Raw genomic sequence first — 54,254 nt, forward strand, 5'->3', positions numbered from 1 at the left:
GGCGCGATTGTAGGCCCCGGGTAGCAGCGCAGTGCCGCTGCGCGAGGGCGACGAGTCGAGCTTCAGGCCGAGGCCTGCGTATACATCCACGCCCACCCCGACAGCCGTATCGGTATAACCCGACTCGCCCTTGAGAATGAAGCCCTGGGCCCACTCCTCCAGCTTCGACTGGGCAGGTTTGGTCGAATCGCGCAGGTCGTGGTTGTAGTAGAAGTTGCGAAAGGTCAGGTTGGCCTTGCTGTCTTCGAGGAATGCTCCCTGAGCATACAGCGGGCCGAGCCCGAGCAGCAGGGACAAGGGTTTTGCAACGCGAGCAAAGCCCGCTCCAGTCGAGGAGTGTTTCATTGTTGTTGTGCTCTTCTTATAGGTATGTGAGGTGTTGCGTTAGCGGTGTTGCCAGGTGAATTCGAGGGTGGCCTCCAGGCGCTGGCCCGGGGCGAGTTCATGGGTGCCGGTTTCGGCCCAGCTGTCGCGGGGCTGGTTGAACGCGTCAGCCAGATGCGATACCGGCTCCAGGCACAGGTACGCGCTGCCGACCGGGGCGAATGCGACGAAGTGGTTCAGCACCGGCGAGGCCTGAAGGTGCACATGGCCATTGGCGTAATCGATCTGCATCTGGCCATTCCAGCGTGATTGGTAATGCGCGAGCGGTTCGCCGGCATCCGCATTGATCGACCAGTCCCTGGCGCCCTCCTGGTACGCGCCGGTCGCCATGTACTCCCCATCGATCTGCCACTCGCGCCCGGTGCGGTACTGCACGCGCATGCCGGGGTGGCGCTGGAAGTACGGGTGCAGCCCGAGGCCGCCAGGCATGGGCGTTTGCCCCAGGTTTATCAGCACCAAGGTGATGCGCAGGCGTGCGCCGTCGAGTGCGAAGTGCTGTTCGGCGCGAAACGCCCAGGGCCAGTGCTCGCCTAAGTAGTCGCAGGTGATGCTCAAGCGATCGCTGCCGCTGTCCACTACCTGCCAAGGCTGGGTGTGGCTCACGCCATGCAAGGTATGGGGCAGTGCCGCCGGATGTGCGGGCAACGCGTACTCGGTGCCGGTGAACTGCAACCGCGCGTTGCGGATGCGGTTGGAGTACGGCATCAGCGGGTAGGCGCCAGCCCGTGGCCAGTCCAGCGGGTTGAACCGGTTGGCGTTGATCGGCAGCAGGATGTCCAGCCCCTCGGCATTGAGGTGGGCGATGCGCCCGCCCCAGGCCGGCAGCACGCCCAGCGACCAGGTGGCATTGCTCAGAACCACGGTGTGCATAGAACCTCCAATGCCATTTTCAGGCATGCACAGCCTCTGCCGCCGTGCCGAGGCCCGGCGGTGAGGCGTTAACGGGGCGGGTTAGCGGCGGAAGCGCTCGGCCACTTGCAGGTCGATGTCCAGGCCTAAACCTGGGCCCTGAGGGATCTGCAGCTGGTTACCCTGGCGCAGTTGCTCCACCGGGTACAACCAGCCAGCCGGCTCGACGAACAGGTACTCCACCTGCGGCACCCGACGCTGTACGGCGGCCAGGTGCAGGGTGGCGATCAGGCCCGGGCCGAAGTATGGGCAGTGCGGCAGAATCACCGCCTCATGCTGCTCGGCCAGGCGGTCGATGCGCAGGCATTCGGAAATGCCACCGACTTTGGTCACACTGGGCTGTATGGAATCCACCGCAGCGGTCACCAGGGCCTGTTCGAACTGCACGGCGGTGCACCAGTTTTCCCCGGCAGAAATATCCACGCCCTGCCCGCGCAGGCTGCCCAGGGCAGTGAAGTCCTCGGGCGGGAAGATCGGCTCTTCCAGCCAGGCCAGCTTCAGCTCTGCCAGCGCCGGCAGCCAGTCGCGGGTGCCCTGCACGGTCCAGGAACAATTGACGTCGGTGGACAGCGGCACATCATCGCCGACAGCACGCCGGCAAGCGCCGATGTCATGCAGGGTGGCCTCGTGCAGCTTGATGTCGCTGAACCCCTGTTCCAGCGCCCTTTCGCAGGTGGCCGGGGCCACCTGGTCATCGCCGTAACGCACCAGGCTGGCATAAGCCGGTACCTGTTCGCGATAGGCCTGGCCGAGTAGGCGGTGCAACGGCAAGCGCTGCCGGCGGGCGGCCAGGTCCCACAGGGCGATGTCGAGGCCGGAAATGGCGAACATCGTCACGCCGTAGCGGCCGAATAGGTGCAGGCGTTGCTGCAGCTCCATGTTCAACGCCGCAATGTCGGTGACCTCGCGGCCCAGCACCTGGGGCGCCACCAGGCGGTCGATCAGGGCCTTGGTGGCGTCGGCGACGAAGTAGCCGAACGCCTCGCCCCAGCCAACGTTACCCAGTTCGTCTTCGACGCGCACCAGCACGTTCTCCAGTGTGCGCCAGGCCGAAGGCGTGCCGCCCACCCCGCGACCGCCGTCGTGGAAGGGGATTTCGACGATCTGGGTATCGATGCGGACGATCTTCATGCTTGCTCCAGAACACTGGCCAGGGCCACCCCGGCATAGGCGCCACCTACATGGTCACGGCCGGAACCGACCGGAGCCATGGCGTCATAGGCGAGGAAGTTGTCGGCCAGGTGCTCGGCCGCATGGTCCTGTGGCCGGTAGCCCAGGGCGCGGGCACGGTTGTTGTGGAACAGCGCCTGGGGGCATTCCGACACGCCGTAGACGATCTCGTGGCGCACCTCGGGGTGCTCCAGGCCGATCAGCACCAACTGGGCCAGGTCGCGGGCACTGGTCCACAGGCGCAGACGACGGGCATCGGCGACCTTGGCGTCGGCGTTGCCGATGCGCACGATGAACGTGGCCAGCTCGCTGCGCTGGGAGAAGGTCGCGCAGGCCGCTTCACCGAACACCTTGCTCAACGCGTAGTAGCTGTCCGGCGCCACCGGGTGGTCGTCGAACTGTTCGCCAGCCTGGGTGCGGTACTGCCCCAGCACATGGTGGCTGCTGGCGAACACGAAACGCCGCACCCCGGCGCGCTGGGCGGCTTCGAGCAGGTACAGGGTGGCGTGGTAGTTGGGCTCTACCGTGGCCTGGAACTGGATATCGGTGCCGTGGGCACAGGCCAGGTGCAGCACCGCGTCGACACCCTCGCAGGCCTGGCGGACGAAGGCCGGGTCGGTCAGGTCGCCGACCAGGGCGGTTTCATTGGCGGCCAGCTCGCTGACCGGCCGGCGGTCCAGCAGGCGCAGGCTGAAGCGCTCGCGCAGGTACGGCCGCAGGGCGGTTCCGACGATTCCGGCGGCGCCGGTGACTAGAAGCGTAGGCATGGTGTAGTCCCGTAAAACGTGGGTTGCATTCAGTTCAAGCGGCTGCGATGACATTGGCTTGCCGGGCCGGTTTCTGGCCGACGAACAAGGCCACGATCAGCGCGCCGACAATGCCCAGCACGGCAGCCAGGCCAAAGCCGCTGCTGTAGGTGCCAGTGGACTGGATGATGAAGCCGGTCACGGTCGGCGCAACGATACCGGACAGGTTGGCCAGGCCATGCATGAAGCCGCCGGCAGTACCTACCTGATGGTCCGGCACGGCGTCCTGGATCAGCGACCAGTAGGCGGGCGCGGTCAGCATCAGGAAGCCGATGGCCACGGTCATCACCACCACGGTGCTGGTCACGCTCTGTACCTGGCCGGTCAGGCCGATGCATACCGCAGCCACCAGCAGGCAGCTGACCAGCACCACCTTGCGCGAAAACAGTTGCTTGCCGGTGCGCTTGTACACCCAGTCGATCAGCAGCCCGCCACAGATGAAGCCGACGGTACCCACCAGCCACGGCAGTGCGGTGACGATGCTCATGGCCTTGAGGTCGATGCCCTTGGCCTCGATCAGGTAGCTGGGGAACCAGGTCATGAAGAAGTACAGGATGTAGTTGTAGCAGAACAGCGAAACGCCAGTGACCAGTACCGAGCGCTGCAGGATGATCTGCAGCACCGGGGTGCGCGGGGCGTCTGCGACGGCAGTGACCGGGGCTTCACGGCCCTCGTTGATCAGCGCCAGCTCTTCGGCCGACACCTGCGGGTGCTCCTTGGGCGTCGAGGCCGCCAGGCGGTACCAGGCGATGGCCCACAGCACGCCGATCACCGCGATCACCACGAAGGCCACGCGCCAGCCCAGCCACAGGGCAAGAAAACCCACGATCGGGCCGGCCAGGGCGCCGCCCAGCGGGCCGCCAGCCTGGTTGATGCCGATGGCGCGGGCGCGCTCCTTGATCGGGAACCAGCTGTTGACGGTCTTGTTGGCGGTGGTCGACACCGGGCCTTCGCCGACGCCGAACAGCGCGCGCACGATCAGCAGCGACCAGAAGTTGAAGGCCAGCGCGGTGGAGCCGCACAGCAGCGACCAGAAGCTCATCGACCAGGTCAGCACACGCTTGGGCCCGAAGCGGTCGGCCAGGTAACCACCGACGAAACAGAACAGCGCATAGCCAAAGAAGAAGCTGCTGAAGATCATGCCCTTCTCGGCGGGCGTGAGGTGGTACTCCTGGGTAATGAACGGCATGGCGATCGACAGGGCAGCGCGATCGACATAATTGATGATCATGGCCAGGAACAACATGGTCAGGATCGTCCAGCGGTAGTTGTTTTTCTTGTTCATGTACGACTCCGCCCGGCACCTGTGATGCCGGATCTTTTTTGTTATAACGCCTGGCCCCGCAGAGGGCCAGGTGCCTCTGGGGTCAATCAGACGCTGTAGTCCACTGCCACCCACTCGAAGTACTGCTTGAGGTCGGCGACCAGGGCCTGGTGCGCCGGGTGTGGCAGGTAACGCTGTACCGCGTCGGCGTCGTCGAAGCTGGACTCGAGGATGTAGTCCCAGCAGATCGGCCGATCCAGTTCGTTGGCCGCGACGCGCCAGTCGCGGATGAAGTCGATTTCTGCAGTCAGGTCGCGCATCCGCGCCACCAGCACCGCTTCCCGTTCAGGCTGCGCTTCGACGCCCGGCAGGCGGCGGAACAGCACGATATGTCGCATCATCGCCCTGCCCTCCTCAGCCCAGTGCCCAGTCCGGTGCGTCCTGCAATGCCACCGGGCGCAGGAAGCGCTCGATGGCGGCAAAACCGACCGAAGTGGACTGTGGCGCGGTGGACGACGGCCATGGCCCGCCATGCTGCTGGGCGTGGCACACGGCAACGCCGGTCGGCACACCGCTGAACAGCACGCGCCCGGACACTCGCTGGGCGGCGCGCAGCAACTGGCGGTTGTCGGCGCTGTCGGCGTCCAGGCCCCACAGGGTAGTGGTCAGGGTGCCGCCGATGGCGTCCAGCACCTCGGCCGCCTGGGCCACGGAATGCGCAGTAACGATCAGCGCCGCCGGGCCGAACATTTCTTCACGCAGGTGAGCGTTGGCAATGAACGATGCGGCATCGGTGGCGAACAGCCGTGGCGCCGGGCCAGCGCCATCGGCCTGCGGGGCGAACACTGCTGCGGCGTTAGCAGCTACCGTGGCAGCTGCCGCCTCGAAGCCTTGCTGCATGCCCGGGGTGAGCATACGGTGCGTGGCAATCGGCGCAATGACCTCGGCCAGCTGGGCGACGAAACGCTGACTGTGGGGTGAGTCGAGCAGCACGATCACGCCGGGGCTGGTGCAGAACTGGCCGCAGCCGAGGGTGATCGAGCCAGCCAAGGTCTTGGCCAAGGCTTCGCTGTCTTTTTCCAGCACAGCCGGCAAAGCCACCAGCGGGTTGATCGAACCCAGCTCGCCGAAGAACGGCACTGGGCGTTCGCGGTCATTAGCGGCCTGCCACAAGGCTTTGCCACCTTGATAGGAGCCAGTGAAGGCCACGGCAGCGATTGACGGGTGCTGGACCAGGTAGGTGCCGGCGGCACGATTGGGCGCTTCGGCCAGGGTCAGCAGGCCTGTCGGCAGACCCTGGGCGCGGACCACGCCAGCGGCCAAGGCAAACACAGCGCGGGACAGCTCCGGGTGACCGGAGTGCGGCTTGATCACCACCGGGCAACCGGCGGCCAAGGCCGAGGCGGTATCGCCGCCCAGTACCGAGAAAGCGAATGGGAAGTTGCTGGCCGAGAACATCGCCACCGGGCCCAGCGGGCGCTGCACGCGGGTCAGGCGTGGACGGCCGGCAGGTGGAGCACCGGCAATGGCGTGATCATCGACCTGACGGTACGGCACACCGGCTTCCACTTCGCTGGCGAAGCCACGCAGCTGGAAGGCGGTGCGGGCCACTTCGCCGTTCAGGCGGGCTTCGCCGAGGCCGCTTTCGCGGTCGGCGATGACGACCAGTTCGGCTTGCTGCTGTTCCAGGGCATCGGCCAGGCCACGCAGCAGGGTGGCGCGCTGGGTGGCACTGGAATCGACCCAGAAGTCGGCGGCGGCGGCCGCTTGGGCGACGACTGCGTCGATGGCAGCGAAATTCGGGTTTTGCGGGGTGGTCATGGGGCACTCCTTCAAAAATTGCGGTGCGGCCATTCGCGGGGCAAGCCCGCTCCTACAGGTACAGCGCGGCCCTTGTGGGAGCGGGCTTGCCCCGCGAAGAGGCCAGTGGCCTTAACGCGCCTTCGGCTCCAGGTGATACCCCCGGCCGACATAGTCGAAGTCGACCAGCTCGTTGATCACCACGTCCTTCTCGGCCGGCGAGGCGTAATAGGCGCGGATCTCCTTGATCAATCCGCTCTGCTCGTCGAACACGTACCACTCGTCACCGCGCAAGGCCGTGCCCAGCTTGCTCTTCCAGTGGGTCCACTCGATCACCGCTTCGTTGCTGTCGTGGCTGACCAGGATCTTCTCGATGGTCCACTGCGACCCCAAGTTCTCCACGCACCAGACCCACTTGCGGGCGATGGTGTCGGCAGTGCGCCACGGGATTTCCGGCAATCCCGAGGGGAAGTAGTGCACCGCGTCCGGGGTGAAGCAGGACACCAGCTTGTCGTAGTCGCCTTCGTTGCAGGCGTCGAAGTAGCGACGGATCAGTTGTGCATGCTTGTGCTCGGCCATGACTCAGCCCTCCTCGCGGTCGATGATCGAAGGGATGGCCGGGCGGCCGGCGGCGACCCAGGCGTGGTAGTCGGACACCGACGCCGGGCTTGGCGGGTACACGCCCCACAGCGCTTCGCCGGCGGCAATGCGCATGGCCAGGTAGCCTTCGATGTCGTCCTGCACGCTGCACACTTCGGCCAGTTCCTCGGCCAGGTGCGCCGGGACCACGGTCAGGCCATCGGCATCGCCGACGATGATGTCGCCCGGGTACACGGCAACGCCGGCGCAACCGATCGGCACCTGCAGGTCAGCCACATGGTGGTAGGAAATACGCGTGGTCGCGGTGATCTCACGGGCATAGGCCGGCAGGCGCATGGCGGCGATCTCGCTGCCGTCGCGCAGTGCGCCGTCGGTGACGATGGCCTTGGCGCCACGGGCCAGCAGGCGGGTCACCAGGATGTTGCCTGCCGACGCGGCAGCCGGGTCGTTGCGGCTGTCGATCACCAGCACGTCGCCCGGCTGGATCTGCTCCACACCCACCCATTGCAGGTTGTCATCGTTGGGCTTGGTGGTCATGGTCGAATAGGTGTCGATGTCTTCACGGGCGGGAATGAAGCGCATGGTGAAGGCACGCCCGGCGAATGGCTTGGCATCGGGGCACATGGCGCGCAGGCCGACCAGGGCTGGCTGACGGAAGCCGCGCTTGAACAGCTGGGTGGTCAGCGAGCCGCTGCTGCAGGTGGCGAGCTTGGCCAGTACTTCGTCGCTGACGACGACCTGTTTACCGGAAACGCTCTCATGGGCATCGGCGTAGTTGTGGATGACGGACATTGTTGTAGGTTCTCCTCGCGGGTTCATCCGATGGGCGGCCAGGGCAAATTCCCAACATATGAAACATGCGTTCACTGCAAGCCCTGTTGAGGCCGATTCTATGGCGGAAAACTGGGAGGAAAAGGGGCAGAATCGGTACTCAGGCAGTCGAGTTCCAACAGGTGGGAAACAAACAATGAAAACAGGTGAAGGCACCGCCGCACTGGAAAAGGCCCTGGACGTGCTCCAGGCCATTGGCGCAACCGCCACCGGCATCAGCCAGGCCGAGCTGGCCGAGCAGGTGCCGCTGCCGCGCACCACCCTGTACCGCATCATCGCCACGCTGGTGGAGCGCGGCATGATCCGCCGCGACCCGACGCGCAAGGTCTATCGCCTGGGCTTCAACTACCTGGAGATGGTCCGTAACGCCTACCTGGAACCGGACCTGGTGGCTGCCGCCAGCGCCGAGCTGCGTGCCCTGCGCGACCTCACCGGCGAAACCTCCTACCTGGCAGTGCTCGATGGCAATCAAGTGCTGTCGCTGGAGCGTTGCGAAGGCGCCCACACACAGCGCTCGGCCGCCAGCCTTGGCCAAGGCAAGCCGGTGTACTGCACCGGCCAGGGCAAGGCGATCCTCTCCGCCCTCTCCCCTTCGGCCCGCGACGAAATCCTCAAGGGCCTGGTGCTGACGCCACTGACACCGCTGACCATCACCGACCGCCGCCGTCTGCTGGCCGAATTGCAGATTACCCAAGTGCGTGGCTACGCCCTCGACGACGAGGAAATTCGCCTGGGCATCCGCTGCGTCGCCGCGCCGATCGTCGACAAGCAGGGCCTGGTGCGCGGGGCACTGAGCGTGGCCGGACCCGCCTACCGCCTGACACTGGAGCGGCTGACCCTGCTCGGCCCGGAACTGGCTGACGCGGCGCGCCGGGTCGGTGAGCAGCTGCGCCCGGACGCCACCCCACGCGCTGCCGGCGAGCTCAGCGTGCTGCCCGGCCCTTGGGCGTTTCACGGCGCGTTCCCGCGCTGGCACGCGGGCCAGCGCGTGCTGTACTGGGCCGACACCCTGGCGCCGGCCATCCATTGCTGGGACGGCCAGTCCAGTCGCTTGTTGACTCGCCTCGACCTGCCGATACGCGGCATGGAGCTGCACCCCGACGGCCTACTGGTGGCCCAGGCCGGGGGCTGGTCATTGATCGACTGGCAAGGCAACGAGCATCCCCGCCAGGACCTGCTCGGCAGCCGCCTGCTGGCATTGGCCACACACCCGTCCGGCAATTTGTGGGCGTGCGCCAAAAGTGGCAATGGTTGCTTGATCGGCGAACTCAGCGCCGAGGGCGAGCTGCGCCATGGCTGGTCACTGCCGGAGCCGGTCAGTGCCTTTCGCTGGGATGCCAAGGGCAGCGCGGTTTATGCCTTGGCACCTGAGGCCGGGGACATCCTGTTGCTGCAACCGGGCAGCAGCAGCGTGCGCCGGCTGGCTTCACTGCCCCGTGGTGGCGGCAGCCTGGGCGGGCTCGCGCTGGATGGCAAAGGGGGGGTGTGGACCACACAACTGGAAGGCTGGAGCCTGGCGCGCTTCGATGCCGAGGGCAACCTGGACCGTATGATCGGGTTGCCGGTGCCGAGCCCGACCGACCTGTGCTTTGGCGGGGAGGAAGGCACCACCCTGTTCATTACCAGTGCCCGCCACGCACTTCAGCTGGAAACCTTGGCCAGTGCGCCGAACTCGGGATGCCTGATGCAAATGCAGACTTGAATGGGTATGCCCGGTAACTCCACCCGTTCGTGATGTCACCAGAGCAATAGCCGAGTAAAACGTATCAGAACTTGACCTGATAACTGACGATCAACCGATTCTCGTCGGCATCATCGGTAAATGTGGCGCGGCTCACGGCATTGCGCCAGCGCAGCGACAGGTGACGTAACGGCCCGCTCTGTACGGTGTAGATCAGGTCAGTATCGCGCTCCCATTCATGGCCGTCATCGCCAGCGGCCCTCAAACTCGCCACCTTGGGCTCGCTGATGATCTGTGGGGCAACCTCATGACCAAGGTTGTAGTGCACGCTGAAACTCAGGCAAGGCATACCCAATGTCGCGAAGTCGTAGTCATAACGGGTGTGCCAGACCTTTTCGCTGGCTGGGCGAAATTGCTTGCCACCAACTGACCGAAAATGTAGGTGTCGCTGGCGTTAAGGTAGATGAAAGGAGTATCGCCGACCGACTGCTGGTAACCCGGCGATCTGATACCAGTTTTGCCAAGCAACTTGTTGTCCATTTCAAGTAAGCTGTCGGCTTTCGAGCTGCCACGGACAACTCCTGCTTTGAAGGTTGTGATGGCTTTGCATAAGCGGTTAGAAAAAATTGCCAGTTCAAGAAGGACTGACGTAACCCGCAGAGCATCGACCTAGGCCAAAGATGCCCACCAAAAAAAATAGGCAACAATGAAAGATAAATAAGAGAAAAACCCAAGCAGAGCTTGGGCTAAAAGGTCACCCAAGATAAGTGACAGGGCGACCAAATAATTACAATAGACACCACTTCACGCAATCACTAATGATTGACCGCAAAGGTCTTACCTTCATGCTCCATTAGCAAACCCTGCATTTCCGAAAACTTATTCTCCGAGCTTGGCTCTCGCTTGAGAAGTGAAACCAATATCATTACCACGAATGCAAGAGGCACACAAACAATGGCCGGGCTATTCAAAGGATAGAACCACCAGACACCATCAAGCACTGAACGATCAAGTTTCATCAGGGCAACTTGAACAGCCGGTGATACAAATATCAACAGCATTGATGAAACACAACCTACAACCATCCCAGAAACAGCTCCAGCCGTAGTAAGGCGGCTCCAGAACAACGTGAGCATCAGGAGTGGAAAGTTTGTCGCAGCAATAATCGCTTGGGATAAACCAATCAGGAAAGCTACGTTGATGCTTTCAAACATCAATGCAAGCAGTGTTGCGATAGAGGCAACAATCACCGCGCCGATCCGCGCCACAGACAACGAAGCCTCCCCTCCTTGCTTGCCAGCATGCACTACGCGTGACCACAAGTCGTGTGCAAAGGTGGTCGCAGACGTGAGAGTCAAACCTGCCACCACTGCAATAACAGTGGCGAACGCCACGCCACAAACGATGCCGAAGAAGGTGTCACCGCCGACATACTTTGCTAGCATTGGCACTGCCATGTTACCGCTGGCCCCTGCTCCCAAGATGGCCTCGCGCCCAAGCAAAGCCAAAGCGCCGAACCCTACGACCAACACCATGAGGTGGAACGAACCAACGATCATCGTGGCGTAGACAGCAGACTTCTTGGCCGACATCGGATCAGGGACTGTGAAGAAGCGCGTCAGAATCTGGGGCATCCCGATAGCGCCGCAGACAAGCGCGATAGCCAGCGAAATCATTTCCCAGCGGCCCACCGGGTCCATATCGCGAGGCACGAGCATGTGTGCCTGTTCGGTTTCCCCAAGCCTCCGAAAGAGTTCGAAGGGACTGTAGTCGAAATGGCTCAGCACGAGCATGGTCAGCACGCACACCGTCAGATGCTGAAGTATCGCCTTGATAATTTGCACCCAGGTCGTTGCCAGCATGCCCCCGAACAGGACGTAGCTCATGGTCAGCAAACCAACAAAGATTACAGAGGCGCTGTAGGGAATTCCGAACAGAACCTTGATCAAGATTCCACCCGCTACCAGCTGCGCGACGAGGTAGAGCAGGGTCATGGGTATGCTGACGAGCACAGCGGCTAGCCTGATCGGTTTTTGCTTCAAACGCCACGCGATGACATCTGTGAGCGTGAACTGGCCTAAGCGTCGTATTGGATCTGCAAGCAACAGCAGGATGAGCGGCCAGGTTACGACAGCCGCCACGGGATACACATAGCTGCTGAATCCCATCGTCGCCAAAAGCCCGGTCATCCCTAGCATAGCACTCGCACTCATGTACTCGCCGGACATGGCCAGGCCATTCTGCCAAGCCTTGATACCACCAGATGCCACAAGGTACTGCCCAGCAGACCGGTTGCGTCGGGAGGCCCAGGCGGTAATGCCTACCGTCACACAGAGAAAGAGCAGGAAGAATGCAATGGAAACCGCTTGGTTAGATTGCATGATGTACCACCTTGCCGACCATAGTGTGATCGGACTTTGTCTTGAGGCTCAAAACAGCCACCGAGATCGCAACGAGGATCACGGAGGGGCCCATTACCAGGCTCAATGGAATATCCGGAAAAACTTCGTACGTCAGTGTTCTTGGAAATGCAACGCAGAGAATTACAAACACCGAATAAAAGGCACTTACGATCAGCGCCATAATCAAATGCATACCACCCTTTTTTTTAGGGCCTACCTGGGTATTCAAGCCATACGGATAGTACAAAGAATCAGACATGACTCCTCCTCTTCCTCGGCCACGCAACGTGGCCAGGAAAATATCATTATGAATAGATGAGAGGAAGCTATTTCGCTGAGTTACAGCGATTCCATCTCACTCGACTCGACGAACGATTGAATAGACTTCAGGCGGGAATCAAACTGCTCTTGCCCTGCTGACGGAGTCGACTGGCCTTCAACAAAGTGGATCGGCTCAAGTGCTACCCGATTCACTTCCAAACGGAAGATATCGAAGCGGTTGTAGTACCCCGCCACGTCGTGCAGTCGCCGCAGCTCAGCGACAGGCGAGTAATTGATCTCAGCGATGCAGAGACCTTCCGTATCACACAAGGTGTCGCCGATGACGTTGCCATCCGGCCCCAGGATCATCGATACGGATTTCGGGGACTTGTCCAAGAGCTCGAGCACCTCATCCCCCATACCCTCAAGCTCTTTGCGCATGGTCGTGTCGTAGTAGCCTGACGCTACGATGTTGAAAACTTTGCCTTCGAATGAGTGAGCAGCTGCCCGGATGCGAATCGCCTGCTCCAGGTCATAACCACCGGCCTCAGACAAAGGCCGCATGACGGCGAGCGGAGGATAGGTAGAGATATGCAGTTGCTCGTTCTGAGCGATCATGGAGTAGCGTGCCAGAGGATTACTGTTCTCTCCGCAGATCAGCATGCCGATTCGACCCACATCCGTATCGGCAACTCGTAGCCCCGCTCCATCGCCATTGGCCCACACGAGTTTTTCGAAGAACGTAGGTACCAGCTTCCGCCGATGTCCGATGATCTCCCCGTCATTGTTGATCAGGACATTGGCGTTCCACATGCAGGTGCTGCTGGCCGAGGCCAGTTCATTGAAGCCCATGGAAACGATGATGCCGTGCTTGCGAGCGGCACGACGCAGCTGCTGGATCTCCGGGCCATCCAGCCTGATCGCCCCTTGGGTAAGTGCTTCAAAGTAGCGATGCGTGTGGATTGGCGCCCCGACGTTAGCCCACACAGGAAAACCAGGGATAAACGTTTCAGGGAAAGCGATCAACTGCACGCCTTTTCGCGCAGCCTCCTCAATGATGGAGCAGGCTTTATCTACGGTCTTTTGAGTATCGTGGTAGATAGGAGCGACATGAGCAGCGGCCACTTTATAGTTTTCATTCGCTTTCATTTTGAGTCGAGCCTCGAACAGCCAGGTTGCTTAGATTGGATTTATTTTCACCTTGCGGTCTCCAATCTAAGCCCAGGTCTATAGGGGCGCTACTAGCATTTAATGATGAAGCGATCACTTTTTACGATGGAATCAGCTAAACGCTCAATGCTGCCTTGAAGGGGGCTTTTCCTTCCTTAATTCACTTAGCGCCATGGCGCCCCAAGCCAGGGCGCAGAAGGCTCAAATGCACTTTAAGCATGCAAAAAAAATTACTCAACCCCAAAGCTTTTCGATGATCATTCATCAGAATTTCGTATGGCTATTGGGCCATTTGGATCACACCGACCACCCACCCGTTTCCTTGAAGCCGGCGAAAAGCGACACAATGGTTTGCCGCACTTTGTCGACCGCGTTGCTCTGAACGCCTGCTTCATGCCAGCAAAGGGACAGCTCACGCACGAAGAGCCGATGGTCAATTTCCCTTAGCGTGATCCGACCAGGTTCCAGGTTATCCTGCGCTGCCGCCCATGGCAGAACAGTAACCCCCAGTTCATTTTTCACCGCCAGCAGCAGCATGTCTGTTGAGTTGACCTCAAACTCCACCTGGCATGCTTGACCAGCCTCCTGAAGAGCGAATTCGACTCTGCTCCGTATGCCATTGGGCGCGCACGGGAGCACCAGAGGTAGCCTGGACAGCGCTTCAATGGAGATGGGTGTGTCAGGAAGTTGAAGCTCTGGCCACGACATCAAGTACAAACGCTCAGTGAGCAGATGTTGTGTGGCGATGCCCCGGGTTTCCACGGCATCGACCATGACTGCCATGGCCACCCTCCCCGTGGTGATGAGACCTTCGATGTCAGCACTGGGAGCGTCGAAGAGCTCAAGCTTGATCCCGGGAAACTTGCTTCGAATCATGCGCGCCAGTGGCATAGCGAGCATGCGTGCGGTGCTGGAGGGCATACCAACACTAACCCTACCTTGCGGGTACTCCGCATCCTGCAAGAGTAACTCTCGAGTGGCGTCAGCCTGCCGTAGCAACTCGATAGCATGCCTGTAGAGCGTCCGTCCTGCTGCAGTCGGCTCGACACCATGAACACTCCTTTCCAGGAGCTTCATGCTCATCTCTTCCTCGAGGTTTCTGATCTGTTGGCTGATCGCGGGCTGAGCAATATGCAGACCTTCGCTAGCTCGGGTGATGTTTCCACACTCGACTACACGGACAAAATAGCGAAGCTGCCGAAGATCCATACTCACCCCCTGCCATACATTTTTATGATCTTTCTAGAGGAATATCATATTTGAAGCCTATGGCAAACGGCTCATAGACTGAGATCACGACCTCCGCACAGGTCTGCCACAAGCAGCGCCCCAAGTTGCCTCATGAGGGTCACCACCCTACTAGGCCGCTACCCAGGCCACCCGCTCGAAGCTGCTTAGCCCTTACTCGTTCCGCTCACATTTGAAGCCTGTGCAGGGTCAACCACCTAATCCCACAAGAATAATGAGGGTAATAACATGCAAGCTTTAAAAGGGATCAAGGTTGTAGATCTCACCCGTGCCTTGTCTGGGCCCTTCAGTGCCATGGCTCTCGCCGATCTCGGGGCTGATGTGGTCAAAGTTGAGCAAGGCCCGAAGGGTGACATGAGCCGTGATTGGGGCCCATTCGATCGCGGTGTCAGCACCTATTACCTCTCCTGCAACCGTAACAAGCGCGGGATCTGCCTGGACTTCCGCACCCCAGAAGGCATGGCCGCCATTCACAAGCTCGTCGACTGCGCCGATGTCCTCCTGGAAAACTTCAAACCCGGCACCGCCGAAGCCATGGGCCTCGATTACGCCACGCTGAGTGCCCGCAATCCACGCCTTGTCATGGGCAGCATCAATGCATTCGGCACTGACGGCCCGATGAGCCATTGGCCTGGTTTTGATCAGATTGCTCAAGGTTACTCAGGCTTGATGAGCCTCACCGGCTATCCGGATGGTGACCCGACTCGGACTGGGACAGCGATCGGCGATCTCTCGTCCGGTATGTGGCTCACCATGGCAGTCTTGGCGGCATTGGTAGAGCGCGAACATACCGGTCGTGGGCAACATGTCAGCACCTCACTCTTGTCGAGCCTGGTTGGCCTACTCAGCGTCCACGGCCAGCGGTACCTGAGCGTTGGTGACATACCACGCCGCACCGGCAATGCCCACTCTGTCATCGCCCCGTATGGCGTCTTCCAAACTCAGGATGGCCCGTTGAACCTGGCTCCTATCACGACTGCGATGTGGGAGCGCCTGTGCGACCTGCTGGACTTGCAAGAACTGCCAAAAGATTCTCGGTTCTTGTCCAACGATGACCGGGTCGCCAATCGCGACGAACTCAAACAGATCCTGGAGTCGCGCCTGAAAACCCGGGGTAAGCGAGAATGGACTGAAGTCTTTATCAATGCCGGTCTGCCGGCAGGCCCAATCAACACGCTGGACGAAGTGTTCGAAGACCCACAGGTGCAGCACTGCAAGCTGACCCGCACGCTCGAACACCCCTCTCTCGGGCCGGTACGCCAGGTGATCACGCCCGTATTTGGCAACAAAGAACCCGAGGTGCACCGTGCTCCACCACTGCTGGGTGAGCACACGATCGAAGTGCTGCGTGAGGCCGGTATTGACCCATCAACCATCGACTCCCTATTGACCTCGAAAGCGGCCTTCCAAGGCTGACCCGCCCTACAACAAATCCAGAGAGTAGTCAGATCATGGCAACGACCGACACCCCAACTGAATTCGTGAAAGTAGAAATGGTGGATGAGCGCATTGCTCGACTCACCTTTAGCAACGCCGCCAGACGTAACGCGCTCAGCGCAAAACTGCTCAGCCTCTTCGAGGAGAGCCTGGCAGCGCTCGCGGCAGAGCGTGTCCCCGTGGTGATCATCGGCAGCGAACCAGGACAAAGTGTTTGGAGTGCTGGCCATGACATCCAGGAGCTCAGCCACGACCGCGACCCGATCGCATACGACAAGCCCCTCGAAAGAGTGCTCCGGAACATCCGCACCTACCCGGGCGTGGTCATTGCGATGGTCGGTGGTTCCGCATGGGGAGGTGCGGTGGATCTCGCGATGACTTGTGACATGGTTATCGCCGATCAGAACGCCAGTTTCTCCATGACACCGGCGAACATCGGCCTCCCCTACAGCACCAGCGGTTTGCTGCGCTTCTTCAACAATCTGCCGATCCACCTGCTCAAAGAAATGTTCTTCACCGCCTCAAAGCTGGACGCCATTCGGGCGGCCCAATTTGGGGTGGTGAACAAGTTGGTCGACGTAGAACACCTGGAGTCGACTGCCGTTGAGTTTGCCCAAGTTGTGGCGACCAAAGCACCTCTGGCGGTGCAATCAGTGAAAGAGCAACTGCGCATGCTTGAGGACATGCAGCCGGTACCGGTTCATGTGATGGAGCGCATTGCCGAGCTGCGCAAGCAAGCCTGCGAAGGCAGAGACTTCACTGAAGGGCTCACCGCGTTCGCAGAGCGCCGGCCTCCTCAGTTCATCGGCCAGTGATTCGATCGAGGGCCTTGCTTGTGAAATACATGAGCGTTTCACCGCAAGGCCCCACCCGCCTCGTATCGCTTCACAAGTGCCACTTTATCCGCCTGCTGCTAAGGGGGAGATTGTTGTGAATGGTACCGCCTTCACGCTCGATGGCGATGGCCAACCGCGACTCGGTAACTATATCCATAGCATCAACGGAGAAACAGGTTCAATCGAATCTTATCAGTGATCTGCTTCACCAAAGACACCGACTCGTGGTCACCGCCTAGGACAAAAACGATAAAAAACGAACCGACCTAAAAGGGGGCAGTACCTGCCCCCCTGTGCCAGTCCTCAGCGATCAACGCCACCGAGGCACCTGTACTTGAACTCAAGATACTCTTCGATGGCGTAGCGAGGTCCTCCGCGGCCAAGGCCCGTTTGCTTGACATCGCCGAACGGCGCCATCTCGTTGGCGATTGCCGACTCCGAGCATGCCGTAATTCAAGTACTGTCTGACGCGCAGTACGTGGCCGATGTCGCGGATAATGCAATATGCAACACGTTTTTTCAGCAGACACGGTGCACACCTGATAGCGCCTTTGAAGACTTAACAACTGTCCTCGCTCAACACTGGCGCACTCATGCTTTGGCAGGCGGAACGTTCGCGTCCAGAACGTCAAAACCTGTCGCAATGAAAAAATGCGTGCAGAACAAATTGAAAGTGGCGATGTCACTTTCATTGGATCCGAAACCGACTTCGGAATCTGGCTCGCTCGACAGAGGCGCAGCACAGCAGCCCCGGCCAGCGATTCTAGGACGAACGCAGCAGGAGGCTGTGTGCCATGATCTCGATAAGAAGCTCGTACCATCCGATCGACGCCGCGATTCTGTGGTGTGGCCTTTCAGAGTATGAAGAAGAGATCCTGCAGGTAGAGTTTTCCCACCCTAGCAGCCTACGAAAGCATTTTTTACAGTGGCCAGGTCTGCTCGAACACCTCGAGTGCATCTACGACGCCATTCTCAGCGGCGAATTGCCCGCAACCTACCTGGGGCAGCCGATTACGTCGGATAGTCACATTCACCGGGTGTACTACTCCGTTCGGCGCGCCGATCTCCTGCTCTGGTTCCTACGCAGCCTGCCAGATCAGAAACCCCCCTTTCTGTTTTCCCAAGATGTTGATCACTCAGGATGCGTAAGCCTGACTGCGCATCTGGCGAAACAAGCCGAGCTCGACTTTGCCCTGAGTACGCTTCAGCAGTTGCAGCAAACCTATGCTGTCACCGCTGATGAAGTGGCGGCGCTCACCACGCTCAACGACAAGCTAAAAGTGCGACTCGAATCACTTGGCATCCCGTCCGAGACGTCTGAAGCCATGCAGAACAGGCTGATCGGCGCGATGCTCATGACCACGCTCGGGAAAAACCAAAACGGCAAGGTTCAGTCAATCTACCCCAGCCAGGCAGAGTTGGTCCAAGCCATTCTGCTGCGATTCCCAGGAGTGGATGGCCTTAGCAAAAGTACCATTGATCGGCGATTTGCCGACGCGCGCCGTCTTATAGCCCAGGTAAAACGGGGCTGACGCCGCATTGTCAGGCGATGCCGGGCATTGCCTGACAATGTTTTTTACCCTCTTCCGACCTTCACTGACTGTCACTTCCCACCACGCGCCACCCGGCGCTACGGAGTGACATCATGCAACCGACCAACCTTGCCCCTCTGCCAGCCGACCGCCACATCATGCGCCGCGATGAAGTGGAGCAGAAAACCGGCTTCAAACGCTCGCACATCTACAACCTGATGAAGGCCGGCCAGTTCCCGCAATGCCGGCGCATCGGTATGCGCGCCGTCGGTTGGGACTCAATGGAGATCGAACAATGGGTCCAGGACCGACTGTCCACGGGAGACTGACCATGGACGTCCTCTCGCTGATCTCGACCAAGGGCGGCGCGGGTAAAACTACCGTCGCCGCCAACCTGGGCGGTGTGCTCGCCGATGCTGGCCTTCGCATTCTGTTGCTGGATCTGGACAGCCAACCGACGCTGTCCAGCTATTACGCTTTGTGCGATGCCAAGGACGCCGGAAGCTACGAGCTGATCGCTCAGCAACTCACAGCGCCGGAGCAGATAGTCTCGACGACCGTTATTCAGCACCTAGACCTGATCGTCTCCAACGACCGCGCCGGACACATCAGCACCTTGCTGCTGCACGCGGCCGATGGCCGTCTGCGCCTGCGCAACCTCCTGCCCGCCTTCGAGGATCATTACGATGTGCTGATCATCGACACCCAAGGCGCACGCAGCGTAGTGGTGGAGATGGTCATCCTCGCCTCCGCTTGCGCTCTGTGCCCGGTCCTTCCAGAAATGCTTGCCGCGCGCGAACTGCGTCGCGGAACGCTGGGCCTATTCGAAGAGCTGGAGCCCTACCGCTACTTGGGCGTTGCCTTGCCGTCGGTGAAGCTGTTGCTCAACCAGGTCAACGCCAATCGCCGTGATACGCGCTTGATCATGCAAAGCCTGCAAGCCTCTTTTCAGGACGATACCCATGTCAGCGTCTGCCGTTCGCTGCTCCCCGACCGCGTGGCTTATCCCAATGCCGCCTCGCTCGGCCTGCCTGTGCACCGCGTAGAGCCAGTTCCACCGCCCGGCAGCCGCAGCCCTTGTGCCGCCGAGATCATGCGCGGCTTGGCCATTGAGTTGTTCCCGCAATGGGCCGAGCAGCTCGGTGCTCTTGCCGCGCCTGCATCTGGTCGCCCGGCCACTGCCGAGCACCAGTTGATCCGTCGCGGCTGACCGGAGAATAAGTGATGAAGCCGCCGACCTCCGAAGACATCACACGCCAACTGCAGCAGGCGCACTTTCCGCACAAGCACGGACGCGACCTAGCGGCGGCCCCAGTTGGCGATACACCGATGGTGGTCAGTCTCGAGCAACTGCGGCCCTACGAGCTGAACCCGCGTGTGGTGCGCAACCCACTGTATGACGATATCAAGGCTTCAATTCGCGAGCGCGGCCTGGATCAGCCGCCCGCCATCACCCGCCGCCCCGATGAGTCGCATTTCGTCATCCGCAACGGCGGCAACACTCGTCTGAGCATTCTCGGTGAACTTTGGCAGGAAACGCGCCAAGAGCGCTTCTTCCGTATCCATTGCCTGTTCCGCCCTTGGCATTCGGAAGCGCATACGTTGCTTGGGCACCTGGCCGAGAGTGACCTGCACGGCCAGTTGACGTTTATCGAGCGGGCTCTCGCGGTAGCGAAGCTCCAGGACATGTTTCAGCTCGGCGATACCCACCTCACCCAGCGTGAGCTCGCGACGCGCTTGAGTGAGGGTGGCTATCCCATCTCGCAGTCACACATCAGTCGCATGTTCGACGCGCTCGAGCACCTGCTCCCCGTCATCCCGCAGAAACTGTATGCGGGCCTGGGCAAACCTGCCATCGGGCGCCTCATCAGCTTGCGACGGCGGACAGAGTCGATCTGGAACCAGTACTTCGGCAGCCCCGAGCAGTTCCCGCTGCTGTGGTTTGAAGCGCTGTCAGCATTCGACGGTGAAAAGCCCGAGCTCGATTTGAGTGAGCTGCAGGACGAATTGATTGCCAGGATGGCAGTGAGCCTGGAGCAGACACCTCGTCTGCTGGCACTAGAACTACATCAGGGGCAACGTCCCTCACTGCCTCCAGCGGACAGCACTCAGGTCCCTCCAAAAAATCAAGCTGGCGAGCCTCCGGTCCCCTCGTTGACACCAGAACGTCCATCGGATACGTCGACCGCGGTGTCCAATCCCGAGCCCAAACAAGCTGGTGGAACGCTCCTGCCACGGCAAGCTCCACGCTTACCCGAAATACGCCAGGCGCTGGGTGACGAACCGTTGCAAGACAAGCCCTTGGAAGAGCTCGAGGATACTCCGAGCCCGGTTGACACGGCACCCTCACGCCCCGAGCCACTGGACGATATCAGCGACTTGCGCGCGAGATGCGCCGCCCTCGCTGCCGACCTTGCCGCTTACGCAGACGCCGGCGACATGGTCAGCCCCCTCTTGGACGGCCTGGGCTTCACCCTTTCACCGGGTCATGGCGAGCGACTCAGCTCGCGGCACACCGGTATCCAGCTGCTGCTCTCGGCCCTGCTGCGCCTGCAGGACGACGTGGCCTGGAAGGAACGTCAGCAGTTGCCGGCAGCACTGTTTGGTCAGCTGCTGATCGGCGTCTACGACCTGCCCTTCACCGACCGCCCAGCCCTGACGGTGGGCCTTGAACGACTTCCTGATGCTCAGCTGGAGCAGCTGTTCACGCTGATCCGCCACGCCCGACAGTTGATCGAACTGACGCTGTCGTCCACTCGATAACGTGAGGAGCCACCTCATGAGCAAGACTTTCAATCTATTGAACCATGCCATGTTGAACCAGGTGCTGCATGAGCTGCGCCATGGCCGCCTACAGCGCTGCAAGGCCCTAGGTCTGGCCGATGAAGACATTGAGGTGCTGCAGTCGCTGCCGCCAACTACCTTGTCCCACCTGGCGCACTCGTCAATCGCCTGGGTCGAAGTGAAGGTCGACATCACCGTGTTGCGACGCCTGATCGTCCAGGCCGAACGCGACGAACAGAACGAGCGGTTGATCAACCGGGCGCTCAAGTTGGGCGCGAGCTCAAACATCATGTACCGCTGCTTCGGACTGGACCATTCGGAGACCGCGTTGCGCCGCCGTGTGCTGAAGATCGAGACGCACCGCGGTCGGCCAGTCCAGCTCAGTGAAGTGCAGGAGCATGCCGTGTGGAATCGCTGGAGCCAGTTGCGCACGGAGGATCCGGACAACGATCCGCTGGACACCATGATGATGCTGGCCGAGGAACAACACATCAGCCTGACCCTGGTCTGGCAACAGATCGAACTGTACGGAGGCACACCATGCTGAGCTTTTACGAGGTCGACTGGCAGGACGTGGTGCGTCAATGCTACGACGCCCTTCGGCGCCGAAATGAGTGGTACGCGGCGAACGGCAAACTGGCTGTCCCCACCGAGGAGCCCGCGGTGCGGACGATCTACTACGGCGACAACAACCCGCTGCCGCAGACCTTGCTGCTGGACCGCCGGCTGACGCCACTGGAACGTAATACCTGGCAGGTCCTGCGCTGGCTGATCACCGAACGCAAGGTCAAGACGCCACGCTACCAGGACCTGCAGCCCTACCTGGCGACCAGTCCCTGCGGTACTCAGGCCTCTCGGGAAACCATCGCCCGCGCACTCAACGTTTTGCGCACCACTCGCTGGCTCAGCCTGGTGGAGCGCTCACGCGATGCGAGCGGCTGCCTGCGTGGTTGCGTCTATGTGCTGCACGGCGATCCGTTGACCGCAGCCGAACAGTTGGATCTGGACAGCGGCTACGCGGCGTTGCTGCGACAGAACCTCTCCCATGCCACCAAAGGGGTCCGGGACGTGGCGAAGCATGTGATCGCCGAGATCCAAGCGGACCCGCAGGTAGCTCAGCTAGACAAAGACAGCCTCGGCTCGCTGCCGCCGGTTCAACAGCAAACGCTGCCGCTGATGAGCGATGAACCAGATACAGAGGATTCCGAACCTGGCGCACTCGACCTGGTTCGGAATTCTCCGGCTGGCGCAACAGATCCCGAACCCTGCGGCAATGCAGCGGATTTGGCTGTGGTTCGGAATGCCGACGCTGGCCGTACAGTACAGAAAGACCAAAGCAAAAAAAGTACGGTACTGGGGCAGGTGGAGTTTGGTCGTGCGCGATGGCCCGAAGATTTACCGCTGAACCCGAACGAGCGGCGCATGGCCTCCCAGGCGATGCGTCAGCTTGAGCCGGAACAGCAACAAGCGGTGATCAATGAAGCGGCGGTGCGCTGCGCCCGCGGCGAGATCCGAAAACCCGTCGCCTATCTGATGGGCTTGATCAAGCGCGCCTGCCAGGGCGAGTTCACCCTGTGGGCCGCGCGTACGGAGGATGAGAAATCCTCAACCCCTTCTTCACGCACAGCCAAGCCTGCGTCGGAAGATCCCCCCCGCGAGCGATCCAAGCGCGGCGGACAGCGCACCGCGTCGCCACTTGCCCTCTCCTGCCTGGAGGAACTGAAACAACGCTGCCGAGGGATCACTGCGGCTACATAGGGCTGGAACTCGGTGGATCTAATGTCGATGCCATCGGTTCCAGGGGGATCCACTCTCGGGAAAATGCGAGCAATCCACCTTCAGGTAGATCCGCATCGCCAGCCAAGGATCGGTCCATCGTCGGCGTCATTCCGACGGCGAGGTACTGGCGATGGTCGATCACTACCAACTCAACCTGGGTTCCCTGCGCAGCAGCATCACCCTCACCCTGCACACCCACCATGCGGCACGCCTGTGGCAGGGGCGCAGCGGCCGCGACGGGGTACACCCGATTCTGGGCATGCCCGGTTACATCAGCGTCACCAACCTGCTCAAGCACGCCAGCAGCCAGGGCGATCCATACGCCGACTGGTTCATGCTGCAGCTGGAGGAAAAGCTGCTGCAGGCCAGGTTGGACATGGCCACGCTGACGCAGCAAATGAGCCGCGTGGAACGGGCCCTGCCCACGCAAGTCGACGTCGGTGACAACCTCAACATCCACCCAGTCACCCTGCCGCTGTTCATCGGCAGCCAGCTGGGCTTTCTCGCGATCTACCTGCTCACCGACTACGACACCCTGGTCCGGCGGGTACTGCTCGCCCACCACACAGCGCTGATCGGCCGGGGCGACATGGAGTCCTGGATCGATGGCGGCGCACATCTGCTGCGCAGCCTGTTCGGCCTGGCGCAGCGCTACCGCCTGGCCGGGGTGAGCCGCGACGACATGGCCGCCAACAACGCCCGCGCCCGCGAAGCCATCGACAAGTTCGGCACCCTGCCGCAGGACATTCTTGAAGGGACACGCCGCTCACAATTCGCCCCACCGATCGCCCGTAACAACGCGCATTCCGAAATCGAAGGCCCGAATCCGCCGGAAGCCGAGGAGCAGCCTACAGCGGACACCGCGAACGACGGGGGTGAGGCATGACCCTGGCCGAAGCCATTGCCCGGCGTTTGTCAGCCGATGCCTATCGCGAGTTTGCACAAGGTGCCTCCCTAAAAGGCCTTTTAAAGCCTTTTAAGGGTAAGGGGGAGCTGCAGCAGTTCGCCGAGACGATCCTGCGCCTGCGCACCCAAGTCGCCGAGTTGATGGCGGTAATGTTGGCGATCATGGCCCAACCACCCTTCTCGTTTCTGGATCTGCGTTTGGTCGTCCAGCACAGCGCGACGGGCACTGAATTCTTGCGCTGGCGCAGCCCGGATTTTCTGCGCATGGGCGTGCAGGTGTGGCAGGAGACGCTGGTTCAGCCGCGGCTACACCCTGAACTGCGGCAGGCGCTGTATCAGCTGGAGACCAACCGCGTGGTGCTGAACCTGCAGATGAGCAGCCTGCAGTCGCTGTATCGCCAGGCCATCACTGGCGCCAGCAAGCTCGAGGCCGCCGAGCTCGCCCTAACCCGTTCCCCCACCGAGGAGTAACCCGCATGAGTACTTTGTTTGTTGGTGAAGGCAACATCGGCAGCGTGCCGGAGTATCAGGAGTTCAACACCAATCCGGATGAGCCGCGGCGCCTGCTGCGGCTGAATGTCTACTTCGACAACCCGGTACCGCGCGAAGGCGGCTACGAGGATCGCGGCGGCTACTGGGCGCCCGTCGAGCTCTGGAACCGCGACGCCGAGCACTGGGCCACGCTGTACCAGAAAGGCATGCGCGTTTTGGTTGAAGGGCGCACGGTCAAGGAGGAATGGGAGGACAGCGAGGACAACGCCCGCGTGACGTTCAAGGTGGAGGCCCGGCGCATCGGTATTCTGCCGCACCGCCTGGCCTCGGTCACCATGCGCGAGAAAGCCAACGATAACGCCAGCACTTCACGCAAGGGGGGTGGCAAGAAAGCGCCACGCAAGTCCGGATAAGTGCGTGGCACTCAGTGGAATTGGCGCCCGCAGCGCGACATCGCTGGAGCCATACAGTCAGCTCAGCGGGCAACACCGGCTGCTGCCGATGTTTCATTCTCGCCTGGCACTCCTATGCCGCTCATGTTCCAGCATTTGCTTCACTTCTGCCAAATACTGGTCCAGGGCAAGGAACGCCCGCCAGTGCAGCGGACTCTCCTGAAGCCAAGCAATCAGCCGGGCGCGAGCCTGCTCCTTGTCCGGTTCCAGATGGGTGGCCATAAACAGCTCATAGGCCTTGATCGCTAGCGCATCTGCCTCACTCTGGTGGGATCCGTGCAAGTTTGTTGCCTCCGTGGTGACGGTCGGGTCATCCAGCTTTTTTCGGTGATACGCCCCACAGGGTTGTTAGTCAACCTTTTGAGCCGTTCATATCTTTGGGGTGCTGTTCGACCATATGGGTCGAATTGGAGAGCGCCCCCATTGCCCGTGAAAGAGCCTAGCCCACATCACATTGGTCGCCAGTTGGCGAAGTATCGTCGTGCCCGGCACTTGACCCAGACACAGGTCGGCGAGCACCTGCAGATCTCCGGCGAAGCGGTGTCGCGCCTGGAGCGCGGCTTCGTTGAGCTCTCGGTATCCAAGCTGCTGCAATTGGCCGACTTGTACGGCTGCCCGGCCGATGAACTGTTGCTCGCGATCAGCCCTCGGTCGCAAGACCTGGGCGTGCAGATCAACTCGATCATCAAGGAGCTCGATGAGGCGGATAAGCAGTTCGCCTTGGAGTCGCTGAAAACGCTGGCCAGCCACCTCGCGCAACGCAAGTAGCACCCGCCCGCCGATATGAGCTAGACACCTTCGGATTTACCCTGGCGCTCAGCGACGATATCCCCACCCTGTCGGTATCCACCGAGAGGGCCCATGTATGCGCCTGTTCATCTGCGAAAAACCTTCCCAAGCCCGCGACATCGCCCGGGTGCTGCAGGCCAGCCGCCGCGGTGAAGGTTGCCTGCTGGGCCAGAACATCACCGTCACCTGGTGCGTCGGCCATTTGCTGGAAACCGCGCCGCCTGAAGCCTATGGCGATTACAAACGCTGGTCCCTGGACGATCTACCGATCATTCCCGGCCGTTGGCAACTGGTAGCCAAGCCCAAGGTCGCTGGCCAGCTCAAGGTGATTAGCCAGCTGCTGCGCACCTGCAGCGAAGTAGTCATCGCCACCGACGCAGACCGCGAAGGCGAGATGATCGCCCGGGAAATCCTCGAGCGCTGCCAGTACCAGGGGCCGATTTTGCGCCTATGGCTCTCCGCGCTGGATGAGGCGTCGATCCGCCGGGCCTTGGCCAACTTGCGTCCGGGAGAGCAGACCTTGCCGCTGTACCACTGTGCCCTCGCCCGCTCCCGTGCGGACTGGCTGGTCGGCATCAACCTGAGTCGGCTGTTCACCCTACTCGGCCGCCGCGCCGGTTTCGATGGTCTGCTGCCGGTGGGACGCGTGCAGACGCCCACCCTGCGCCTGGTGGTCGAGCGCGACCGGGCGATCGCGAGCTTTGTGCCGCAACCGTTCTGGACCGTCGATGCACACCTGGAGCAGGACGGCATCCGTTTTCAAGCGCGCTGGCAGCCCACCGCCGCCGTCAGCGATGCGGTTGGACGCTGCATCGACGAAAACGCTGCGCAGCAGGCGCTCAGGCGCCTCACTCAAGCCGACAGCGCGCAGATCGACAGTGTCGAAGTCGAGCGCGTGCGCGAAGGCCCGCCGCTGCCGTTTGACCTGGGCACACTGCAGGAAATCTGCTCGGCCAAGCTCGGACTCGGTGCACAGGAGACCTTGGCCACTGCCCAGGCCCTGTATGAAACACACAAGGCGACGACCTATCCGCGTAGCGACTGCGGCTACTTGCCGGAGAGCATGCTCGATGAGGTGCCGCGCGTGCTCCACGCCTTGGCCGCCGCCGCGCCTTCGCTGGGGGCAGTCCTCAAGGAGGTCGACCCTTGTCGCCGCTCCCGCGCCTGGAACAGCAGCAAGGTCACCGCGCACCATGGCATCATTCCCACCGCCGTCACCCTCAACCTAACGCAGCTCTCCGAGCGCGAGCTGGCGGTGTACACGCTAATTCGCGCCCGCTATCTCGCGCAGTTCATGCCCGAGCACGAGTACCTGAAAACCCAGGCGCAGTTACACAGCCAGGCAGACCAACTGGTGGCGCGCGGCAAGCAGATCCTGGCTCGCGGCTGGAAGGCGATGATCAACGAGGCCGACGGCAACGAGCCGGCCGAACCGGTGCAGCGGTTGCCCACGTTGCGTGAATCCACGACGGTGGCGCTGGTCGACGCCACGCTCAACGCACAGCGCACGCTGCCACCCAAGGCCTACACCGAAGGCACCCTGATCAAAGCCATGAAAACTATCGCCAGCCAGGTGGCCGAGCCGCGCCTCAAGCAGAAGCTCAAGGACAGCTGCGGGCTCGGTACCGAGGCCACCCGCGCGGCCATCATCCAGGGCCTGATCGATCACGGTTACCTGACCAAGAAGAAACGCAGCCTGGCTGCCTCCGCCGCGGCGCATACCTTGATCGAAGCGGTGCCGCCAGAAGTAGCCGACCCGGTCATGACCGCGCTGTGGGAGCAGGCGCTGGACCGCATCGAATCGGGCCAGCTGAGCGTCGAGACCTTTCTCGCCAAGCAGGCAGAATGGCTGACTCGACTGGTGCGCAGTAACGCCACGCTCACCCTGCGCCCGCCCCCCAGCAAGGGGCCGTTCTGCCCGGTTTGCCGCAGCGCCATGCGCCAGCGCAAAGGTCGCACCGGCAGCTTCTGGTCGTGCATCCGCTACCCCGAGTGCAAGGGCACTAAAGCTTTGGCCAAGACCAAGCGGGCGAAAAACACATGACTTGACGGCACACCACAGCGCTGGTGTAGTGATCTGGCCCCTCGCCGCTTGGCGACCTAGACCGATTCGCTCCGGGCAGCTCGGTCAGACTCCTAGAGTTCGGAGCCACACTTCAGCACATCTGCGGATGACTTCTCAGCGTTCCAAGTCCCCCAGGTGGATGACCCGTGCGGCTTGTACCAAGCCTTAGGGGTCATCCGCTTCGGCGACGATGCTCAGCTCCGGTGCCCGCCGGCGAAACACTGGGCACCTTTTGTGCGCGGATGCGTGCCAGTTGATTCCGACCCAGGCCACGACAAGGGTCGGTTGATCCAGGTGGATCGGCAGTGGAGTTCTGCGACGGACTTCGGTGCCACATCGCCGGGTCAAGGGTGGTCCAACTCCTCCTAGCCTGATGACCGTCGGGCTATTTTTTCGTCGCCGAGAATCCACCGAAAGCCACCCGACTCCGCCCGCCCAGACCGCCTGAAAACCACGGTTGACGGGCCTTTTGCAGCGTCTTATAGATGACCTGTACCTCGCTGTCGTTGACAGCACCCAGGTAGCCAGGACCTTCAAGGCTACGCCCGCTTCGGGTGGTTCTCCCCAAAAGTGCGACTCGCGCTCGGCAGCTCGCACGGTCACCGCCCCATCGGTGATGAGCGCCTTCTCAACCGACCATGTGTTTGCACCTCCCCTTGCGGAACTCACCAGCCGCCAGGGCCGGTGGATGTCCGCGTTTCTGCTGAACAGGAGCTTCATCATGACTACTGCAAGCAATAACGCCCCCACCACCTACTTCAACCTGCACACCCAAGGCATCGGTTACCTGAACCGTGTCCGCGAAGTCCCGGTTCGCCGCGGCCAAGCGTTCATGGCCTGTGACATCGCTGCCCTGCACGGTGCCTCGGACGACGTCGAGTACACACGCTTCGACTGCAAGGTCGCCAGCGGTGAAGCCGACCGGCTGATCCGTGAACACCTGGAAGACGTCCAAGCCGAACGCAAGGTCCTTATCGCGTTTCGCATCGGTGACCTCTGGGTCGATCCGTTCATGTACGAGAAAGGCGAACGCAAGGGGCAACCCGGCGCCAGCCTCAAAGGCCGACTGATCTTCATCGAGTGGATCAAGGTCGACGGTCAGTTCAGCTACCGTGCGCCGGCTCGGACCGACGCTGCCGCCGCCCCTGAGGCTGCTGAAGCAGCAGAATCGGAAACAGCGAGCAGCGAGGGTGACGCTGACCAAGGCCAGCCAACCCCACCCGTTGCACGTAAATCCACTGCCGCACGTCAGTCTGCCTAAGGCAGGTTGGCCGCCCGCAGCAGGCGCTCTTATGAGCGCCTGTTGTACCTTCATGTCGGAGGTCGCCATGGAAAGCTTCTGGCTCTGTGAAGACTGCCTGCAGGCGGTCGCCTACGACGACTTCAGTGCGCTGTCGCTGTACTACAGCGAGGCTGAAGTCGAACACCGCATCGCTCACTTGCGCTTACAACTGCAGGCCCTGCTGCCCCTGAGCGCCGATTTCGATCCGCATACCGGCGCCGGTATCGAGGCCTTTTCCACGCAACCGTGCGAAGTCTGCCAAAGCCCCCTGCACGGCACTCGGAATCGCTTCACGCGCCTTTGATCACACACCTAAACCAGCCTGGGGCAAGCCCCAAGGGGGCGCTCCATCAGCCACGAGGAATTGCCCATGAACACCACCTTGAACCTCGTCGAGCCGCTCGATCCCGTACTGGCTCAACGCGCCCGTGAGGATGCGCTGATCACCGAGGCCCTGCAGCTGCTGGACCAACGTCACTTCCAGCGCGGCGAGGTGCTGATAACTCCCGCCGATGCCGCAGCCTACTTGAAACTGCAACTCGCCCCTTACCACCACGAAGTGTTTGCCCTGCTCTGCCTCGACTCGCGCCACCGTGTGCTGAGCTTCGACATCCTCTTCACCGGCAGCATAGACGGTGCCTCCGTGTATCCCCGCCAGGTGGTGATCAAGGCACTCGAACACAATGCCGCCGCCGTGATCTTCAGCCACAACCACCCCTCCGGCTGCTCGGAACCGAGCGGCGCCGATCGGGTGCTCACCACCCGCCTGACTGAGGCTTTGGCCCTGGTCGAGGTATGCGTCCTGGACCACATCATCGTCGGCGAAGGCATCCCGCTTTCGTTGGCCGAGTACGGCTGGATCTGACAGCCCACATTGCCCAGGAGGTCACCGCCCGTTTGGGGTGACCTCGGCGCTTTCGGAGAACCACCATGCACCCTTCCCTGCCCAATCCGTTTCTTCGCGGCTTCCAAGACCTGCAATACGAGCGTATCCTGCAGATCAGCTATGCCGACGATTGCCCACCGTGCTACCGCGCGCTACACCCCGCTCAGAACGAGCGGCCCGATGAGGCCATCAGCCTGCAGCCATGCCTATTCGATGACGACGTCGCGGTGATTACCGACGGTGTGTGCGTACCCGAGTTTGTGCGCATGCGCTGCCCGGCCGACGGCCTGGTGAATACCGTGCTCTACCAGATCCTGGGCAGTCAGCTCGGACGCTCGATGCATATCGGCGACCTCGGCAACGTCGAGGCTGCGCAAAACCTGATCGAACAACTGTCCTTTGCCACCGGGCACTACAGCCGTAGTTGGGAAATCAGCAGCGCCCACCTGCCCGCAGACGACTTCGAGTACCTGCAGGTGCGCGCTTGGTGCAATTCACCGGCGAGCTTCTTCGAGTGCTTCGAACTCAACGCCAGCCATGCCGTCGGCTGCAAGCTGTATTCGACGCCTTGGGTCGCAGACATTAAAGCCGGCGGCAACAGCTGCTGCGCCGACGAGGTCAGTGAGCGAATGCTCGCTGACCGTGTCCCTCCAGTGTTACTTCAGCTGCTCCTACTGGCAGGCCAGGCGGACATCCGCCTGTTGATCTTTGACCCTGACGCGGCACCGCTCTCGGAACTACCGCTATTCACCGAAGAATGACCAAGGCGCCCTCCCGGGCGCCTTTTTTGTGGTGGCTGACAGAAAAGCTAGCTCGACAGATTCGGTTTTCCAGTGGGGACTCGCCTCGCGCCTTCGCCATGGTATCGGCAACATTTGTCGAGACTCGGTCATGCACACATCCCTACTTCCCACCCTCGGTCTGATGATCGCCCTGGCTGGCTGCAGCACCCCACCTCCGGCTCCTGCACCCGCAGCACCACCCGCTTTGCCGGCGACATCGCCCAAGCCGAAAACCCAGCTTCCGGCCTGGGTCCGCCTGGACCGTTACACCCTGGTCACCACGCGTCCCACGCTGGAGCAGCGCCAGCCGCTGTATCAATTGGTCAACGTGCAGATCGCGCCAGCCCTGAATGCCACCGTCGGTGAAGCCCTGCGTCACGTGCTGCACCGCTCGGGCTACGCGCTGTGTGCCGACAGCCCAGCGGTGGATCGCTTGTTCCGTCGCCCTCTGCCCGTGGTACAGCATCAGCTCGGACCGATCTCGCTGCTGGACGCCCTGACCATCATCGGCGGCCCGGCCTGGCGACTCGAGATCAATCCGGTCGAGCGGAGCGTGTGCTACGCCCTGCGCGTGCCGTCGCCTGCACCTCCAATCTCCACACTGGAGATTGCGCCATGAAGGTCCTCCATTTTCAGGCGCTGGTGGTCGGTGCCCTGTGCCTGGGCGCCGCGGTGCTCGCCGCCGAAACGTACAACCATCATCAGCAACTGGCTGAGCTTCAGGCTGCGGCCCGCAATGCCCCGGCGGATCCAACGCCAGCCCTGCGCCGCGATATCGATGCTTTGGCCGACAAGCTCACGACGCTGCAGCCGCAGGTAGTGGAGCTGGGCGAGGCGCAAAGTCGACACACCACGGCGCAGGTCGCCCTCGGCCAGCAGCAGGATGAGCTGGCCGCTTCGCTCAAGACGCTCCACTCGGCACCGCCAGGTTCAAGCAGCACCGATATGACAGCGCTGGAACAACGGCTGGCCGCGGCAGAGGCGACGCTCGAGAAAATGTCGGTCCGGCCTGCTATGCCTGCGGCCGCCACCACGCAGCCAAAAGCCTCCAGCAGTGAAAAAGCCAAGGCCAAGGCGCTGACACCGCCCTTCACCTTGCTGGGTATCGAGACCCGAGGTGACGTCAGGTTCGTGGCTACCCTGCCGGTCGGCGCCCATTCGCTGACAACCATGCACCTGCTGCAACCGGGAGACAGCTTTAACAGCTGGCAGTTGCGTGCGATCCGTGCGGACCAGGTGGTATTCCACATTCCTGGGCATGGCGACCGCACGCTGCCACTGCAGTGAAGAGGTGCGTATGACTCGGCTCTCCATTCTCTCGTTCATCCTGCTTCCCAGCTGCCTGTTCGCAGAACTGGCGTTGAGCGCGCCAAAACTGGTCGACTCAGCCCCGCAGCTCAGCGAACAAACGCTGCTGGATCGGCAGGTATCCGATGTGGCTCGGGCCAAGGCCTGGGGGCTAACCGATGATGAGTGGGCCAAGTTCGAGCGCCTGCAGGCTGGGCCGCGCCACTACTGGTCGCCGCAGCTCGATCCGCTCACCACCCTCGGCGTAGAGGCCGACTCTGACCAGGAAAGGCAGCGCTACGCCGAGCTGCAGGTCCGTCTCGAAGCCAAACGTGCCGAGCGCGAGCTGGCCTACCAGAAGGCCTATACCGCCGCCTGGGCGCGCCTGTTTCCGGGCATGCTGCCCGTGCAGGGCATGGCCGACGATCCAGCGGCTACCCCTGCTGGCCGCTTCGCCCTGTTTGTGGAGGAACGCTGCCCGCCCTGCGTCACCAACACCCAGCAATGGCTGCGTGGCGGTGTGCACCTCGATGTGTACCTGATCGGCAGCCAGGGTGACGATGGGCGTCTACGCCAGTGGGCACGCGATGCCGGCATTACCCCCGCCCAGGTCAGCAGTGGCCAGGTCACCCTCAACCATGACCGCGGCCGGTGGTTCGCCCTGGGCGCCAGCCGCCCCTTGCCAGCGCGCTTCCAGCAGGTGGACGGCAAATGGCAGCGTATCGACTGATCCTGGCGCTGGCCTTAACCGGCACTACGGCCGTTCATGCGGACTCGCTGCCGCCTCCGGCGTATCAACTGGCCGCCGAGCGCGCTGGCATCCCAGCGTCAGTGCTTTTCGCCATCGCCCTGCAGGAGAGCGGTACGACGCTGCGGGGTCACCTCATGCCCTGGCCTTGGACCCTGAATGTCGCCGGCACACCGCTGCGCTTCGCCCGCCGTGATGAGGCGTGTGCTGCACTCAAACAAGCGCTGGTCCGTCACGATCCGAAGCGCATCGATGTCGGGCTCGGGCAGACCAACCTCGGCTACCACCCGGACCGCTACCACAGTGCCTGCGAGGCCCTCGATCCACGCGCCAACCTGGCCGTGACGGCAGATCTGCTGCGCGCCCACTACGCCGACAGCGGTGACTGGGTCGTGGCGGCGGGCCGCTATCACCGCCCTGCCGGCGGTAAACCTGCAGCGCGCTACCGCCGACAGTTCAGCCAGCACTGGCAGCGTGTGCAGGCAGTCGTGTCCTATCCGAGAGGGCCGCAGCCATGACCCATCGGTGCTGGATAACGCTGTTTACCTGCCTGTGGTGGACGGTTGGCGCGCTCGCGGCCCCCAGCCAACTGCCCGATCCCCGCGCGTTGACCTGGACCCTGCCCATACACAGTACACGCCTTTCACCCGGTGCCGTGTCGCCAAGGGCATTGAGCCTGCCAGGGTTCACGCCGCTGTTCCTGGTCGGGCACGACGCCGCTTCTCTGGAATGGTTGGCCCAGCATGCGCAGACGCTGCAGAAGCTGGGCGCCAGCGGTCTAGCCGTTGAAGTTACCGACGCCCAGGCGCTGCGACGTATCCAGGCGGCAGCCCCGGGACTGAACATCTGGCCGGTGAGTGGTGACGACATCGCCGAACGCCTAGAGCTGCAGCACTACCCGGTGCTGATCACGCCCACCGGCCTGGAACAGTGAGGGTGCATCATGGGCGAACATGCGATGGAGTCTCTGCTGCGTCCTGCGGTGGAGCTATACACCGTGGGTATCTGCGCGGGTGCTGGCGCCCTATGTCTGCACTCACCTTGGGCGGTAGCCCTGTCGCCCGAGGTGGGGGCCGGCATGGCACTGGCCTACACTGCATTCGGCCTGAAGCGGCTGAATGAGGCACGGATCGTCCTGCGCTATCGACGCAACATCCGCCGCCTGCCGCGCTATTCGCTGACCAGTCGCCAGATTCCGGTGAGCGGCAAGCGCCTGTTCATGGGCCGCGGCTTTCGCTGGACCCGCCTGCACACCCAGCGTCTGCTCGAGGCGCAGGACCCGGCGCTGGCCCGCTATGTCAATCAATCGGCGGCCCACCAGTGGGCACGGCGGATGGAGCACTTGCTGGAGAAGGCTCCACCCGGGTTGTCGCTGCTGCCCCGCCTGACCGCCTGGGACAGCCCATTGAACCCGGTGCGGCCACTGCCACCGGTGGGTGGCTCGCCACTGCTGCATGGCGTCGAGCCGAAGGAGCAAGAAGCCAGCCTACCGCTGGGCGAACGCGTCGGGCATACCCTGGTACTTGGCACCACCCGGGTCGGCAAGACGCGCCTGGCCGAGGTGTACATCACCCAGGACATCCATCGAACCAGCCAGGAGGTGGTGATCGTCTTCGACCCCAAGGGCGATGCCGACTTGCTCAAGCGCATGTACGTGGAGGCGCGGCGCGCCGGCCGCGAGCGTGAGTTCTATGTGTTCCACCTGGGCTGGCCGGAGATCTCCGCCCGCTACAACGCCATCGGTCGTTTTGGCCGCATTTCGGAAGTCGCCACCCGCATCGCTGGCCAGCTCAGCGGTGAAGGCAACTCGGCGGCGTTTCGCGAGTTTGCCTGGCGCTTCGTCAACATCATCGCCCGGGCGCTGATCGAGCTCGGCCGCCGCCCTGACTACCTGCAGATCCAGCGGCACGTGGTGAACATCGATGCGCTGTTCATCGAGTACGCTCAGCATTTCTTCGCCCGCCATGATCCTCAGGCCTGGGAAGCGATCGTGCAGATCGAAGGCCGCCTGAACGAGAAGAACATCCCACGGCATATGATTGGCCGGGAAAAGCGCGTGGTGGCGATCGAGCAATACCTGACTGCCAAGCGCATTTTCGATCCTGTAATGGACGGCCTGCGCTCGGCCGTGCGCTACGACCGCACCTACTTCGACAAGATCGTGGCTTCGCTGCTGCCGCTGCTGGAAAAACTCACCAGCGGCAAGACCGCACAGTTGCTCGCCCCCAACTACACCGACCTCGACGATCCGAGGCCGATCTTCGACTGGCTGCAGGTCATCCGCAAACGCGGCATCGTCTACGTCGGCCTGGACGCGCTGTCCGATGCTGAAGTTGCCGCTGCCGTCGGCAACTCGATGTTTGCCGACCTGGTCTCCGTAGCTGGCCACATCTACAAGCATGGCATCGATCATGGCCTGCCAGGCTCCTCCAGCGCTGCGGACAAGGTGCCGATCAATCTGCATGCCGACGAGTTCAACGAGTTGATGGGCGACGAGTTCATTCCGCTGATCAACAAGGGTGGTGGCGCCGGTATCCAGGTCACCGCCTACACCCAGACCTTGAGCGACATCGAGGCACGGATCGGCAACCGGGCCAAGGCCGGCCAGGTCATCGGCAACTTCAACACCCTGCAGATGCTTCGCGTGCGGGAAACCGCGACCGCAGAACTGCTGACCAAACAACTGCCCAAGGTCAACGTGCAGACCCGCACCCTGGTCTCCGGCGCGACGGACACCGCCGATCCGGACGCCCGCACCGACTTCACCTCCTCCTCGCAGGATCGGGTCACCACCACTTCGGTACCACTGATTGAACCCGCGCACATCATCGCCTTGCCCAAGGGCCAGATGTTCTCGTTCCAGGAGGGAGGACAGCTGTGGAAGGTGCGCATGCCGCTACCGAAGTCGGCTAGCGACGATGCGATGCCGGCGGATCTGCAGGCCCTGGCCGCGCGCATGCGCGAGTCCTACAACGCCAATGCGGGGAGTTGGTGGAGCAGCGCTGGCGGTGCGCCGACGGTCGATTTTGATCCCGAGATGCCTCCACAAGGGCGCAGGCACTCCTAATCTGCGCGCCGTGAGCAACCGAGTACTGTGGAGCCCATATGCCGACTGCCCCAGACAGCCCACCGCCTCCACAACGAAGTCCGGGACTCATCTTCGGCATGCTCGAACTGTGTCTGCGGCTACTCGGCCTGCTGTTCGCTTCGCTGATCTTCTCCATTGTGCTGGAATTCGTGGGCATGCTGTGGTTCTGGTCCGAGCAGGGCTGGCACCATAGCCATGCCATGTGGCTGAGCGAGCTAGGCTGGCTCAGCGATCACTTCAAGAAGTCATTGCTCGTGCAAGAGCCGGCGCAAGCGACCGTCAAGGTACTCGAACACCTGAACGACTGGATCGTAGTGCGGTCTGGATGGGCGACATCTGATACCCAGCTGAAACTGCTCAGTCAGGAACCTTCAATGCAGGGGCAGTTCGCGCAAGTCTACGTTGTGATGCAGGACTACCTGCTCGCAGCCCTGTTCACGACCTTCACTTTCGCAGTGCGGCTGGCCGTACTCACTTTGGCCACCCCACTGTTCTTGCTCGCGGTGATCACCGGCGCGATCGATGGCTTGATGCGTCGCGACCTGCGTAAGTTCGGAGCAGGCCGCGAAAGCAGTTTCGTCTACCACCGAGCAAAGCGGACACTACTGCCGCTGGTGGTCAGCCCCTGGGTGATCTACTTATCCTTGCCCTGGTCGGTGAATCCCATCTGGGTGCTGCTGCCATGCGCCATTTTACTTGGCATCATGGTGGCCATCACTGCTACTACATTCAAAAAATACCTTTGACTGCCCACCTCGGCGAATGCCGAAATATGTTATTTAAAATCAACGCCTTAGAACGTACACGGTTGAGGCAAAACAAGCAGTAGCCACACCGACGGCACAACCACGGCTCCCTATCATTGATCGCAGGTTATCTACGCGCGACCAGCACCACCTCTTGAGAGTTGACTACACAACCACTCTCGGGCAATGCTGGCATATCGCCAACGCTCGATTAGTAAAGGGACTTCACATGAACGACATTGCTGTCATTTCACAAGAAGAAGAGGAAGGTGCGGAGCAGGAAGCGCTTCTAATTGCGTCAGAAAGAAAAAATCGCGACAAAGAGTCCGAAAAAATTCGGGTACTTTCTGCAATCGCCAGTAACAGCCCGACGCGTGTGACCGATAGAGTTGCGTGGATTCTTAATCACTATCCTCAGGCCCGAGACTCTGACATCAAGTGCCAAATCATTTATTGGAAGACTTTCCAAACCGACCTCTATAGCGGGGGTGATATTTCATTTGAAAATTACCCCAAACTGCAGAGATTGCACTCTATAGCACGCGCCAGAGCGGTGGTACAAAACATACTGGGTCTATTCATTGCATCACCTGAAGTTAGAAAATACAGAGGGAAGCTGGAAGAGGAAGAAAAGCAGCGTGCTCTTGAGGTCCGACCTTCGCACCCAGTATATTGCATCTATGCCGATGAGAGCGGAAAAACCGGAAAGTACCTATTAGTCGGTAGCCTTTGGATTTTAAGAAGCTACGAAACCATGAAGATCACTGCCGCCATTAACAGGAAGAAGGCAGAGATAGGATTCAAAGGCGAAATGCATTTTAAAGAAATCAACAAGGGGAATCTCGAAGCCTACGAGGCGCTGCTTGGCTCTATCGTACAGAACTCCTCCTCAATCTCATTCAAAGGCCTCGGAGTAAATCGTAGCGGCCTTTACAATGTCGACGACACGCTCAATAAGCTATTTTACCATATGGTAATCCAAGGAATTACCGAAGAAAACAAATCTGGCCGAGCCATTCTCCCACGAAACCTGCAATTTAGAAAGGATGCAGAAGAAGCGTCAAAAGACAAACTTGCGCTAATGGAAATAGAATTACAATTGAAAAATGCTGCCAGCAACATCTTCCAAGGAAACGTGTATGTTGACATAGTTGAGGCGGAAGACTCCAGCATATCTCCACTCATGCAAATTTCCGACTTATTTGTTAGCTCCATCTCTAGAATAATGAATAAAGAGGAGGGAAAAGAAGGCCCCAAGGATATTTTCGCGAGGAAATTTCTTGAAGCATTTGGCGTCGACACAAGAAGTGAAACCTTAGAGGGTTTGAGCGAGTGCGTTCGCTTTTCCTAATCGTGACTGGATCTCATTCTGACTTCACCCATAAACTAATAACCGCCTGCGACGCTAGGAGCATCAGGATGAGTCAAATAGGCTTTTTTGATCAGCGGATAATCAAGAGATTCTGGGGCGCGCTCGCCGCGACCGGCACAGCGCTGTCATTACTACTAATTTTCGTAACCATACCTGAAACTGGAAAGGTCACAGCGGGGATCGCCTGTGTGGCATTCTTGATTTTAATTTATATTTACTTTTGGTGGACATCTAACAACCTAACCGAAGTAGAACTAAAGATAGAAAGCACAACAGTCATCGTAAAAGTAGGCGACATATTCAAGCAACCCGGCCTTAAAGCGATCGCCTTTAACGAGTACTTTGATACACAAGTTGACGACGAAATAATCTCTCACAGCTCTTTAAACGGAATATTCATAGACAGGCACTTACCAAAAGCATTAGTAGACCTTGAAAATCATCTGACCGCCTATCGATTCGACGAGTGTGAAATCTTAGAGTTAAACGAAACTAGGGCAACTGGAAAGAAACAGAGATACGACATAGGCACTATATGTGTGTACGAGGATTTTCTTCTTGCAGCCTTCTCAAAATTCAACGACCGCAACCAAGCCTATTTAACGATGCCTGAGTACCTAGGGTTTTTGATAAAATTCTGGGACAACGTCAATAGAGTGTACGCACAGCAAAGCGTTTCAACACCAATATTCGGATCGGGCATCACGCGCATTAAAGAACATCGAAATATAAGCGACGAAGAACTACTAAAGATCATGCTCTGGACTTTTAGAATAAGCGAGATGCGCTTCAAGCACCCAGCAAAGCTCAACATAATAATTCACAAAGACAAAATTAGTCAAATTAATTTACTTGACATAAAGTCCGCCAGGAACGGTTTGTAACCTAACACAAGATTAATTAAGATCCGGCAGATTAAAACCTCTGCCGGAGCGATAACTTTCCACCTGCCCGCTAGATACCAAGCTTCTTATAAATATCCGCCGGATAATAATGCGGACCTTTTCTCACCTTCTGGGCGAACGCTGGGACATACTCATCCAGCGCAAACTTTATTATAGCTGGCTGCAGCGAAACTGACATTGTATAGTAGTCCGCATTCAGCAGGGGAGTCGGTATTAACGCTCGTTGAATTTCGCGACTGCCGCCTTTATTCGCCACCACAACGGGCAAGTCAAACTCCACAATTAGCTCAAACTCGTGAGCCAAAAACGAATATCCATCCCCGCCTTTCCTCTTGGCATCTGGACTGCCAATCAAGACAACCTGCTTTGCATTTTTCATACGCTGGCGAAGATTTCGCTTAATCGTTTCCCGCTGACTTGTATCCCTCGAAATGAATAGATCGTGAGCATCAAAAAAATCGAAGTCTATCTTATCATTCTCGCGCCATGCTTCCATGAGCCGATACAAGTTAATGTCTTCGCTTGCGAAAGCGACGTAAGTTTTATTTCGATACGCCATAAACCCTCCGTGTTAATCTGCAACGTAAAGGCATTTTAATATCATACTTTTCTGACGAAAGCTTTACTTTCCAAACCGAATCTATTACCCAGTGTGACTGGAGGAGGAACACAACGACCAAGGTCACTCGAACAGTCGGAGCAGCCGACAAACGCAAGCACCGATTCATGTGCAACCCAACATACCTGGAGCTTTAGCTGCTGTAGTCAACCTGCGTAAGGGCAAACCGCCCCCCCCCTGCATCCACCCCTGCTCCTCGAATGTGAATGACCGAAAATCCCTTTTGGTCATGCAATAACCCGCCTGCGCCTTCAAGGTAAAAGCCAGTTACCCGGCTGGATTTAATCATGACTCCTATTCCCTACACATTGCTCCTTGCGTGTTTTGTAACGCTCTCTGCTGCGGCTCAAGACGTACGCGAGCGCTCAAGTCTGGGCTTGGTGCAGCGGCAGATCACCGCCATCGAGCTATTGGCCAAGAGCGCAAGCAGCAGATCTGTCGATGCTGCAGGGCCCCGTTATCGCTTCGATTATCCGAGGTTCGCTGCGGACCTCGAGCGTATGCGTCAAGGAATCCACAACTACCTGTCGCCCTCCCGCGCGCAGCCTGCCGATCTGGTCGAGTTCACTGGTGACTACCGGGCTGAAGCGGCTAACTCGAGTCCTTCCGATGAGCATGACTGACGCCCAATTAAACGCGTTCTCTGCCGTTGCCGGGTTCACCCCGCAGCTCAGCTCGGTGCTGTGGCGCTCATCTGTGCTCGTGCTCGCATTGCTCTGGTGTAGCTGGGCCCTGTGGACCGGCTACCGCGGGTGGGCAGCCGGCAACCTCAATTTCGGTGCGCTCGGTGGCAGCACGCTGCGCCTGGTCCTCGCCCTGATCGTGCTGATGTTTTTCATGTTGTCGTAATCAGGAGTCCTTGCTATGAACCTCTACCGTCGTTGCCATCGCCCGCTCGCTCTGTTCCGGAAATCCTGTCCGCAAGTCCTGTTCGGTAGCCTAGTGCTGCTGAGCTCGACGCTGGCCTGGGCTGACCTACCGACCATGGAAGCGCCCTCTCGCGGCGAAGGTTCGGGTCTGATCGACACCATCAAGAACTACGCCTACGACGGCGGCATTCTGCTCGGCCTGTTGATAGCCACTCTCGCCTTCCTCGGCGTGGCTTGGCATTCGCTCACCGTCTACGCCGACGTGCAGAACCAGCGTAAGACTTGGAAGGATCTCGGCGCGGTGGTCGGCGTCGGCGCGCTGCTAGTGGTGGTGATCCTGTGGTTCCTCACCAAAGCTGCGACGATCCTGTGAGGTCATCATGTCCGACTCCCCAGCCACTCTGCCTGACGGAACGCTGACCTTCCTCCCGGAGCGCCTCAACCATGACCCGGCCGTTCTTCGCGGGCTCACCAACGACGAGATGTGGGTCGCGCTGATCGTCGGCGCAGGGCTAGGTGTGATTCTCGGCGCGCCGCTGGCGGTGGCCACCGCCTCCATCGCTACCCTCCCCACCTGCATGTTCATTTGCATGGCTTTGGTGTTGCTGGGCGGCGGCAAGCTGATGCGCCGAGCCAAGCGCGCCCGGCCGGAAACCTGGTTGTACCGGCGTCTACAGTGGCACTTGGCAGTGCACTGGGGCATCGGCACTCATCAGCTGATCCTGCATTCGGGGCCCTGGACCGTCCGCCGTACACGTCGACATGTGAGGGCTGTTGAATGAGCCGCTTCCGCAACAAAGTCGACGCGCAGCAGGCGCATATCTTCAGCCTGCGTCTGGCCGTATCGATCCTGGCACTGCTGTGCTGCGGGCTGTGGTACGGCTGGCAGTCCGCACCCTCCGAGCTGACCATTCATGTGCCGCCCGATCTGCGCTCCGGCAGTACGCGCAAGTGGTGGGATGTACCCCCGGAAAACATCTACGGCTTCGCTCTGTACATCTTCGGCCAACTCAACCGCTGGCCAACCGACGGTGAGGTCGACTACCACCGTGCCATCTTTGCTCTGCAGCCCTACCTGACACCGGCGTGCAAGACCTTCTTCGACGGTGACTTCGAGTACCGCAAGGCCGCCGGCGAACTGCGCGGCCGGGTGCGCGGGGTGTACGAGGTGCTGGGCCGCGGCTACAGCGACGATCCCGACTTGCGCGTGAAGCAGCTGGATAAGCACAGCTGGCTGGTCAAACTCGACCTCAATGCCGACGAGTACTACGCCGCCGAGCCGGTGAAACGCGTCGTCGTGCGCTACCCGCTGCGTGTGGTGCGCTTCGACGTCGACCCCGAGCACAACAAGTGGGGCCTGGCCCTGGACTGCTACGAAGGCACACCGCAGAAACTGACGCTGCCTGGAGGTGCGGGATGATGCGTGTCTTGATCATGATTCTGGCGGTTGCCGCAGGTTGGTGTTCTGCAGTCGGTGCGATCGAGGTCAAATACTGGGACCGCCTGCCGCTGGCCGTACCGCTTACGGTGGGCCAGGAGCGGGTCTTGATGCTGGATGAGGATGTGCGTGTCGGGCTGCCCAGTGCGATCGCTGGCAAGCTGCGCGTGCAGTCCGTCGGCGGCACGGTCTATCTGCGCGCCGCTGAAACCCTTCCCCCTACCCGGCTGCAACTGCAGTCGGTGAAGTCAGGTGACATCATCCTGATCGACATCGAGGCGCTCGAGGGCAGCGAGGCACTGGAGCCGGTCAGGATCGTGGGCCAGGCTTCGGTACCGGGCGTGGAAGCTGCGAAGGAGGCGGCACCGGCAGCTACGCCGGTACCTGTGGTGCTCACCCGCTATGCGGCGCAGAACCTCTATGCGCCCCTGCGTACCGTGGCACCACTGCCCGGTGTGCGACGGGTGCCGCTAAGCGACGCCGTTGCTTTCAGTTCGTTGCTGCCCACCGAGCGGGTTTCGATCAAGGCACTCGCGGCCTGGCGGCTGGGCGACTACTGGGTGACGGCGGTAAAGATCGTGAACCGCGGTCCTGGCAAGGTCGCGCTGGACCCGCGTCACCTACAGGCCACGCTGTACGCCGCAACCTTCCAGCATGCGGACCTAGGTCTCACCGGTACGCCTGAAGACACCACCGTGGCATACCTCGTCACCCGCGGCGGCGACCTGAAGCACGCGCTGCTGTTGCCCCCGCCAAAACCGGAGGCTGCCGATCATGAAAGCTAACGGCCTGCTGAAATGGTTTGTGCCTGCGGTCCTGCTGGGCATCGTGCTGATCATCATCAAGTCCTGGGTGACCGCGCCGGATGGCCAGCCCACTCACGATCCGGAGAATGCCACGCTCAGCGCGGAACAGGCCAAAGCCTTGGGCATCGCCGGCGACACCCCACGCGACACCGTGGCCACGCTGATCGGCCAGGTAAAAGCGATGCGCAGCGAAATGCAGATGTTGAAGAAAGGCAACGATGCCCTGCAGACCGAGAACAACCGGCTGCGCACGCGCGAAGGCAATATCGATACGCGCATCCAGAGCACGCTGAGCAGTGTCACCCAACAGGTTACCGAACAGCGCCAGCAGGCCAACGATGCACGGCAGAAGGCCGAGCAACAGCACCGCGAGACCCAGGGGCTACTCTCCAGGCTCAAGGATCAGCTCACCGGTAAGCCCGCCGTAAAGTCGGATGTTCCTGCGGGCTTCGGTCTTGAGCCAGGCGACGAGCAGCAGTTTGCAGGCCCTCAGGCACCGGCAGATGCGGTGCAGTGGATCGAACCATCGAATTCCCGCGCCGGCCAAGAGAACACCGGCAAAGCCGAGGGACCGCTGTCGTCGTTGACCTCGAAGTTCAAGGATCTGCACGGTCTGGACGACAACGCCATCGACCGTGGCCAGGATCGCTTGCGTGCCGTCGCCAAAGGCGAACGTGACCTGGAGAACGCCCAGGACCGTACCGAAGGTGCCCGCCCCGTCTACACCATCCCCGAGAATTCGACGCTGATGGGCTCGATCGCCATGACCGCGCTGATTGGCCGGGTGCCGGTGGACGGCACAGTGAACGATCCCTATCCGTTCAAGGTGCTGGTGGGGCCAGACAACCTCACTGCCAACGGCATCGACCTGCCGGACGTGGTCGGCGCGGTAATGAGCGGCACCGCTGCGGGTGACTGGACGCTGTCCTGCGTGCGTGGTCAGGTCGAGTCGATCACCTTTGTCTTCGGCGACGGCACCGTTCGCACGGTGCCGCAGCCGCAGAAGGTCGTCAGCCGCAATCGCAGCAGCACCCAGACCTCTGACACCGAGAAGATCCGCGGCGGCCTGGGCTACATTTCCGACCCCTACGGCATCCCCTGCATTTCCGGTGAGCGCCGCTCCAACGCCCAGCAGTACCTGGGCAGCCAGAGTCTGATCACTGCGGCCGGCGCCGGCTTCGCCGCGGCCTTGGGCAGCGAGCAAACCAACACCTCCTTCATTAATTCGGCCAGCGGCAGCCTGGGTTTGAGCCAGAACAGCGGCAACAGCGCGCTGAACTCGGTGATCAGCGGTGGCATTGGCGACATCCGTGAGTGGATCAACAAGCTCTACGGCGAAGCCTTCGCCGCCATCTACGTGCCCCCTGGGGCCAAGGTGGCTCTGCACCTGGACCACGAAATCAGCATCGATTACGAACCAAAAGGCCGGAGAGTGAACCATGAAAGCCCATCCGTTTCGGTACTGGATCTGGATTAGCCTGCTGCTCGGCCTGCACTTGGCCGGTTGCTCCACCAGCAAAGAGGAAATGCTGCCCCATGGCGATCACACCATGCTTGATATCTGGAACGGCGGTGGCTCGGTCGGTACTCAGCAACAGCTGCTGGAGGCGCGGGGCGAACTGCGTCGCCCGGTGCTGGATCCCGAGCGCCTGATGAACGACCAGAGCGCCTATACGCGCACTGCGGCCAACGAAATCCGTGCCCAGTTTCCGCGTCTGCCTAACCCAGACCTGGTCATGTACGTCTACCCGCACCTGGCCGGTACCCAACAGGCACCGGTGCCTGGCTACTCGACCGTATTCCCGTTGTACGAGAAGGTCGAGTACGCGCTGCCCGGCGAGCGCCTGGACGATCTGTGATGGCCGATGACGCGAGTCGCGACCCGCTACGCTGGAGGCCTTGGCGCGAGGCGCAGCGTCGGCGCGCCACGCTGGCCGATGAGGCCGCCCAGTACGCGCACAACCCCAGCTTCGCCGACCACCTGCCCTGGGTCGAATACCTCGAAGATGAGCAGTGCTTTTTGCTCGATGACAACCGTTCCGTGGGGGCCGTGTTCGAGCTGCAACCAATCGGCACCGAGGGCCGCGAGCCCGAGTGGCTAATGGCGGCACGCGACGCCCTGGAAGATGCGCTGCAGGACAGCTTCGACGAGCTCGATCAGGCGCCTTGGGTGGTGCAGTTCTTCTGCCAGGACGACAGTGATTTTGCCCCGTACCTTGAACGCCTGGAGCGCTACATCGCGCCGCGCGCGCGAGGTACGCCGTTCACCGAGGCTTTCCTCGCGTCGATGCAGCGTCACCTCGACGCCGTCGGCAAACCGGGCGGGCTGTTCGACGACCATGTGGTGTCTCACCTGCCGTGGCGCGGCAGCAATCGGCGTATTCGCCTGGTGGTCTATCGCTGGCTCGGGGAGCAGGCTGACGAGGATGGGCAGAACCCGGTTCAGCTGTTGAGCCGCACCTGCGACCGCTTGGTGGCCTCGCTGCAGGCCTGCGGGGTCAGCCCTCGACGGTTGACCGGGCGCGACTTCTACGCCTGGTTGTTGCCCTGGTTCAACCCGGCCCCTGCCCTCACCGAAGAAACGCCTGCCGCGTTCTATCGACGTGTGCCTTATCCGGAAGGGGATGACGGCGAGGAGCTGCCGCTGCCGTTCGACCACGATTTCGCCGAGCGGCTGTTCTTTCAAGAGCCGCGCTCCGATAGCGAGCAGGGTCTGTGGTACTTCGATCAACAGCCCCACGCCGTGATGGTGGTCGACAAGCTACGCAGGCCACCGCATATCGGCCAGCTGACCGGTGAAACACGCAAGGGCGAAGCGTTGAACGCCTTGTTCGATCAGTTGCCCGAGCAGGCGGTGATGAGCCTGACCTTGGTGATCACACCCCAGGATGTGCTCGAGGAGCAGCTCAATCGTCTGGCGCGCAAAGCCATCGGCGAGAACCTCGCCTCGACCCAGACACGCCAGGACGTGGAAGAGGCCCGCGCGCTGATTGGTCGCCAGCACAAGCTGTACCGCGGCACGTTGGCGCTGTACTTGCGCGGCGCCAATGAACAGCAGCTGCGCCAGCGTTCGGTCCAGGCTGCCAACGTGCTGCTAGGTGCCGGCCTGCAGCCGGTGCGCGAGGGCGATGAAGTGGCCGCGTGCAACAGCTACCTACGCTGGTTGCCGATGGCCTACAACCCGGCGCGGGACACACGTAACTGGTACACCCGACTGCTGTTTGCCCAGCACGTCGCCAACCTGCTGCCGCTCTGGGGTCGCTGCATCGGTACCGGCAACCCGGGCATCACCTTTTTCAACCGTGGCGGTGCGCCGCTGTCGTTCGATCCGCTGTCACGCTTCGACCGCTCGATGAATGGCCACCTGCTGTTGTTCGGCCCGACCGGCGCCGGCAAGTCGGCCACCTTGGTCTCAATCCTCATGCAGGTCATGGCCGTGTACCGGCCACGTTTGTTTATCGTCGAGGCGGGCAACTCCTTTGGTCTACAGGGTGACTATTTCGCCACCCTCGGGCTGTCCATCAACAAGGTTCAGCTCAAACCGGGCAGCGATGTGAGCCTGGCGCCGTTCGCCCATGCCCGGCGCCTAATTGAACATCCAGACCAGGTCGCCAGCCTGTCGACTGAAGATCTGGATGAGGCCGCGCCGGACAGTGACGAGCAGCGCGATGTGTTGGGCGAGCTGGAGATTACCGCGCGGCTGATGATCACCGGCGGCGAAGCCAAGGAAGAGGCGCGCCTGACCCGAGCAGACCGCAGTCTGATCCGCGAGTGCATCCTCGACGCCGCCCGACATTGCGCGACGACTGAGCAGCAGGTGCTGACCCGCCATGTCCGCGATGCCCTGCGTAAGGTCGCCAGCGACACCCATCTGCCCGACAAACGCCGCGAGCGAGCGCAGGAGATGGCCGAGTCGATCGACCTGTTCTGCCAGGGTTTCGAAGGTGCCTTGTTCGACCGGCCCGGCACACCCTGGCCGGAGAGCGACGTGACGATCGTCGACCTCGCCACGTACGCCCGTGAGGGTTACGAGGCGCAGATGTCGATCAGCTACATCAGCCTGATGAACACGGTAAACAACATCGCCGAGCGCGATCAGTACCTGGGACGACCGATCATCATGGTCACCGACGAAGGCCACATCATCACCAAAAACCCGCTGCTGGCCCCTTTTGTGGTCAAGGGCACGAAGATGTGGCGCAAGCTCGGTGCCTGGTTCTGGCTGGCAACGCAGAACATGGCCGACTTGCCCGACGCGGCGCAGACCATGCTCAACATGATCGAATGGTGGATCTGCTTAAACATGCCGCCAGCGGAAATTGAGGAAATAGCCCGCTTCAAGAAACTCACGCCGGCGCAGAAAGCGCTGCTGCTCTCCGCAAGCAAGGCCTCGGGCAAGTACACCGAGGGCGTCGTCCTGTCGAAGAACCTAGAGACGCTGTTCCGCGCGGTACCACCGAGCCTATACCTCGCCTTGGCCATGACCGAGCCCGAGGAAAAAGCCCAGCGCTGGCGATTGATGGAAGAGCACCAGCAGTCCGAGCTGGAAGCCGCCCTGCAGGTCGCGGCGGAGATTGATCGCCTGCGCGGCATCTCGTGAACGACACCGTCAGGGCTATCCGAGCCCTTCTGCTTAGTAAAAATTAGAAAAGAGCACATTTGTACTCCTTCGCCATTTTGCTCATCTCGCGCCGCTAAATCGAGCGCCCGACGAAACCGATCACCCCGGACTCGGTTTGTCCGCCCTCCTCCAGCACCGGATCCGGGATGCTGAAACTTGGCGCACGGATGCACACCGCTGCCACCTGCCGAGCGTTTCCCATGAACGTCACCGCCTTCACCCGAAGCAAAGCGCCTAAACCCAGAACGGCTCGCCGTGGCCGAGCCTTCACCGCGGCAGCTCTGCTGGTCGCCGCCGAGCAGTGCCTGGCATTGACCACGCCTACCATCATCGCCTCCGTCGGGTCGCTGCAGTGCCTGGAGTACCGAGTCGTCGGAATCTGCTACTGGCTGCTATGCACACCCTTCGGCTGCACGGTGCGCACCTCACCGAAGATCCGTCACTTCATTCCCGAGTTGGTGATATCGAGCTATGCCGACACGGGCGCCAATCCCTGGAGCGAGATGTCCGCGCTGTCGATGCCGACGCCGGCGTCGCAAGGGGGTGGCAACCTGATCACGCCTTCGCCGCAGCGCGATAACCTGCCCAGGTTCAAGAATGTCGACGGCATTGGCCATCCCGGCGGGGCAGCCCTCACAGCTCTCGCGCATACATTCGGATATGCCTGCCCAAGCGGAGCCGTGCCGTTTGCGCCCTACTACCTCAGCACGCTCGACCCGTTGGCGTGGCGCCAGGCGATCCCCGAGTCCGTCTACCCACAGGCACTGGTCCCGGGGATGCGCGAGATCGGCAACCAGGCTCTCGGGGACATGTGGGGCAGCGTGTATCCGCGACACGGTTTTCTGGTGCAGCCCGATGATTTCAAGGCAGCTGCCGTGATGGCCCAGCGCGCCAGCGACTTCATCACCCGCGCCGGCCAGCCGCACGTTTATCTACCGCTGCAGCCGATGCCTGCTCCTGGCTACTGGCCGCCGCAGCCGGTGATGGAGAACAACGTCAACAACCACCGCTGGCAGTTGCTGGCCCCGGTGATCCAGAACACCTGCGCCATCTTCCCCAGCCCAACGATCCAGAGCGACGACGGCGCCTATGCCTGGTCGCTGTGGCGGCCCTACCGCTGCTGCCAGCGTATGGGTCAGACGTTTCTGTTCAGCATCGACTTTGATGGAGGCCAGTGATGAAAAACCTCGCGCTCGGGTTGGTGTGCTTCCTTGTGTCTGCCGCAGGCCATGCCGCAGAGAACGGCTACCACCTCGGTGACCAAGCCCAGGTCCTGGATGACCGCGTGATGTACACCATCGGCGGCGGCTCCGCGGCAGGAGCGCCCTCCTCGCTTTACCGTCCAAACGGCCTCGGCGTCGGCATGTCCTGGCGGGCCAACATGATGTGCGGAAACATGAACCTCTCGAACACCCTGCAGAACCAGCTCAATGGTACCACCCAGGGCTTCCAGCAGATCATGGGCAACGTCATCCAGAACGCCACACAAGCGGTGATGTCGCTGCCGGCGATGATCATCCAGCGCGCCAACCCTGGGCTGTATGAGCTGCTGAGTAATGGCGTGCTGCAGGGACGCATCGACTTCGATCGTTCCAAGCTCACCTGCCAAGCGATGGCGGCAAAAATGGCCGACAAGGTCGACCAGGCCGGATGGGGTGCGCTGGCCCAGAACCAGGAGATGCAGCACAACCTTGAGCAGTCCGGCGGCGATGCCGTAATGGCGGTAAAGGATACCGAGTCGAACAACGGCAACAACGGCGTCAGCTGGGTCGGTGGGCAGAAAGCCGGAGGTAACGGACAGCAACCCATCCGGGTGACTTCGGATGTGGTAAAGGCCGGCTACAACCTGCTGCACAACCGATCCGTCGAGGACACCTCGGCCGTCGGTTCGGGCTGCCAGAATGGCGCCATCTGCCAAGCCTGGTCGAGCCCCGAGGAGGCCTCGGAATGGGCGACACGGGTGCTCGGTGAAACCGAGGTGGAAACCTGCGATGACTGCGAGACGCTGCGTGTAACCGCCGGTACGGGCCTGTCGCCGCTGATCCAGGAAACCTACACGAAACACCTGGAAGGCCTGCAGCACATGGTCTCGGGTGCCGACCAGCCTACCCCAGAGAACCTCAGCAAGGTCTCCAGCCCCTTGTTGCAGGTCTCTCGCGGCGTCATCGAGGGGCTGCGCGATGACCCCGACCAGAACTTGCTGGCCCGGCGCCTGGCCAGTGAGACCGCGCTGTCCAGCGTGATCTACAAGGCGATGCTGCTACAGCGCACGCTGTTCGCCGGCAGCCACGAACCGAACGTGGCATCGGCGCAGCCCGCCACCACCGCCCTCAACAGCAACGTCGAAACCCTGGAACGGGAGATCCGCCTGCTGCAAACCGAGCTGCAGGTACGCCAGTCGCTGGCCACCAATACCGCCAGCCTGGTCCTTGATCGCCACGCCGGCGGCGCCGACGCCTCGCGCAGTATTGATCAGCGCGATCCGGAGCCGGACCGACTGCGTCGGGCTGACCAGGAAAGGAGCACGCCATGATGCCGATTTCTGTGAGGTCCATGATCGCCCAAGTGCTGCTGATCCTCGGCACCATGCTGATCATGTTGCTGATTGCCTGGATGGCACTACAACTGCCCGCTGCCCAACTGGATGGGCTCGCACCAACGCGGGCAACTGCCGCCTACTTCGCGTGGTGGCGCGCCCTGCTGTACACCCTGATATTCACCGGTTGGGCCGCAGCGTTGCGTATGCGAGCTACGCCTGTGGACCAGCAACGGCTAAAGCGTCTGGGGTTGATCGGCTTCAGTTCGATCATCCTGGTCGAGCTGTCTCGCGTGTGAGGTGCAGCCATGAACATGAGCACCAACAGCTACCTTGAGTACTACCTGTCGCTGCTGGCCTGGATCATCAACAACGGCATCTGGAACACCTTGGCGGACACCGGGCTGTTCGCCGCCCCTTTCGGTGCGATCATCCTCCAGGAATGGCTATCAGCTCGCCAACAGGGTGCCGACGAGGGCAATAAGGGCCTGCTGTCGATCCCTCGCGTAGAGAACCGGCTGTGGATGAGCTACGTGGTCATTCTGTTCGGCTGTATGCCGTTCTTCCCGTTGAGCCTTTCATCCGTGACTTTCGACGATGCCGCGAGCCAGCGCTGTGGGGTGTCCATGGCCAGGCCTGCCGACACGGCCTGGGGCACGACCTTCAATACCATCGGCGAGAAGTCAGCAAACGTGCCGGTGTGGTGGTTCCTCGTGCATGCCATGAGCAAAGGCATTACCGCCGCAGCGACCGCGTCGATTCCCTGCGCACCCGACATCCGGGCGATGCGCATGGAGATCGACAGCTCGCGGATCAACGACCAGGTACTGCTGCAGGAAGTCGCCGACTTCACCCGAGACTGCTACGGCTTTTCGCGCTCGCGGCTGTTCACCAATCGGCCCGAGCTGGACGAGTCGCAAAGCTACGATGCGTCCTGGATAGGCTCGACCTACCTGCTCAACACACCGGGCTACTACGATATTGATCGCTCGCGAATGCCCAGGGCCGATTGGCCGTACGACGAGACCCGAGACACCTCCCTGCCCAAACTCGACAGCGGCGCCGGCTACCCCACCTGCAAACAGTGGTGGAGCGACGGCACAATCGGACTGCGCGATCGCTTGGTGGCCGAGGTTGATCCATCGCTGCTCTCGCAGCTGCGGGGCTGGCTGACGGGGCACACTTCTACAGAAGTCGAAGACGCCACCTTACGCGAGCTGGTGAGTCCACGGCAGCAGTCTTTGAGCATGGCGCCTGGGCAAGTGTTCCAGGACTACGGCAGCAGCGCCCGTGGCGGTTCGCTGACGCAAGGGCTGAACAACCTGGCCACCAACACCGGCCTGGCCCTCGGCTCATTTAGTAATTTCCCGGCGATGAATGCGCTGCGCGCGGCATTGCCGATGGTCCAGGCCTTTCTGATCATGGGCACGATCATCAGTCTGCCGCTGGTGCTGCTGATCAGCACTTACCAGCTCAAGGCGCTCATGACGATCACGTTCGCACTGTTCACGCTGCACATGCTGACGTTCTGGTGGGAGCTCGCGCGCTGGATCGACTCGAGCATGCTGGAAACTCTGTACAACCAGGTATCGGTCACAGACCAGGCGCTGTTGTCATTGCCGACAGCAGGCCTCATGGACGGGACAGTTACCGCGCAGGTGATCGAGTACGTGATGGGTGCAATGTTCGTAGTGCTGCCGATGTTTTTCCTCGGCGTCATGAGTTGGGCGGGATACAACGTGGGCAGCGGTATGCAAACGCTCCTCACCCGGGGATCAGAAGGTGCTCAGGTACAAGCAGAAAAGGGATCTTCACAGATCATGTCCGGTGCCCGCAGACTCAAGTAACCAATCACCTGGGGGCCCCGTTATCGTCGTACATTTCTGGGAATCTAAGATGATGTCGAGGGTGGCTCATTTCATGGATCCGGGGCTCTCTCTCAGTACTGATTGGCAGCGCGGCAATGGTCCATAAAGCAAGCATCCCGAGCGCGAGAGATATCGCAACTGAAGCAACGACGAGCATCAGGATCAACTTAACTACCTGAAAGCCAATTTTGCGATATTTGAACGGCACGGCGGCCAAAACGCGGGAGTTCAAAACCGTGGATTCGAATCTGTTCACCACTCGACCAGCACCAACCGCAGCGCGAATAAGATGCTTGCCGATACCGGTGCTGCCAGAAGCCGAGGATGCTTGAGTCGACATTTGATTGCCTCCCTTACCTATAACCGCGCACGCGGTCCAGCCGCTACCGCTAATTTGGATCCAAGCTTTAGCTTACTCCTCTGTCGCTGAATTCCATGACCGTTGATCACTTAGACAACGCGGATTATCGCCGGTGGCGCTCAATGGATAGGGAACATTGCCTTCGCCGAAAAGCACCGTTGACGCAGTGCCGGTTCGCTTGGTAAATCAAGTGTGCAATCGCTGGTTTTCCAGCACCCCAGGTAGCCATAACCTTGGAGGCTACGTCACACATGTGATGGTTACCCCAAAATGCGATACGCGTTCGGCAGCTCGCATGGTCACCGTTCCCCGGTGATGAACGCTTTCTACTCCCCCGGGTTCACTGAACCTGCGTTTTCGTTGCACCCTACTCACATCCATTCCAGTGCTGGGAACTCTCCCACACGGGATGGCGTTCCTCCGCACCCTCTGGAGGATCTCATCATGCTGCGTTTCACAGGCACTGAACTTCACGCCGTGCTGGCCGAGGCCGGTATCAATGGTTGCAGATTGATACTGGTCAAGGACCACGGTGTTTACCTCATGTCCGAGATTGGCGAAAGCAAGCCGGATGGCGGTGGCCGCAAACGCGTGGCCTATGCCACTGGCTGCAACCCCAACGTCGACGACTTCGACACCTGGTGGAATCGCGCCCGCGATGAATTCGGCGGCGACGATTTTGCCGAGTACTTCGACATTGATGATCCTGTCCTCGCCAGCCTTCGCGGTACCGCAGGATCGCTGGTGGTGGAGGCCACGTCCACCCACCTGTACCTGGCCGCCGAGGTTGACCCCGCAGGCAAGTCTTGAACGCAGAAGCGAGCTCCACGCGTTCCCAGAGCGGCACCTTAACCGGCCTCTCTGGGCGCCTCTCGCATCCTTTTTCAGTCGGTTGAAGATCGCCGTTTGTCAGGAGTCCAAGGACGGAAGTCTTCGCTGGAACTCCCTGGATAGAGCCCTCCATATGAGGTGTAGATCGGAGATTGACCTCACGTCCAAGCGCGGTTTAATAGATGGACGCCCCCTGCTCAATGCCTTGTTCAGATTGAGCAAGTCCACGCACGAACCTCACATGAGGTGTCGCGGGATCAGCTACGCGGAGGTCCCAATGTCCAGGATGAAGCGCTTTTCCGATGCGGTGGTACTGAGCCCAGGTGTCTGGCAGCAGTTCATTGCACCTGCCACAGGCGAGGAACCGATTGGACAGTCAGCCATGCGCTTGGCAGACCTGCTCAACAGAGTACTGAACTCGGTACCGCGTACCTCACACTGCCCCATTGAGCTGCAACTCGACTACTCGCGGCGCAACGGCACTTCGGTATCTGCTCACTTGCCGCAGCTTCAACTGGCTCGCATCACGCCACACTGCGGCCCGGTTTTTCTGCTCATCAGGCTGCCCGGCGAAATCGTAGTCGATATCGCCGCCCTCTGACCCTGTCAACACCGCTACTGCCTCACTACCCCACCGGGAACCCTTCCCGGCTGGGCAGCGTTCCCCCTACACGCCCGGAGAACGCCATGTCCGATATCTACCTGGATGTCACCAACAAGATCGTCAGCGCCTTGAGCCAAGGCGTGATCCCCTGGATCAAACCCTGGACCACCACCGGTTCAAGTGCTGACTCCCCTTTTCCCATCAACGCCATCACCCGACGGCCCTACGCCGGCATCAACATTCCACTGCTGTGGGCCGAGGCGCGCCTGCGAGGTTTCACCCAGGATCGCTGGCTGACCTTCAACCAGGCACGCAAAGCTGGTGGCCATGTGCGCAAGGGCGAGCAATCCACCCTCGCGGTGCTGTACAAACCGATGAGCAAGGAGGCGCACGACGAAGACGGCCAGGTCGTTCGCGATGACCAGGGCAATATCAAAATGGTGCAGTTCGCCCTCTTGCGCACGCACTGCCTGTTCAACATCGAGCAGACCGAAGGCATGCCTGACGAGCAGCCAGTCCTTGATGAGCTCACCGAGCCGCCCGCCTTCATCGACCATGCCCCGGCCGAGCAGCTGCTGCTAGCCAGCGGCGCGCAGATCGAGCATTGCTATGGAGATAGCGCGTTCTATCAGCCGCTACGCGATCGCATCCAGCTGCCCACCAAGGCCCAGTTCGAAGACGTCGGCAGCTACTACGCGACGGCCCTGCATGAGCTGACTCACTGGTCGGGTCATCGATCGCGCCTGAACCGCGACGGCATCACCGGCGGGCACGCGTTCGGCTCCGCAGCCTATGCCTTCGAGGAGTTGGTCGCGGAAATGGGCGCAGCGTTTCTCTGCGCACTGACCGCCACCCAGGGAGAATTGCGCCACGAGGAGTACCTGGCCTCCTGGCTGAAGATCCTCAAGGAAGACAAGCGCGCGATCTTCCGCGCCAGTGGCCAAGCCCGTGAGGCCTCGGAATACCTATTGGCACTGCAGTCCGACCACGCCATAGAAGCGACTCAG

General features: G+C 61.0%; 60 protein-coding genes and 1 pseudogene (2 of these 61 cut by a window edge). 43 read left to right on the forward strand and 18 right to left on the reverse strand.

Going from position 1 to position 54,254, the window contains the following annotated elements; all coding sequences use genetic code 11:
- From OO258_RS13605 to OO258_RS13645, 9 genes are all read right to left on the reverse strand, one after another.
- A protein-coding gene (locus OO258_RS13605) for an OprD family porin (RefSeq protein ID WP_265978406.1) crosses the window boundary here: on the reverse strand, window positions 1-345 show its beginning. 936 nt of this gene lie to the left of the window's left edge; only the first 345 of its 1,281 coding nucleotides appear in the window; the start codon lies at window positions 343-345; the stop codon falls past the left edge of the window.
- Window positions 346-384: 39 nt separating this feature from the next.
- Window positions 385-1,254: an aldose 1-epimerase gene (locus OO258_RS13610; RefSeq protein ID WP_103469147.1), complete on the reverse strand. Its 870-nt coding sequence runs from the start codon at window positions 1,252-1,254 to the stop codon at window positions 385-387.
- Window positions 1,255-1,335: 81 nt separating this feature from the next.
- Window positions 1,336-2,424 carry a mandelate racemase/muconate lactonizing enzyme family protein gene (locus tag OO258_RS13615; protein WP_103469148.1) on the reverse strand — a complete coding sequence of 363 codons (1,089 nt, stop codon included), beginning with the start codon at window positions 2,422-2,424 and terminating at the stop codon, window positions 1,336-1,338.
- Entirely contained in the window at window positions 2,421-3,230 is an 810-nt protein-coding gene (locus OO258_RS13620) for an NAD-dependent epimerase/dehydratase family protein (RefSeq protein WP_103469149.1), read from the reverse strand. The genes OO258_RS13615 and OO258_RS13620 overlap by 4 nt, the downstream gene beginning before the upstream one ends.
- 34 nt (window positions 3,231-3,264) lie before the next feature.
- Entirely contained in the window at window positions 3,265-4,554 is a 1,290-nt protein-coding gene (locus OO258_RS13625; RefSeq protein WP_103469150.1) for an MFS transporter, read from the reverse strand.
- A gap of 86 nt (window positions 4,555-4,640) precedes the next feature.
- On the reverse strand, window positions 4,641-4,934 hold the full coding sequence (locus OO258_RS13630) for a Dabb family protein (RefSeq protein ID WP_103469151.1): 294 nt from the start codon (window positions 4,932-4,934) through the stop codon (window positions 4,641-4,643).
- Window positions 4,935-4,947: 13 nt separating this feature from the next.
- A complete protein-coding gene (locus OO258_RS13635) occupies window positions 4,948-6,354 on the reverse strand; it encodes an aldehyde dehydrogenase (NADP(+)) (RefSeq protein WP_103469152.1) in 1,407 nt (468 codons plus the stop codon).
- 111 nt (window positions 6,355-6,465) lie between these two features.
- The gene (locus OO258_RS13640) at window positions 6,466-6,912 is read right to left on the reverse strand and encodes a nuclear transport factor 2 family protein (RefSeq protein WP_103469153.1); all 447 of its coding nucleotides are present in this window, start codon (window positions 6,910-6,912) and stop codon (window positions 6,466-6,468) included.
- Between the two features lie 3 nt (window positions 6,913-6,915).
- On the reverse strand, window positions 6,916-7,725 hold the full coding sequence (locus tag OO258_RS13645) for a ribonuclease activity regulator RraA (protein WP_103469154.1): 810 nt from the start codon (window positions 7,723-7,725) through the stop codon (window positions 6,916-6,918).
- A gap of 175 nt (window positions 7,726-7,900) precedes the next feature.
- On the opposite strand from OO258_RS13645, the gene OO258_RS13650 reads away from it, so the two are divergent.
- Window positions 7,901-9,466: an IclR family transcriptional regulator domain-containing protein gene (locus tag OO258_RS13650; RefSeq protein ID WP_103469155.1), complete on the forward strand. Its 1,566-nt coding sequence runs from the start codon at window positions 7,901-7,903 to the stop codon at window positions 9,464-9,466.
- A 64-nt stretch (window positions 9,467-9,530) separates the two neighbouring features.
- Here the strand turns inward: OO258_RS13650 and OO258_RS13655 are convergent.
- From OO258_RS13655 to OO258_RS13675, 5 genes and pseudogenes are all read right to left on the reverse strand, one after another.
- A pseudogene (locus OO258_RS13655) lies at window positions 9,531-9,863 on the reverse strand (OprD family outer membrane porin); the annotation flags it as partial.
- A gap of 397 nt (window positions 9,864-10,260) precedes the next feature.
- Window positions 10,261-11,826 (reverse strand): cation acetate symporter, encoded by a 1,566-nt coding sequence (locus tag OO258_RS13660; protein WP_103469157.1) that lies wholly within the window; start codon window positions 11,824-11,826, stop codon window positions 10,261-10,263.
- On the reverse strand, window positions 11,816-12,106 hold the full coding sequence (locus OO258_RS13665; protein ID WP_103469158.1) for a hypothetical protein: 291 nt from the start codon (window positions 12,104-12,106) through the stop codon (window positions 11,816-11,818). Before OO258_RS13665 ends, OO258_RS13660 begins: the two co-directional genes overlap by 11 nt.
- Before the next feature lie 80 nt (window positions 12,107-12,186).
- Window positions 12,187-13,257 carry a carbon-nitrogen hydrolase family protein gene (locus tag OO258_RS13670; protein WP_103469159.1) on the reverse strand — a complete coding sequence of 357 codons (1,071 nt, stop codon included), beginning with the start codon at window positions 13,255-13,257 and terminating at the stop codon, window positions 12,187-12,189.
- Window positions 13,258-13,575: 318 nt separating this feature from the next.
- The gene (locus tag OO258_RS13675; protein WP_103469160.1) at window positions 13,576-14,487 is read right to left on the reverse strand and encodes a LysR family transcriptional regulator; all 912 of its coding nucleotides are present in this window, start codon (window positions 14,485-14,487) and stop codon (window positions 13,576-13,578) included.
- A gap of 267 nt (window positions 14,488-14,754) precedes the next feature.
- Here OO258_RS13675 and OO258_RS13680 point away from each other — a divergent pair, with 267 nt between their 5' ends.
- The 11 genes from OO258_RS13680 to OO258_RS13730 all read left to right on the forward strand — a co-directional run bounded on the left by OO258_RS13680 (window position 14,755) and on the right by OO258_RS13730 (window position 24,705).
- Window positions 14,755-15,942, forward strand: coding sequence for a CaiB/BaiF CoA transferase family protein (locus tag OO258_RS13680; protein WP_103469161.1), 1,188 nt, complete (start codon window positions 14,755-14,757; stop codon window positions 15,940-15,942).
- 35 nt (window positions 15,943-15,977) lie between these two features.
- On the forward strand, window positions 15,978-16,778 hold the full coding sequence (gene scpB / locus OO258_RS13685) for a methylmalonyl-CoA decarboxylase (RefSeq protein WP_103469162.1): 801 nt from the start codon (window positions 15,978-15,980) through the stop codon (window positions 16,776-16,778).
- Window positions 16,779-17,593: 815 nt separating this feature from the next.
- The gene (locus OO258_RS13690) at window positions 17,594-18,331 is read left to right on the forward strand and encodes a hypothetical protein (RefSeq protein ID WP_103469163.1); all 738 of its coding nucleotides are present in this window, start codon (window positions 17,594-17,596) and stop codon (window positions 18,329-18,331) included.
- Between the two features lie 113 nt (window positions 18,332-18,444).
- The gene (locus OO258_RS13695) at window positions 18,445-18,660 is read left to right on the forward strand and encodes an AlpA family transcriptional regulator (protein WP_103469164.1); all 216 of its coding nucleotides are present in this window, start codon (window positions 18,445-18,447) and stop codon (window positions 18,658-18,660) included.
- Window positions 18,661-18,662: 2 nt separating this feature from the next.
- A complete protein-coding gene (locus tag OO258_RS13700) occupies window positions 18,663-19,541 on the forward strand; it encodes a ParA family protein (RefSeq protein ID WP_103469165.1) in 879 nt (292 codons plus the stop codon).
- Window positions 19,542-19,555: 14 nt separating this feature from the next.
- Entirely contained in the window at window positions 19,556-21,094 is a 1,539-nt protein-coding gene (locus tag OO258_RS13705) for a ParB family protein (protein ID WP_103469166.1), read from the forward strand.
- A gap of 16 nt (window positions 21,095-21,110) precedes the next feature.
- Window positions 21,111-21,662 carry a DUF2857 domain-containing protein gene (locus OO258_RS13710; RefSeq protein WP_103469167.1) on the forward strand — a complete coding sequence of 184 codons (552 nt, stop codon included), beginning with the start codon at window positions 21,111-21,113 and terminating at the stop codon, window positions 21,660-21,662.
- On the forward strand, window positions 21,656-22,873 hold the full coding sequence (locus OO258_RS13715; RefSeq protein ID WP_265978405.1) for an STY4528 family pathogenicity island replication protein: 1,218 nt from the start codon (window positions 21,656-21,658) through the stop codon (window positions 22,871-22,873). The genes OO258_RS13710 and OO258_RS13715 overlap by 7 nt, the downstream gene beginning before the upstream one ends.
- Before the next feature lie 151 nt (window positions 22,874-23,024).
- On the forward strand, window positions 23,025-23,780 hold the full coding sequence (locus tag OO258_RS13720; protein ID WP_103469169.1) for a PFL_4669 family integrating conjugative element protein: 756 nt from the start codon (window positions 23,025-23,027) through the stop codon (window positions 23,778-23,780).
- The gene (locus OO258_RS13725; RefSeq protein WP_103469170.1) at window positions 23,777-24,271 is read left to right on the forward strand and encodes a DUF3158 family protein; all 495 of its coding nucleotides are present in this window, start codon (window positions 23,777-23,779) and stop codon (window positions 24,269-24,271) included. Before OO258_RS13720 ends, OO258_RS13725 begins: the two co-directional genes overlap by 4 nt.
- Before the next feature lie 5 nt (window positions 24,272-24,276).
- Window positions 24,277-24,705, forward strand: a complete 429-nt coding sequence (locus tag OO258_RS13730; RefSeq protein WP_103469171.1) for a single-stranded DNA-binding protein — start codon at window positions 24,277-24,279, stop codon at window positions 24,703-24,705.
- A gap of 93 nt (window positions 24,706-24,798) precedes the next feature.
- Here the strand turns inward: OO258_RS13730 and OO258_RS13735 are convergent, their stop codons facing one another.
- Window positions 24,799-25,026 (reverse strand): hypothetical protein, encoded by a 228-nt coding sequence (locus OO258_RS13735; RefSeq protein ID WP_103469172.1) that lies wholly within the window; start codon window positions 25,024-25,026, stop codon window positions 24,799-24,801.
- A 141-nt stretch (window positions 25,027-25,167) separates the two neighbouring features.
- Between OO258_RS13735 and OO258_RS13740 the strand changes: the two genes are divergently transcribed.
- From OO258_RS13740 to OO258_RS13810, 15 genes are all read left to right on the forward strand, one after another.
- Entirely contained in the window at window positions 25,168-25,512 is a 345-nt protein-coding gene (locus OO258_RS13740; protein ID WP_265978404.1) for a helix-turn-helix domain-containing protein, read from the forward strand.
- A gap of 97 nt (window positions 25,513-25,609) precedes the next feature.
- Window positions 25,610-27,577, forward strand: coding sequence for a DNA topoisomerase III (locus tag OO258_RS13745; RefSeq protein ID WP_265978403.1), 1,968 nt, complete (start codon window positions 25,610-25,612; stop codon window positions 27,575-27,577).
- Between the two features lie 742 nt (window positions 27,578-28,319).
- Window positions 28,320-28,859 (forward strand): STY4534 family ICE replication protein, encoded by a 540-nt coding sequence (locus OO258_RS13750; RefSeq protein WP_103469174.1) that lies wholly within the window; start codon window positions 28,320-28,322, stop codon window positions 28,857-28,859.
- A gap of 67 nt (window positions 28,860-28,926) precedes the next feature.
- Window positions 28,927-29,184: a hypothetical protein gene (locus OO258_RS13755; protein ID WP_103469477.1), complete on the forward strand. Its 258-nt coding sequence runs from the start codon at window positions 28,927-28,929 to the stop codon at window positions 29,182-29,184.
- A 66-nt stretch (window positions 29,185-29,250) separates the two neighbouring features.
- On the forward strand, window positions 29,251-29,745 hold the full coding sequence (locus tag OO258_RS13760) for a JAB domain-containing protein (RefSeq protein WP_265978400.1): 495 nt from the start codon (window positions 29,251-29,253) through the stop codon (window positions 29,743-29,745).
- 65 nt (window positions 29,746-29,810) lie between these two features.
- The gene (locus OO258_RS13765; protein ID WP_265978398.1) at window positions 29,811-30,527 is read left to right on the forward strand and encodes a hypothetical protein; all 717 of its coding nucleotides are present in this window, start codon (window positions 29,811-29,813) and stop codon (window positions 30,525-30,527) included.
- Window positions 30,528-30,657: 130 nt separating this feature from the next.
- Window positions 30,658-31,167 (forward strand): PilL N-terminal domain-containing protein, encoded by a 510-nt coding sequence (locus OO258_RS13770; protein ID WP_265978396.1) that lies wholly within the window; start codon window positions 30,658-30,660, stop codon window positions 31,165-31,167.
- Window positions 31,164-31,835 carry a hypothetical protein gene (locus tag OO258_RS13775; protein ID WP_265978394.1) on the forward strand — a complete coding sequence of 224 codons (672 nt, stop codon included), beginning with the start codon at window positions 31,164-31,166 and terminating at the stop codon, window positions 31,833-31,835. Before OO258_RS13770 ends, OO258_RS13775 begins: the two co-directional genes overlap by 4 nt.
- A gap of 10 nt (window positions 31,836-31,845) precedes the next feature.
- Window positions 31,846-32,565, forward strand: coding sequence for a TIGR03759 family integrating conjugative element protein (locus tag OO258_RS13780; RefSeq protein WP_265978392.1), 720 nt, complete (start codon window positions 31,846-31,848; stop codon window positions 32,563-32,565).
- On the forward strand, window positions 32,547-33,101 hold the full coding sequence (locus OO258_RS13785; RefSeq protein ID WP_265978391.1) for a transglycosylase: 555 nt from the start codon (window positions 32,547-32,549) through the stop codon (window positions 33,099-33,101). Before OO258_RS13780 ends, OO258_RS13785 begins: the two co-directional genes overlap by 19 nt.
- Window positions 33,098-33,517, forward strand: a complete 420-nt coding sequence (locus OO258_RS13790; protein ID WP_103469179.1) for an integrating conjugative element protein — start codon at window positions 33,098-33,100, stop codon at window positions 33,515-33,517. Before OO258_RS13785 ends, OO258_RS13790 begins: the two co-directional genes overlap by 4 nt.
- A 9-nt stretch (window positions 33,518-33,526) precedes the next feature.
- On the forward strand, window positions 33,527-35,650 hold the full coding sequence (traD, locus tag OO258_RS13795; protein ID WP_103469180.1) for a type IV conjugative transfer system coupling protein TraD: 2,124 nt from the start codon (window positions 33,527-33,529) through the stop codon (window positions 35,648-35,650).
- 38 nt (window positions 35,651-35,688) lie between these two features.
- Entirely contained in the window at window positions 35,689-36,417 is a 729-nt protein-coding gene (locus tag OO258_RS13800) for a TIGR03747 family integrating conjugative element membrane protein (protein ID WP_103469181.1), read from the forward strand.
- Window positions 36,418-36,646: 229 nt separating this feature from the next.
- Entirely contained in the window at window positions 36,647-37,768 is a 1,122-nt protein-coding gene (locus tag OO258_RS13805; RefSeq protein ID WP_103469182.1) for a DUF3800 domain-containing protein, read from the forward strand.
- Window positions 37,750-38,673: a macro domain-containing protein gene (locus OO258_RS13810; protein WP_247726823.1), complete on the forward strand. Its 924-nt coding sequence runs from the start codon at window positions 37,750-37,752 to the stop codon at window positions 38,671-38,673. The genes OO258_RS13805 and OO258_RS13810 overlap by 19 nt, the downstream gene beginning before the upstream one ends.
- Window positions 38,674-38,743: 70 nt before the next feature.
- Here OO258_RS13810 and OO258_RS13815 read toward each other — a convergent pair whose 3' ends face one another.
- On the reverse strand, window positions 38,744-39,253 hold the full coding sequence (locus tag OO258_RS13815) for a TIR domain-containing protein (RefSeq protein ID WP_265978386.1): 510 nt from the start codon (window positions 39,251-39,253) through the stop codon (window positions 38,744-38,746).
- 347 nt (window positions 39,254-39,600) lie between these two features.
- Between OO258_RS13815 and OO258_RS13820 the strand changes: the two genes are divergently transcribed.
- Genes OO258_RS13820 through OO258_RS13860 form a run of 9 tightly spaced genes read left to right on the forward strand, consistent with a single transcriptional unit; the run spans window position 39,601 to window position 47,026 of the window.
- Entirely contained in the window at window positions 39,601-39,936 is a 336-nt protein-coding gene (locus OO258_RS13820; RefSeq protein ID WP_103469185.1) for an RAQPRD family integrative conjugative element protein, read from the forward strand.
- Window positions 39,923-40,162 (forward strand): TIGR03758 family integrating conjugative element protein, encoded by a 240-nt coding sequence (locus OO258_RS13825; protein ID WP_024717928.1) that lies wholly within the window; start codon window positions 39,923-39,925, stop codon window positions 40,160-40,162. Before OO258_RS13820 ends, OO258_RS13825 begins: the two co-directional genes overlap by 14 nt.
- Window positions 40,163-40,177: 15 nt before the next feature.
- Entirely contained in the window at window positions 40,178-40,555 is a 378-nt protein-coding gene (locus tag OO258_RS13830; RefSeq protein ID WP_103469186.1) for a TIGR03745 family integrating conjugative element membrane protein, read from the forward strand.
- A gap of 7 nt (window positions 40,556-40,562) precedes the next feature.
- On the forward strand, window positions 40,563-40,964 hold the full coding sequence (locus tag OO258_RS13835; protein ID WP_103469187.1) for a TIGR03750 family conjugal transfer protein: 402 nt from the start codon (window positions 40,563-40,565) through the stop codon (window positions 40,962-40,964).
- The gene (locus OO258_RS13840; RefSeq protein ID WP_103469188.1) at window positions 40,961-41,602 is read left to right on the forward strand and encodes a PFL_4703 family integrating conjugative element protein; all 642 of its coding nucleotides are present in this window, start codon (window positions 40,961-40,963) and stop codon (window positions 41,600-41,602) included. Before OO258_RS13835 ends, OO258_RS13840 begins: the two co-directional genes overlap by 4 nt.
- Window positions 41,599-42,405, forward strand: a complete 807-nt coding sequence (locus OO258_RS13845; protein ID WP_103469189.1) for a TIGR03749 family integrating conjugative element protein — start codon at window positions 41,599-41,601, stop codon at window positions 42,403-42,405. The genes OO258_RS13840 and OO258_RS13845 overlap by 4 nt, the downstream gene beginning before the upstream one ends.
- Window positions 42,395-43,903 carry a TIGR03752 family integrating conjugative element protein gene (locus tag OO258_RS13850; protein WP_103469190.1) on the forward strand — a complete coding sequence of 503 codons (1,509 nt, stop codon included), beginning with the start codon at window positions 42,395-42,397 and terminating at the stop codon, window positions 43,901-43,903. The genes OO258_RS13845 and OO258_RS13850 overlap by 11 nt, the downstream gene beginning before the upstream one ends.
- Window positions 43,866-44,285: a TIGR03751 family conjugal transfer lipoprotein gene (locus OO258_RS13855; RefSeq protein ID WP_103469191.1), complete on the forward strand. Its 420-nt coding sequence runs from the start codon at window positions 43,866-43,868 to the stop codon at window positions 44,283-44,285. The genes OO258_RS13850 and OO258_RS13855 overlap by 38 nt, the downstream gene beginning before the upstream one ends.
- Window positions 44,285-47,026, forward strand: coding sequence for a conjugative transfer ATPase (locus OO258_RS13860; protein WP_103469192.1), 2,742 nt, complete (start codon window positions 44,285-44,287; stop codon window positions 47,024-47,026). The genes OO258_RS13855 and OO258_RS13860 overlap by 1 nt, the downstream gene beginning before the upstream one ends.
- Window positions 47,027-47,120: 94 nt before the next feature.
- Here the strand turns inward: OO258_RS13860 and OO258_RS13865 are convergent, their stop codons facing one another.
- Window positions 47,121-47,249, reverse strand: a complete 129-nt coding sequence (locus OO258_RS13865; RefSeq protein WP_256127447.1) for a hypothetical protein — start codon at window positions 47,247-47,249, stop codon at window positions 47,121-47,123.
- Here OO258_RS13865 and OO258_RS13870 point away from each other — a divergent pair.
- The 4 genes from OO258_RS13870 to OO258_RS13885 are packed head-to-tail and all read left to right on the forward strand — an operon-like array spanning window position 47,248 to window position 51,430.
- The gene (locus OO258_RS13870; RefSeq protein ID WP_265978381.1) at window positions 47,248-48,225 is read left to right on the forward strand and encodes a TIGR03756 family integrating conjugative element protein; all 978 of its coding nucleotides are present in this window, start codon (window positions 47,248-47,250) and stop codon (window positions 48,223-48,225) included. The two genes, OO258_RS13865 and OO258_RS13870, sit on opposite strands and share 2 nt — an antisense overlap.
- Window positions 48,225-49,580: an integrating conjugative element protein gene (locus OO258_RS13875; RefSeq protein WP_103469194.1), complete on the forward strand. Its 1,356-nt coding sequence runs from the start codon at window positions 48,225-48,227 to the stop codon at window positions 49,578-49,580. The genes OO258_RS13870 and OO258_RS13875 overlap by 1 nt, the downstream gene beginning before the upstream one ends.
- The gene (locus tag OO258_RS13880) at window positions 49,577-49,882 is read left to right on the forward strand and encodes a hypothetical protein (protein ID WP_103469195.1); all 306 of its coding nucleotides are present in this window, start codon (window positions 49,577-49,579) and stop codon (window positions 49,880-49,882) included. Before OO258_RS13875 ends, OO258_RS13880 begins: the two co-directional genes overlap by 4 nt.
- Window positions 49,883-49,891: 9 nt before the next feature.
- The gene (locus tag OO258_RS13885) at window positions 49,892-51,430 is read left to right on the forward strand and encodes a conjugal transfer protein TraG N-terminal domain-containing protein (protein ID WP_103469196.1); all 1,539 of its coding nucleotides are present in this window, start codon (window positions 49,892-49,894) and stop codon (window positions 51,428-51,430) included.
- 4 nt (window positions 51,431-51,434) lie between these two features.
- Here the strand turns inward: OO258_RS13885 and OO258_RS13890 are convergent, their stop codons facing one another.
- Entirely contained in the window at window positions 51,435-51,791 is a 357-nt protein-coding gene (locus tag OO258_RS13890; protein ID WP_103469197.1) for a GNAT family N-acetyltransferase, read from the reverse strand.
- A 465-nt stretch (window positions 51,792-52,256) separates the two neighbouring features.
- Here OO258_RS13890 and OO258_RS13895 point away from each other — a divergent pair, with 465 nt between their 5' ends.
- The 3 genes from OO258_RS13895 to OO258_RS13905 all read left to right on the forward strand — a co-directional run.
- Entirely contained in the window at window positions 52,257-52,622 is a 366-nt protein-coding gene (locus OO258_RS13895) for a DUF3085 domain-containing protein (RefSeq protein ID WP_019099029.1), read from the forward strand.
- A gap of 298 nt (window positions 52,623-52,920) precedes the next feature.
- Window positions 52,921-53,244 (forward strand): hypothetical protein, encoded by a 324-nt coding sequence (locus tag OO258_RS13900; RefSeq protein ID WP_232099723.1) that lies wholly within the window; start codon window positions 52,921-52,923, stop codon window positions 53,242-53,244.
- Between the two features lie 86 nt (window positions 53,245-53,330).
- On the forward strand, window positions 53,331-54,254 hold the 5' portion of the coding sequence (locus OO258_RS13905; protein ID WP_103469198.1) for an ArdC family protein. 15 nt of this gene lie beyond the right edge of the window; only the first 924 of its 939 coding nucleotides appear in the window; it begins with the start codon at window positions 53,331-53,333; its stop codon lies off the right edge, out of view.

Origin of the sequence: Pseudomonas sp. DCB_BI (genome assembly GCF_026240995.1) — a bacterium.
GTDB lineage: Bacteria > Pseudomonadota > Gammaproteobacteria > Pseudomonadales > Pseudomonadaceae > Aquipseudomonas.

Bases quoted from the DNA above. Each gene is read 5' to 3' on its own strand.
- OO258_RS13680 (WP_103469161.1), top strand. From the start codon at position 14,755: ATGCAAGCTTTAAAAGGGATCAAGGTTGTAGATCTCACCCGTGCCTTG.
- OO258_RS13665 (WP_103469158.1), bottom strand. From the start codon at position 12,106: ATGTCTGATTCTTTGTACTATCCGTATGGCTTGAATACCCAGGTAGGC.
- OO258_RS13885 (WP_103469196.1), top strand. From the start codon at position 49,892: ATGAACATGAGCACCAACAGCTACCTTGAGTACTACCTGTCGCTGCTG.
- OO258_RS13800 (WP_103469181.1), top strand. From the start codon at position 35,689: ATGCCGACTGCCCCAGACAGCCCACCGCCTCCACAACGAAGTCCGGGA.
- OO258_RS13670 (WP_103469159.1), bottom strand. From the start codon at position 13,257: ATGAAAGCGAATGAAAACTATAAAGTGGCCGCTGCTCATGTCGCTCCT.
- OO258_RS13730 (WP_103469171.1), top strand. From the start codon at position 24,277: ATGAGTACTTTGTTTGTTGGTGAAGGCAACATCGGCAGCGTGCCGGAG.
- OO258_RS13790 (WP_103469179.1), top strand. From the start codon at position 33,098: ATGACCCATCGGTGCTGGATAACGCTGTTTACCTGCCTGTGGTGGACG.
- OO258_RS13750 (WP_103469174.1), top strand. From the start codon at position 28,320: ATGACTACTGCAAGCAATAACGCCCCCACCACCTACTTCAACCTGCAC.
- OO258_RS13675 (WP_103469160.1), bottom strand. From the start codon at position 14,487: ATGGATCTTCGGCAGCTTCGCTATTTTGTCCGTGTAGTCGAGTGTGGA.
- OO258_RS13710 (WP_103469167.1), top strand. From the start codon at position 21,111: ATGAGCAAGACTTTCAATCTATTGAACCATGCCATGTTGAACCAGGTG.
- OO258_RS13820 (WP_103469185.1), top strand. From the start codon at position 39,601: ATGACTCCTATTCCCTACACATTGCTCCTTGCGTGTTTTGTAACGCTC.
- OO258_RS13760 (WP_265978400.1), top strand. From the start codon at position 29,251: ATGAACACCACCTTGAACCTCGTCGAGCCGCTCGATCCCGTACTGGCT.
- OO258_RS13815 (WP_265978386.1), bottom strand. From the start codon at position 39,253: ATGGCGTATCGAAATAAAACTTACGTCGCTTTCGCAAGCGAAGACATT.
- OO258_RS13660 (WP_103469157.1), bottom strand. From the start codon at position 11,826: ATGCAATCTAACCAAGCGGTTTCCATTGCATTCTTCCTGCTCTTTCTC.
- OO258_RS13690 (WP_103469163.1), top strand. From the start codon at position 17,594: ATGATCTCGATAAGAAGCTCGTACCATCCGATCGACGCCGCGATTCTG.
- OO258_RS13705 (WP_103469166.1), top strand. From the start codon at position 19,556: ATGAAGCCGCCGACCTCCGAAGACATCACACGCCAACTGCAGCAGGCG.
- OO258_RS13780 (WP_265978392.1), top strand. From the start codon at position 31,846: ATGACTCGGCTCTCCATTCTCTCGTTCATCCTGCTTCCCAGCTGCCTG.
- OO258_RS13620 (WP_103469149.1), bottom strand. From the start codon at position 3,230: ATGCCTACGCTTCTAGTCACCGGCGCCGCCGGAATCGTCGGAACCGCC.
- OO258_RS13805 (WP_103469182.1), top strand. From the start codon at position 36,647: ATGAACGACATTGCTGTCATTTCACAAGAAGAAGAGGAAGGTGCGGAG.
- OO258_RS13850 (WP_103469190.1), top strand. From the start codon at position 42,395: ATGAAAGCTAACGGCCTGCTGAAATGGTTTGTGCCTGCGGTCCTGCTG.
- OO258_RS13845 (WP_103469189.1), top strand. From the start codon at position 41,599: ATGATGCGTGTCTTGATCATGATTCTGGCGGTTGCCGCAGGTTGGTGT.
- OO258_RS13715 (WP_265978405.1), top strand. From the start codon at position 21,656: ATGCTGAGCTTTTACGAGGTCGACTGGCAGGACGTGGTGCGTCAATGC.
- OO258_RS13615 (WP_103469148.1), bottom strand. From the start codon at position 2,424: ATGAAGATCGTCCGCATCGATACCCAGATCGTCGAAATCCCCTTCCAC.
- OO258_RS13635 (WP_103469152.1), bottom strand. From the start codon at position 6,354: ATGACCACCCCGCAAAACCCGAATTTCGCTGCCATCGACGCAGTCGTC.
- OO258_RS13755 (WP_103469477.1), top strand. From the start codon at position 28,927: ATGGAAAGCTTCTGGCTCTGTGAAGACTGCCTGCAGGCGGTCGCCTAC.
- OO258_RS13775 (WP_265978394.1), top strand. From the start codon at position 31,164: ATGAAGGTCCTCCATTTTCAGGCGCTGGTGGTCGGTGCCCTGTGCCTG.
- OO258_RS13880 (WP_103469195.1), top strand. From the start codon at position 49,577: ATGATGCCGATTTCTGTGAGGTCCATGATCGCCCAAGTGCTGCTGATC.
- OO258_RS13640 (WP_103469153.1), bottom strand. From the start codon at position 6,912: ATGGCCGAGCACAAGCATGCACAACTGATCCGTCGCTACTTCGACGCC.
- OO258_RS13720 (WP_103469169.1), top strand. From the start codon at position 23,025: ATGGTCGATCACTACCAACTCAACCTGGGTTCCCTGCGCAGCAGCATC.
- OO258_RS13865 (WP_256127447.1), bottom strand. From the start codon at position 47,249: ATGGGAAACGCTCGGCAGGTGGCAGCGGTGTGCATCCGTGCGCCAAGT.
- OO258_RS13770 (WP_265978396.1), top strand. From the start codon at position 30,658: ATGCACACATCCCTACTTCCCACCCTCGGTCTGATGATCGCCCTGGCT.
- OO258_RS13700 (WP_103469165.1), top strand. From the start codon at position 18,663: ATGGACGTCCTCTCGCTGATCTCGACCAAGGGCGGCGCGGGTAAAACT.
- OO258_RS13725 (WP_103469170.1), top strand. From the start codon at position 23,777: ATGACCCTGGCCGAAGCCATTGCCCGGCGTTTGTCAGCCGATGCCTAT.
- OO258_RS13825 (WP_024717928.1), top strand. From the start codon at position 39,923: ATGAGCATGACTGACGCCCAATTAAACGCGTTCTCTGCCGTTGCCGGG.
- OO258_RS13785 (WP_265978391.1), top strand. From the start codon at position 32,547: ATGGCAGCGTATCGACTGATCCTGGCGCTGGCCTTAACCGGCACTACG.
- OO258_RS13835 (WP_103469187.1), top strand. From the start codon at position 40,563: ATGTCCGACTCCCCAGCCACTCTGCCTGACGGAACGCTGACCTTCCTC.
- OO258_RS13895 (WP_019099029.1), top strand. From the start codon at position 52,257: ATGCTGCGTTTCACAGGCACTGAACTTCACGCCGTGCTGGCCGAGGCC.
- OO258_RS13610 (WP_103469147.1), bottom strand. From the start codon at position 1,254: ATGCACACCGTGGTTCTGAGCAATGCCACCTGGTCGCTGGGCGTGCTG.
- OO258_RS13625 (WP_103469150.1), bottom strand. From the start codon at position 4,554: ATGAACAAGAAAAACAACTACCGCTGGACGATCCTGACCATGTTGTTC.
- OO258_RS13695 (WP_103469164.1), top strand. From the start codon at position 18,445: ATGCAACCGACCAACCTTGCCCCTCTGCCAGCCGACCGCCACATCATG.
- OO258_RS13890 (WP_103469197.1), bottom strand. From the start codon at position 51,791: ATGTCGACTCAAGCATCCTCGGCTTCTGGCAGCACCGGTATCGGCAAG.
- traD (WP_103469180.1), top strand. From the start codon at position 33,527: ATGGGCGAACATGCGATGGAGTCTCTGCTGCGTCCTGCGGTGGAGCTA.
- OO258_RS13900 (WP_232099723.1), top strand. From the start codon at position 52,921: ATGTCCAGGATGAAGCGCTTTTCCGATGCGGTGGTACTGAGCCCAGGT.
- OO258_RS13765 (WP_265978398.1), top strand. From the start codon at position 29,811: ATGCACCCTTCCCTGCCCAATCCGTTTCTTCGCGGCTTCCAAGACCTG.
- OO258_RS13855 (WP_103469191.1), top strand. From the start codon at position 43,866: ATGAAAGCCCATCCGTTTCGGTACTGGATCTGGATTAGCCTGCTGCTC.
- OO258_RS13830 (WP_103469186.1), top strand. From the start codon at position 40,178: ATGAACCTCTACCGTCGTTGCCATCGCCCGCTCGCTCTGTTCCGGAAA.
- OO258_RS13745 (WP_265978403.1), top strand. From the start codon at position 25,610: ATGCGCCTGTTCATCTGCGAAAAACCTTCCCAAGCCCGCGACATCGCC.
- OO258_RS13645 (WP_103469154.1), bottom strand. From the start codon at position 7,725: ATGTCCGTCATCCACAACTACGCCGATGCCCATGAGAGCGTTTCCGGT.
- OO258_RS13650 (WP_103469155.1), top strand. From the start codon at position 7,901: ATGAAAACAGGTGAAGGCACCGCCGCACTGGAAAAGGCCCTGGACGTG.
- scpB (WP_103469162.1), top strand. From the start codon at position 15,978: ATGGCAACGACCGACACCCCAACTGAATTCGTGAAAGTAGAAATGGTG.
- OO258_RS13840 (WP_103469188.1), top strand. From the start codon at position 40,961: ATGAGCCGCTTCCGCAACAAAGTCGACGCGCAGCAGGCGCATATCTTC.
- OO258_RS13870 (WP_265978381.1), top strand. From the start codon at position 47,248: ATGAACGTCACCGCCTTCACCCGAAGCAAAGCGCCTAAACCCAGAACG.
- OO258_RS13860 (WP_103469192.1), top strand. From the start codon at position 44,285: ATGGCCGATGACGCGAGTCGCGACCCGCTACGCTGGAGGCCTTGGCGC.
- OO258_RS13630 (WP_103469151.1), bottom strand. From the start codon at position 4,934: ATGATGCGACATATCGTGCTGTTCCGCCGCCTGCCGGGCGTCGAAGCG.
- OO258_RS13875 (WP_103469194.1), top strand. From the start codon at position 48,225: ATGAAAAACCTCGCGCTCGGGTTGGTGTGCTTCCTTGTGTCTGCCGCA.